We start from the raw sequence: 54,972 nt of genomic DNA, 5'->3' as shown, positions 1-54,972 counted from the left end.
GCGCCGCCCGGCAGTTTCATCCGGTGCTGGGCGACGAAGGCTTTGAGCAGTTTGTCCAGCGGCTGCATGACGGCGGCATCGCCACGGATCTGGTACGGCCCGTGTTCTTCGATCAGGCGAATGCCCTTGTCCTTGACGTTGCCGGCGACGATGCCGGAGAACGCGCGGCGCAGGTTGGCGGCCAGTTCGTGGGACGGCAGGTTGCGGCTCAGTTGCAGGTTGGCCATGTTGGCGTGGGTCGGGTCGAACGGGCGCTGGAAGCCTTCGTCGATCTTCAGCAGCCAGTTGAAATGGAACGCGTCGTTGCGTTCGCGACGGAATTGTTTGACCTCTTTCAGGCCCTGAGTCATCTGCCGCGCCACTTCAACCGGGTCGTCGATGATGATCTCGTAGTGTTGCTGCGCGGCTTCACCGAGGGTGGCACCGACGAAGGCGTGCAACTGCTCCAGATATGGCGCGGCGCTTTTCGGCCCGGTGAGGACCACGGGGAAGGGCAGGCTTTCATTGTCCGGGTGCATCAGGATGCCGAGCAGGTACAAGAACTCTTCGGCCGTGCCCGCGCCACCCGGGAAAATGATGATGCCGTGGCCGACCCGTACGAAGGCTTCCAGGCGTTTCTCGATGTCCGGCAGGATCACCAGTTCGTTGACGATCGGGTTCGGCGCTTCGGCGGCGATGATCCCGGGTTCAGTCAAACCGAGGTAGCGGCCGCCGTGGATGCGCTGCTTGGCGTGGGCGATGGTCGCGCCTTTCATCGGGCCTTTCATTACGCCCGGACCGCAGCCGGTGCAGATGTCCAGGCTGCGCAGGCCGAGTTCGTGGCCGACTTTCTTTGTGTATTTGTATTCTTCGGTGTTGATCGAGTGACCGCCCCAGCACACCACGATTTTCGGTTCGACGCCGGGGCGCAGGGTGCGGGCGTTTCGCAGCAGGTGGAAGACGTAGTCGCTGATGCCCTGGGAGGTGCTCAGGTCGATGCTCAAGGCGTCGAGTTCGTTTTCGGTGTAGACGATGTCGCGCAGGGCGCTGAAGAGCATTTCCCGGGTGCTGGCGATCATTTCGCCGTCGACGAAGGCGTCGGCCGGGGCGTTCAGCAGTTCCAGGCGTACGCCGCGGTCTTGCTGGTGAATGCGGATTTCGAAGTCTTTGTAGGCTTCCAGAATGGTCTTGGCGTTATCGACGTGAGCGCCGGTATTGAGGATGGCCAGGGCGCACTGGCGGAAAAGGGTGTAGGTGAGGCCGGTTCCGGCTTCGCTCAGTTGCTGTACTTCACGTTGGGACAGTGTTTCCAGGCTGCCTTTAGGGCTGACCGAGGCGTTGATTACATGTCGTTGGGTCATTCAATGATCCTTAAAACGATGTCACCCGCCGGCAGGCGCATGGCATCCGAATAGTGTGTATCCATGGAGAAGATGGCACGAACTGCGCTGTATCGCCATGTTCCCCGTTTGACGATGGAAAGATGAAAAGGAGCCCCAGCATAGCTAAATCCTTCGGGGAGGCGATAATGCCCTGCGCTCTTTTTGCTCACAGACCCAAGGAAGCCTGCCGCGATGTTCGAAATCCAGCCGATGAATGCTGAAACCTATCGACGCCAGACGCGGCGCAGCACGGTGATCATCGCCCTGATGTTCCTGGCGCTGGCGATGGTGCTGTCCACGGCGGCGGTGGCGCTGTTCGGTGAGCCCGGTGGCGACAATCTGCGTTTCAACGTTGGCGGCGTGTTCGCCGCGTTGTTGCTGACGGTGACGCTGATACGCGGCACGTTCTGGACCCAGGCGTGGATGGCGCCAGCGGTGTACGGTTGGCAGCTCAAGCGCAGCCTGATGAGCATCACCAACGTCATGCACCAGGTGACGGCGGCGGTGGAGAAAGGTGATCCGAGCGCCATGAAGCTGCTGCGTTTTTATCATCTGGGACTGAGCCAGATGCATCAGCTCGATGGCAACTCCAGCGACCATAGCCAGTTGACCCGTGAGATGGACCAGCACAAGGTACGGATGCAAGCGCTGGGCATTGAAACCGAACAGACTCAATTGAATCCTGCCTGGCTTGAGTCAATAAAGCAGGCGCCGCTGTAACAGGCACGGATGATTTCCATGAGCGTTTTCGTGCAAATCACCTATCGTATTCGTTGATGAGTCATAGTGGTGTGAGCGCCAGGCACGGCTGGCCGGCGTTAAAAGGGCGAACAGGAAAATTCGCCATGTCATAAGGGATTCAGGGAGCGTCATGGGGCATCCGTTCGTCAAAGATCGCACTGAAAGCACCCGGCTCGCCACGCCTTCGGTACCCGAGCAGCTTGAATCAACGCTCAAGGTTCGATACGCGGTTTTTCTGCTCGCGGTGTGCCTGTCCTTGATGGCCATTGTGATCGTGGAAGGCTGGAACTCGCGCCAGTATCATTTACGCGACAGCGAAGTGGCGATGTCCAACATGGCGCAAACCCTGGCCTCGCAGGCTCAGGCCTCGATCAAGCAGGCCGATACGCTGCTGTTTGCTCTGGTGGATCGCCTCGAAAACGACGGCATGGAACCGGAGAAATTTCCCAGACTGCAACGTTTGCTCCACGCCCAGCGCAGTGAACTGACGCAGATCCATGGGCTGTTCGTTTACGACGAAGAAGGCCGTTGGCTCGCCAACTCCAATAACGCCGTGCTGCCCAATGCCAATAACGCCGACCGTGAATATTTCATCTACCACCGTGATCATCCCGACCGGGGGCCACATATCGGTCCGTCGATAAAAAGCCGCTCGACCGGCGAGTGGATCATGACCGTGTCGCGCAGGATCAATCACGCCGATGGCCGGTTTGCCGGCGTGGCGCTGGCGACGATCTATCTCAACCATTTCCTGGACCTGTACAACGGCATCGACATGGGCAGGAATGGTGTGATCAACCTGATCGCCGACGATGCCACCATCGTTGTTCGCCGCCCGTTCAACGACGCTGAGATGGGCGCCAGCGTTGCCAATGGGCCGCTGTTTACCCAACTGTTGCCCAAGGGCGATTCCGGTACGGCCGTGGTCAAGTCCTACATGGACGGGGTGGAGCGAGTTGTGGGGTTTCGGCGGGTCGAGGGCTATCCGCTTGTCGTCTTTACCGCGCTCGACAAGGATGAAGTCCTGGCCGGCTGGCGGCAGGAGTCAATGCTGAGCGCAGGCGTCGTCGTATTGCTGCTGGGGTTCCTGGGCGTTCTCGGTTATCGCCTGATTCGTCTCATGAGGCAGCAGAACAATATTCAGAGCGAATTGCTGGGGGCTCAGGAAAAACTCATCGAGGTTAATCGCAGCCTTGAGTTGCTGGCCCTGGAGGATGCACTGACCGGGCTTTCCAACCGGCGTCAGTTCGATTTGTTCATCCTGGCGGAAATGGGCCGTGCCAGGCGTACCCACACCAGCCTGGCGTTGCTGATGATCGATGTCGATCATTTCAAGAGTTTCAATGATCACTACGGTCATCTGGCGGGCGATGAGTGTTTGCGCAAGATCAGCACCATCATCACTGACAACATCCAGCGCCCCGGCGATCTTGCTGCCCGCTTCGGTGGTGAGGAGTTTACGGTGGTACTGCCTGGCACCGATTATGTGGGGGCGTTTCTGGTAGCGGAAAAGATTCGCCGCGCGGTTCAGCAGGCCGGCATCAAGCACAGCGACAGTCCTGAAGGCACCGTCACCGTCAGTCTGGGGGTCTGCGCCTACAACCAGATGTCACAGGCCCAGCCCGAAGACTTGATCGGCGCAGCAGACAAGGCGCTGTATGTGGCCAAGGCCAGTGGCCGGAACATGAGCGTCATTGCCAACTGAACTCAGGCCGACCGGTTACTGCCCTGAACGAGTCGGGTGCCGCAACCTCCATAAGCGGATCAGCCGCAGGTAGATCAGCACGTTGATCGCCAACACCACGCTGCCCAGCCCCAGCTGAATCGTGGGTGTCAGCCCGGCCGGGTAAATAATCGGCCACACATAATGTTCAATAAAACCGCCGCCATAACCGGTTTGCCCGGCCGCATGGCGCATGAGGTTTTCCCAATCGGTCAGTGGGCACGTCAGGTGGAAAACTTCCACAATCACACCCCATGCGGCGGCGGGCAGGTGCCACCAGGCCAGGTGGTGCCATTTGAGCACCAGCAGCCCGCCGAACAGCACGAACAGAATGAACAGCAAGTGAGACAGCACCAGCCCGTCGGCGGCGATTCGGTACAGCATGTCGATTCCCTGACGCGTTATGTGAATCGCTCCATGGTACTCGGGCTGGGCGCGTGTGCTCTATCGATTGCGGTTTTCGAGCACTGCCAGTACTTCTTTCAAGCGCACCGCCGTGGCTTCGCTGCTGCATTGCATCGGCGCGCGCAGCTCGTCGTGGATCAACCCCTCAAGGGCCAGGGCGGTTTTCACCGGGGCGGGATTGGGCTCGATGAACAGGCTGTGAATCAGCGGCAGCAACTGGAAGAAGGTCGTTCGGCCGGCCGCTAACCGGTTATCGCGGATCTGTTGATACAACGTCACGAACAGCTCGGGATGAACATGGGCCGAGGCGGCAATCGCGCCTTTGGCTCCCAGGCATAATGCGCCGAAGATCTGGTTGTCTTCACCGCATAGCACGTCGACTTTGCCGCTGGAGAGCAGCGCAAGCGTGGTGGCTGGATTGCCGCCGCAGTCCTTGATCGCGACGATCCGATCATGGCCGACGATCCGGAGCAAGGTTGCCTGCTCGAAGGCTATGCCGGTGCGATAGGGAATGTCGTAGAGAATGACCGGGACGCTGGAAGCATCGGCGACGGTCTTGAAAAAGGCTTCAAGGCCGGCCTGGGACGGGCGGATGTAGTACGGCGGCGGAACCAGCAAACCCGCCAGAGAACGTTTGAGGATTTCGCTTTGAAATGTCAGCAACTCGGCAAGGTTGTTGCCGGCCAGGCCCATGACCACACGTTCTGGCGGAACCTGCTCCAGCACCGCATCGAGCACTGCCAATTGCTCATGTTTGCCCAGCGCCGCGGCTTCCCCGGTGGTGCCGCAGACTACAATGCCATCGACGCCTTTTTCCAGCAGATGACTGACCAGCCGCCGCAACCCGTCGAAGTCGATCGCTCCATGCTGAAACGGCGTAACGATGGGAACCCAGATACCTTGAAACGATGACATGCACTTTCTCCTGAAGGTTGACCGATTTCGTCACCGTCAGAAGCGTAGAAGGAAGTCAGCAAGAAGGAGGGAGTGTCCGCCGCGCTCAATGTCCTGTCAGCTCATCTGACGGGACAGCGCGCCCCGGTCACATGAGCGACTGTTTCTTCGATTTAAGGGCGTGCGCAACGCAACCTTGCGCCTTGGCATTCAAGCCAATGACGACAGTGTTGAGGTTGAAGGTTGCGGACATGGTTGCTTACACCCTGAATGAGGTGCTCAGTTTTAAAAGTCGGCGCGATGTTTGTCAATCTCGATAATCAGCACCGGTTGCGGGCAAGTGCGCAAGATTGTTCAAGCCATCCACCGCGACTGCTGGCACAGTCTGGGGTCTTTCCCTGGTTGTAGAGCGTTATGTCCAACTCACTCATGCCGCGCAGTGCATTCCTTCGCGGTGCCGCGGCCATCATGCCGTTGTCCCTGGCGACCGCGCCTTGGGGGTTGCTGGCCGGTTCCATGGCCATCGAGGCCAATCTCACACCGCTGCAAGGCCAGGGGCTGTCGAGCATCGTGTTTGCCGGCGCGGCTCAATTGGTCGCCATCGGCATGCTCAAGGGCGGCGCCGGGGTCTTTTCGATTCTGTTGACCACGTTGTTGCTGACCTCCCAGCATCTGCTTTACGGGATGAGCATGCGTTCGGTGATTTCCCCGTTGCCGGGCCGCTGGCGTGTGGGGCTGGGCTTTTTGCTCACCGACGAGTTGTTCGCCCTGACCAGTCAGCATGACAAGCAGCAGTTCAATCGTTGGTACGCCCTGGGCGTGGGCCTGACGTTCTACATCGCGTGGAACCTCTTCACCCTGGCGGGCATTGTGCTGGGCAGCAGCATTCCGGGTCTTGAACACCTGGGGCTGGACTTCTCTATCGCGGCGACCTTTATCGCCTTGATCACACCCGTGGTGCGCAACGTTCCGACGGTGGTCTGCGTGGCGGTCTCGCTGTTCTGTTCGGTGCTGTTCAGCTATTGGCAATGGGGCTCGGCCCTGGTGTTGTCGGGGTTGGCGGGCATGACCGCAGGCTTTATCTGCAACAAATTCTATGTGGGGCGCACATGATGGTCTGGGCTGTGATTATCGGGATGGGCCTGCTGGTGTTCCTGAACCGCTACGTATTTCTTGAGCCTCGGCTGCCGGTGCGCTTGAGCAGCAATGCCCGGCAATTCCTCGGTTTCGCGGTCCCGGGCATGCTTACAGCAATCTGCGGACCGATCGTGTTCATGCCCGACAAGCAGCTGAACCTGCAGTGGGACAACCCCTATCTGATCAGTTCGCTGGTGGCCGTGGGACTGGTGCTTTACACCCGCAACACCTTGCTCAGCATGTTGTTGAGCATGGGGTTCTTCTTTTTGCTGCGATGGTGGCTCTGAGTCGTCCCATCCGAAACTGTTCTACGCTTAAAAATAGATGACTGATCTTTTGAGGAAGGGAGGTGGACATGGCCACTGAACCAAAGCATCCGGACCCGGATGAGGACATCGATGAACCGACGGAGGAAGAGCTTGAGCAGCAGAGGCGTTCGAGGCCGGACTGGAAGCATCCCGACGACGGTAAAGAACTGTCGGACCGCGACCAGGAGCGCCCGCTGAAGCCCTGACCGGTCCGCACATATCCAAAAGCCCCGCCATAGATAGCGGGGCTTTTTAATTTCAGCAGCCTGAAATGCAATCCCCTGTGGGAGCGAGCCTGCTCGCGATGAGGCCATAACATTCAACATCAATGTCGGCTGTTACATCGCCATCGCGAGCAGGCTCGCTCCCACAGGTAAGACAATGTGTGGCTGCAGACAGAGAATGTACCGGGAAATGCAGTCTGTTGAGCCAGTGTTGCTGGGTAAACACTCTCTGTTCCCTGTCATGAGCTTATGCATAAATAGAATTTAAATCTGCCTCTGTAAGAGCGCTATGGTCTATAAAAATAACCCTCCAGGAGCCCCTGATGAACCTGTCCCAATACCTGCGCGGTCTGTTGGCCAGCGCCCTGTTTGCCGCGCCTTTGACCTACGGCGCCGACCCCGTGGTGTTGCACGTCGGCGATCAGAACTACTACAACATTCGTGCGTCGGTGGAGGCTTCGGGTGTGCTGCAAGGGGCGCCCTATAGCGTCGACTGGAAGCACTTCCAGGCCGCTGCGCCGTTGGCCGAAGCGCTGAATACCGGCGCGTTGGACCTGGGTTTTCTCGGCGATTCGGGGTTTCTGTTTCTGGCCGCCAAACAGGCACCGGTCAAACTGATCGGCGTGTCGCGGCAGAACCCGGACACCATCGCCTTGCTGGTGCCAAAGGATTCGCCGGTCAAGACCATCGCCGACCTCAAGGGCAAGAAAGTCGCGTACTGGCCCGGCGCCTGGAGCCAGCAGCTGACCTTGCGCGCTCTGGAGCAAGCCGATTTGCCGGAGAACTACGTCGACTTCATCAAACTGATGCCGATTGATGCAGCCGCCGCGTTGCCCCAAGGCAGCATCGACGCGTTTCCGGTCTGGGAACCCTACATTTCCCAGCAGATACTGTTCTCCGGCGCTCGACCGATTCTCACCGCCAAAAACCTGATGCCGGGCCTGAGCGCCATCGCCGCTTCGACGCCTTCGATCGACAACAAACGCGAAGCCATTGCCGACTTCCTGGTGCGCCTGAAAAAGGCCCGGGCCTGGGTCGACAGTCATAGCGACGAGTACGCCGATCTTTGGGCGAAAAAGGCCAACCTGGACCAGAACGTCTCGCGCCATTGGCTGCGCCAGGCCCACATGACTGTCGGCCCGGTGGATCAACAAGCCGCAGCAGATCTGCAAAGCACCGCAGACTTCCTGTTCAAGGTCAAGGCATTGCCGGCCGCCCTGGCGACGGCACCGATTATCGACAGCTCGTTCCAGCAGGCGCTGGCGCAATAACCAAAAATCGAAGGCATAACGCGAGTCCGGGAGCGGGCGCCGGAACCAAACACTGTGTACCCTTATCCAACCCCGGCTCGCAGCGATTTGCGGGCCGGTCCAGGGATAATGGGCGAAGGATTTTTGCCGTTAAACGTGATAACCGCAAGGTCTGGTCCAAGGCTAAACATGAAGCAGCTGGTCAAGGTTTTCTCCGCGTTCGCCATCGCAGTCGGCCTGTTTGGCTGCATCGCCGCGCCCATTGAAATGACGCCGCAGACGCAACAGCGTTTGCGCGTGCAAGCGCCGATCCGCTTCCTGCTGACTTTTGATGATGGGCCCAGCGCGTCCGGTTTTTACAACCCGACCGTCACCGTGCTCGATAGCCTCGCGCGTAATCCGCTGCAACCCGACATTAAAGCCGTATTCTTCGTGCAGACCCGTGACTCACGCGCCGGCGGCAGTGAAGCGGGTCGACAAATCATGCGTCGCGAACACGCCGAAGGTCACCTGCTGGGCTTCCACACGGCCACGCCCCGGCACACCAACCATCGTTCACTGGACCCGGAAGAACTGGAGCAGTCGCTCACTGATGGCAGTGCAGACATCGCCGCGATCAGCAAAGCCTCGCCGACCCTGGTGCGTCCGCCGTTCTGGAACTACGACAAACGCACCTTCGCGGCCTATCAACAGCATGGTATGCACGTACTGCTGACCGACCTGAGCGCCAATGACGGCAAGATCTGGGGCTTCAACGCCAGCCCTCGGCGGCGGGCCAATATGCTGCGGCAACTATCCGAAGTCCGCGAGCGCATTGCCCTCGGCGAGTTGCCGACGGTGGACGGGGTGATTCCGGTGGTAGTGACCTTTCATGACCTGAATCGTTATACCGCTTGGCATACCCGGGAATACCTGCAAATCCTCCTCGACAGTGCCAGTGCCACAGGTCTGGTCACGGCGCAGAAACCGTTTTACGACGACACGGCAGCACTGCAGCGGGCGGCCATGGCGCGTACTGTCCGTGACAGTTCTGAGGCGGTTGAGTTGCCAGGGATCTGGAACTGGTTGTGGGACGGGGATGCTCACTGAGGGGTGTCGGGATGATGTGTAGCGGCGTAGGAGCTGCCGCAGGCTGCGATCTTTTGATTTTCAGCGGTTTCGACAAATGCCGAAAATCAAAAGATCGCAGGCTTCGCCAGCTCCTACGAAACTCGCTGGCGTGTTGCGCTAGTTGACCTACTCTGAGTGGATCCAATCGGAAAACCGTCCCCGAGGGCGCCCGCCATGGTTCCAGTTCCCCAGCTTTGCAGCATTGTGGAGTCCGGTTTCAAACCGCTGTCCTGCGAATGCACCGTGAATCGCGATGAAACATTGCGGATCAAGGTCTTCGATCACACCACCGGGCGGATTGAGCTGTTGATCACCGGCGTATCACCCGACGAGTTGACCAGTGTCCGCGATATTTCCAACCTGATCGGCGAACTTCGCACAGAAATGCGCGCCGGGCGCCGAGCCTTCGCCGGGGTAATGGCCTAGAACCTGTCGCGCGGCAGCAGTTCATCGATCATCTGCAAACAATGATTCAACCCCGGCGATACATCGCCCACGCGCCTGCTGAGGATGATCGGCGAGGTCGCGTTGTCTTCCAGTACCGGGGTGAAGCCAATGTCGTCGCGGTGCAGCAACTGCACTGAGGCTGGTACCAACGTCACTCCGATTCCCGCCCCCACCAGACCGATTGCTGTTTGCAGCTCGTTGGTCCATTGCGCCACGTTGATGTGTACGCCATAGGATTCGAATAACGCGATCACATGATCGGCGTAACTGGGGCGCGGGTTGCCGGGGTAGAGCACGAAGGGTTCTTTTGCCAGTTCACGAAGGCTGATGGGCCCGGCCAGTAGTGGATGGCCGGCGGGGAGGGCGGCGACCAGCCGGTCTTCAGTCAAAACAGTCTGGATGATCGCCGGGTCGTCAATGCGAATTCGCCCGAAGCCGATATCGATGCGCCCGGCCTTGAGCGCCTGCACCTGCTGCAACGTGGTCATTTCCGAGAGCCCCAACTCAAGCGCCAGCGGCTCACCGCTGCGCAGTCGGCGAATCAGTTCCGGCAACACGCCATAGAGGGTCGATGGCGCGAAGCCGATGCCCAGCCAGGTCTTTTCACCCAAACCAATCCGTCGTGTGTTGTCGCAAACCTTGGCCAACTGTTCGAGCAGGGCGGTGGAATGTTCATGGAAAAACCGCCCGGCGTCGGTCAGCTTCAGCGGTCGGCCGCGCTCCAGCAGAAGCACCCCGAGTTCATCTTCCAGCTGCTGGATCTGCCGGCTCAGCGGCGGTTGGGCGATGTGCAGCAGTTCGGCGGCGCGGGTGAAGTTGAGGGTTTGAGCCAACACCTGAAAATACCGCAGGTGACGCAGTTCCATGAGGCCTCCGGACGTTGATCTGTTAAATACCTTTAAGGTATCGAGCCAGACCAATTCTATATTGGCCGCCCGGAAAAAGCCGTACGAGAATCCGTTCCAGAACTTTAAGAACCTGACGGGTATCGACATGCGTGCAACTGCCATTGAATCGATCGAGACGATCATCGTCGATCTGCCGACCATTCGCCCGCACAAGCTGGCGATGCACACCATGCAGAACCAGACCCTGGTGATCATTCGTGTGCGCTGTGCCGACGGCATTGAAGGTGTCGGTGAGTCGACCACCATTGGCGGTCTGGCCTATGGCAACGAAAGCCCGGACAGCATCAAGACCAATATCGATAAACACTTCGCGCCATTGTTGCTTGGCCAGGACAGCGGCAATGTGAATGCTGCGATGTTGCACCTGGAGCGCAGCATTCGTGGCAACACCTTCGCCAAATCGGGTATCGAAAGTGCCTTGCTCGACGCCCAGGGCAAGCGCCTGGGCCTGCCGGTCAGCGAACTGCTGGGTGGCCGCGTTCGCGATGCGCTGCCGGTGGCCTGGACCCTCGCCAGCGGCGACACCGCCAAGGACATCGCCGAAGCGGAACAAATGCTCGACCTGCGCCGGCACCGGATCTTCAAGCTGAAAATCGGCGCAGGCGAGGTCAACCGCGACCTGGCCCACGTCATTGCGATCAAAAAGGCGCTGGGCGATCGCGCCAGCGTGCGGGTCGATGTCAATCAGGCCTGGGACGAAGCGGTCGCGCTGCGGGCCTGCCGGATCCTCGGAACCAACGGTATCGACCTGATCGAACAACCGATCTCGCGCAATAACCGCGCCGGCATGGTGCGCCTGAATGCCGTGAGCCCGGCGCCGATCATGGCCGATGAATCCATCGAGTGCGTAGAGGACGCCTTCAACCTGGCGCGGGAGGGCGCGGCTTCGGTATTCGCCCTGAAAATCGCCAAGAACGGCGGCCCACGCGCCGTGCTGCGAACCGCCGCGATTGCCGAGGCGGCCGGTATTGGCCTGTACGGCGGCACCATGCTTGAAGGCGGTATCGGCACGCTGGCCTCGGCCCATGCCTTTGTCACGCTGAACACACTGAGCTGGGACACCGAGTTGTTCGGCCCGCTGCTGCTCACCGAAGACATCCTCAGCGAGCCATTGGTCTACCGCGATTTCCAACTGCACGTCCCGCAAACACCGGGGCTGGGCCTGGCTCTGGATGAAGAGCGCCTGGCGTTTTTCCGTCGGGACAAAATATCCACTGCCATATCCACTGCCGTTCATCAAGCCTGAGGAGGGCATCATGCTGTTTCACGTAAAAATGACGGTGAATTTACCGGTCGACATGAACCCGGAACGCGCCGCTCAGCTCAAGGCCGACGAAAAAGCCCTGGCCCAGCGCCTGCAAGAGCAAGGCAAGTGGCGTCATCTGTGGCGCATCGCCGGGCTCTATGCCAATTACAGCGTGTTCGATGTCGACAGCGTTCAGGAACTGCACGACCTGCTGATGCAATTGCCGCTGTACCCGTACATGGCCATCGAGGTCAACGCGCTGTGCCGGCATCCTTCTTCCATTCGCGAGGATGACCGCTGAACCCAGCCTGTTCAGTTCGCTACGCTAATAATTACAAGATAAGGAACCCACTAAAATGAACGTCAAGATTTCCCATACTGCCAGTGCCCAGAAATTTCTCGAAGACGCCAGCGGTCTGCATAACGAAGCCGGCGACCCGCGGGTCAAGGCGCTGATTTACCGCATCCTGCGCGATTCGGTGAACATCATCGAAGACCTCGCCGTGACCCCGGAAGAGTTCTGGAAAGCCGTCAACTACCTCAACGTGCTGGGCGCGCGTCAAGAGGCCGGGTTGGTGGTGGCCGGGCTCGGTCTGGAGCATTACCTCGACCTGCTGATGGATGCCGAAGACGAGCAGGCCGGCAAGGCCGGCGGCACACCGCGGACCATCGAAGGGCCGCTGTACGTGGCGGGTGCGCCACTGTCGGAAGGCGAAGCGCGGCTGGATGACGGCGTCGATTCGGGTGTGGTGCTGTTCATGCAAGGCCAAGTGCGCAACACCGCCGGTGAACCGTTGGCCGGCGCGGTGGTGGATGTCTGGCACGCCAACACCGGCGGCACCTATTCGTACTTCGATACCACTCAATCGGAATTCAACCTGCGTCGTCGTATCGTCACCGATGCCGAGGGCCGGTATCGTTTTCGCAGCATCGTGCCGTCGGGCTACGGCTGCCCGCCGGACGGTCCGACCCAGCAATTGCTCGATCAACTGGGCCGTCATGGTCAGCGGCCGGCGCACATCCACTTCTTCATTTCGGCAGCGGATCATCGTCACCTGACCACCCAGATCAACCTCGACGGCGATCAGTACCTGCACGACGATTTCGCCTATGCCACCCGTGATGAGTTGATTGCCAAAATCACCTTCAGCGATGATCCGCAGCGTGCGGCGGTCCACGGTGTCAGCGGGCGTTTTGCTGAAATCGACTTCGATTTCACCTTGCAGTCCTCCGCCCAGCCTGAAGAGCAGCAACGCCCCGAACGGGTTCGCGCGCTCGAGGACTGATACCCTCGACCAGCCGAACCTTTGTGGGAGCGAGCCTGCTCGCGAAAGCGGAGTGTCAGTCAACGTTGATGTTGAAGCTGACGGCCCTTTCGCGAGCAGGCTCGCTCCCACAGGTCGGTCAACTGACACATCGAGGCGACCACTGCCCTGGAATGGCCTGACGCAATCAACAATAACAATGAGAGTGAACCGATGATGCAAGCGCAATTGTTGAGTCATCGCAGCAGAGTCTTCGACCATGCCGACCCCTACGCGGTGTCGGGCTACGTCAATCAGCACGTCGGCAATCATTGCCTCCAGATGCCCAGGGCCGGCCGGCCGCTGGCCAGCCTCGATCATCGCAAATTCGCCAGCCTCGACCTGTGCCGCATCAGTTACGGCGCCAGCGTGCGGGTCATGTCCGGCGCGCTGGACAGCATCTATCACTTGCAAGTGCTGCTGCGCGGCAACTGCCTGTGGCGTGGCCATGGTCAGGAACATTACTTCGCGCCCGGCGAGTTACTGCTGATCAACCCTGACGATCCGGTGGATCTGACCTATTCCAGCGATTGCGAAAAATTCATCCTGAAAGTCCCCACGCGGCTGCTGGCGTCGGTATGCGAAGAGCAGCGCTGGCGGTATCCGGGGCAGGGCATACGGTTTCTGGAGAACCGTTATCAGCTCAATGAACTGGAAGGTTTCGTCGGTCTGCTGGCGATGATTTGCCAGGAGGCCGAGGCCACCGAGCAGATTCCCCGGGTGCAGGAGCACTATGCGCAAATCGTTGTCAGCAAGATGCTTGGCCTGATGAAGACCAACGTCATGCGCACCGATCCCGGCTCACCCTCGGCCACGTTCGAGGCGCTGGTCGATTACATCGCGTGCAACCTCAAGCAGGACATCGACAGCGAAGAACTGGCACGCCAGGCGCGGATGAGCCTGCGTTCGCTGTACGGGTTGTTCGAACGCAACGCGGGGGACACGCCGAAAAACTACATCCGGCAGAAAAAGCTCGAACGTATTCACGCCAACCTGAGCGACCCGACCTGCAACGTGCGCAACGTCACGGAAGTGGCCATGGATTACGGCTTCCTGCACCTGGGTCGGTTCTCCGACAGCTACCGCAAACAGTTCGGCGAATTGCCGTCGGACACCCTGAAGCGCCGCCATTGAACGTGCCCCCAATCCCTGTAGGAGCTGCCGAAGGCTGCGATCTTTTGACTTTGTTTTTAAAAGACAAGATCAAAAGATCGCAGCCTTCGGCAGCTCCTACAGTTTTGTGTCCGCCCGATATGTTACGGGCGTGCGCGATACCCTCTGCACAAAACGGATACAGGTCTGCACCCCGCGGATAGTCCGCTCCATCCCCTCGTCCTAGCATGGCCCTGCCTGAAATAAAAACAATGGAGGCGGCGGCCATGACCCTGCGACCCGAATACCTTCACTCCCTGCTTGAAGAAGACCCTGAGCAGGGCATCTATCGCTGCAAGCGCGAGATGTTCACCGATCCGCGGCTGTTCGACCTCGAGATGGAACACATCTTTGAAGGCAACTGGCTGTACCTGGCGCATGAAAGCCAGATCCCCAACAACAACGATTTCTACACCACCACCATGGGGCGTCAGTCGATCTTCATCGCGCGCAACAAGGACGGTGAACTGAACGCCTTTATCAATGCGTGCAGCCACCGTGGAGCGATGCTCTGCCGGCACAAGACCGGCAACAAGAGTTCGTACACCTGCCCCTTCCACGGTTGGACCTTCAACAACTCCGGCAAGCTGCTCAAGGTCAAGGACCCGGCGGTGGCCGGCTACCCGGCGAGCTTCAATTGCGAAGGCTCCCACGACCTGACCAAAGTCGCGCGTTTCGAATCCTATCGCGGCTTCCTGTTCGGCAGCCTCAGGGCCGATGTCGTGCCGCTGGTTGAGCACCTGGGCGAGTCGGCGAAGATCATCGACATGATCGTCGATCAGTCCGCCGATGGCCTGGAAGTGCTGCGCGGCTCCTCCAGCTATATCTACGAAGGCAACTGGAAACTCACCGCCGAAAACGGTGCCGACGGTTATCACGTCAGCTCGGTGCACTGGAACTACGCGGCGACCCAGAACCAGCGCAAGCAGCGCGAAGCCGGCGATTGCAATCCGACCATGAGCGCCGGCACCTGGGCCAGGCAGGGCGGTGGTTTCTATTCCTTCGACAAGGGCCACATGCTGCTCTGGACCCGTTGGTCCAACCCCGAGGACCGTCCGCTGTACGAGCGTCGCGACGAGTTGGCCCGGGACTTCGGCCAGGCCCGCGCCGACTGGATGATCGAGAACTCGCGCAACCTGTGCCTGTACCCGAACGTGTACCTGATGGACCAGTTCAGCTCGCAGATTCGCATCGCCCGGCCGATCTCGGTCAACCGCACCGAAATCACCATTTACTGCATCGCCCCCAAAGGCGAAAGCGACCACGCCCGGTCGAGCCGGATTCGTCAGTACGAGGATTTCTTCAACGTCAGCGGCATGGCCACCCCGGACGATCTGGAAGAGTTTCGCTCCTGCCAGACGGGTTACCAGGGCAGTGTCACCGCCTGGAACGACATGTCCCGTGGCGCCGAACACTGGGTTGAAGGCGCCGATGACGCGGCCAAAGAGATCGACCTGCACCCGCTGCTCAGCGGCGTGCGTACCGAAGACGAAGGCCTGTTCGTGCTGCAACACAAATATTGGCAGCAAACGATGCTCAAGGCGTTGGCCGCTGAACAGTCCGAACTGATTGCAGTGGAGGCCGTGCAATGACCATTACCTATGACGCCGTGCGCGATTTTCTCTATCGCGAAGCACGCTACCTCGACGACAAACAATGGAATGACTGGCTGGAGTTGTACGCGCCCGACGCAACCTTCTGGATGCCGTCCTGGGACGACAACGACGAGCTGACTGAAGACCCGCAGCGGGAAATCTCGCTGATCTGGTACGGCAACCGCACGGGCCTGGAAGACCGCATCTTCCGCATCAAGACCGAGCGTTCCAGTGCCAGCGTGCCGGACACCCGCACCTCGCACAACCTCAGCAACATCGAGCTGATCGAACAGGCCGACGGGCTGTGCAAGGTGCGCTTCAACTGGCACACCCTGAGCTTTCGCTACAAGACCGTCGACAGCTATTTCGGCAGCAGTTTCTACACCCTGGATGTGCGTGGCGAGAACACGCAGATCTTGGCCAAGAAAGTGATCCTGAAGAACGACTACGTTCGCCAGGTCATCGATGTTTACCACCTCTGAGGCGGCCGTCATGACTCATTCCATTGCGTTCAATTTCGAAGACGGCGTCACCCGTTTCATCGACGCCAATGCTGGGGAAACCGTGGCTGATGCCGCATATCGCCAGGGCATCAATATTCCACTGGACTGCCGCGACGGCGCCTGCGGAACCTGCAAGTGCTTCGCCGAGGCCGGCCGCTACGATTTGGGCGAGGACTACATCGAAGATGCCCTCAGCGCCGACGAAGCGCAGCAGGGTTTTGTCCTGACCTGCCAGATGCGGGCGCAGAGCGATTGCGTGGTGCGGGTGCCGGTTGCATCGGATGTCTGCCGTACCCGTCAGGCCAGTTATGACGCGACTATCAGCGCCGTGCGTCAGTTGTCCGACAGCACCATCGCGCTGTCGATCAAGGGCGAAGCCCTGAGCAAACTGGCGTTTCTGCCGGGGCAGTATGTGAACCTCGGGGTTCCCGGCAGCGAGCAGACCCGCGCCTATTCGTTCAGCTCGTTGCAGCGTGACGGTGAAGTCAGCTTTCTGATTCGCAACGTGCCCGGCGGCTTGATGAGCAGTTTCCTGACCGGCATGGCCAAGGCCGGCGACAGCATGAGCCTGGCCGGGCCTTTGGGCAGCTTTTATCTACGCGACATCCGCCGTCCATTGTTGTTGCTGGCCGGTGGCACCGGTCTGGCGCCGTTCACCGCGATGCTGGAAAGAATCGCCGAACAGGGCAGCGAGCATCCGCTGCATTTGATCTACGGCGTGACCAACGACTTCGATCTGGTGGAACTCGATCGACTCGAAGCCTTCGCTGCACGCATTCCGAACTTCAGCTTCAGCGCCTGCGTGGCCAATCCCGACAGCCGGCACCCGCTCAAGGGCTACGTGACCCAACACATCGAGCCACGGCATTTGAACGATGGCGACGTCGACGTCTACCTGTGCGGCCCGCCGCCCATGGTCGAAGCGGTCAGCCAGTTCATCCGCCAGCAAGGCATTGCGCCTGCGAACTTCTACTACGAGAAATTTGCCGCCAGCGCGGCCTGATTCGTGCAGTTGCGCGAGCGAAGTCGCACACAAATACCGTGCTCGGCAAAGATCCCAATGTGGGAGCGAGCCTGCTCGCGAAGAGGCCGGAACATTCACCTGGGATGTCGCCAGTGATAGCTATCGCGAGCAGGCTCGCTCCCACAGGACAGTGTTTCGTCCGGTACGTCTTAACGGACCGGCATACTTCGTCACGAGGTACACATGAACAGATTTCACGAAAAAGTCGCGTTGATTACCGGTGCCGCCCAGGGCATCGGCCGGCGTGTGGCCGAACGCATGGCCGGCGAAGGTGCGCGGTTGATTCTGGTCGACCGCTCCGACCTGGTGTTCGAACTCCAGAAGCAACTGGGGCAGAGCAGCCAGGTACTTGCCCTGACCGCCGACCTTGAGCAATACAGCGAATGCAGCCGCGTGATGCGCACCGCTGTCGAACGTTTTGATCGCCTCGATGTGCTGGTCAACAACGTTGGCGGCACGATCTGGGCCAAGCCTTTCGAGCATTATGAAGAGGCGCAGATCGAGGCCGAAGTCCGCCGTTCATTGTTCCCTACATTGTGGTGTTGCCATGCTGCGCTGCCGTTCATGCTCGAACAAGGCAGCGGTGCCATCGTCAACGTTTCGTCCATTGCGACCCGCAGCGTCAATCGCGTGCCGTACGGTGCGGCGAAGGGCGGGGTCAATGCGCTGACCGCGTGCCTGGCGTTCGAAACGGCCGGTCGTGGCGTGCGGGTCAACGCAACCGCCCCCGGTGGCACCGAGGCGCCGCCGCGGCTGATCCCGCGCAACACTGCGGAACAAAGTACTCAGGAAAAGCTCTGGTATCAGCAGATTGTGGACCAGACCCTCGACAGCAGTTTGATGAAGCGCTACGGCACGCTGGATGAGCAGGCAAGCGCAATCCTGTTTCTGGCCAGCGACGAAGCCTCCTATATCACCGGCATGATCATGCCGGTCGGTGGCGGCGATCTGGGCTGACGGACTGGCAAGCAACATTGGCCCAATTCTGGATAAACCTGTGACCTACAAGCGACGCTGAAACGCTTTGACGATTCTGAGCGTGGCGTTGCTTGTGTTCAGGTTCTGTACCGCGTCCAACGGATACCAGATGCAGTCAAAGATTTCATTTTGTGGGCGAGCCTCTGCGATGTTTACGACCAACGCCTCGTAGACATGGTGCCGGGTGCTGGCCGTTTCCCACTCCATCAAGTACAGCAGGTCGTCGACCTCAAGCCCTGTTTCTTCGTAAAGCTCTCTTGTGGCCGCGCCCGCAGCAGTTTCGCCAGGCTCGACTTTTCCGCCTGGCAGGGTCCAGCGCCCCCTGGGTTTGCGCACGAGGAGGATATGCCGATCCTGCTCGCAAATGACGGTTGCACGTACTTTCATGGGTTATCCGACTGCCGTTGTCACAAAATAGTCATAAAAATGCAATATTCAGACCGACATCCGCAGAAGTGTCTGCTTCAAGGGTTGGAGTCGACAGGGGGGCTGAAAGTGCAATGAACTGCCGGAATCCTGACGCGACGTCTGGTTGGCACTTCAGTGAAGGTCGGGTGTAAGGTAGTTGAGTCGATCCAGGACTATCACTGCCAAAATGGAGGTGACTATGAGTGTTCCGATGCTGACCAAAATGCACATGAACGGCTACGACGTACTCAGCGTGAACAACGGCCCCTGGCGGGTATGCACCAAAGGTGACCGGCTTGGCGCCTTTGGCAGCAGAGAGGAAGCACTGGCCTATGCGGCTGCGCTTCCCGCCTACCGAGCCCAGTCGGGTAAAGCGTCGCGCAGCCACAAATCAGAAAGCCACAAATCAGACAAATAGTGCGCTTGAAGCCCCGGTTCGCCGGGGCTTTTGACAACGGTCGGCAATGGACTAGTAACCGCCGCCCATCCCGCCCGTGGAGGGGGAATACTCTCTGGCTTTTTGTTGGGTACGACTCCATTGCGCGCAGGTCATGAAACTTTTGTGGTCGACCTTGCCCGTGCCATCGAAGCTGACATTGTAAGGCTGCTGATGGCCGGCCTGGGTCAGCTTGTAGTCAAAGCAGGTGCCAGGTTCCACCGTGCGCTGCGTTATCGATAAAGGCTGGCCGCCAATCTGCTGGACTTGTTCCTTGCTCATGCCGGTCTCGACCTTGGCGACCAGCGGTTGGTCTCGATAAACGTGTGATTCCGTGTTGCAGCCACCTGACGCCGCCAGCACGGCGATCAGCGCGCATAGACGCTTGTTCATGGCAGCGCTCTCTAGTGAGCTTTCGTTCGACTGATGGATTTTGCTTTTACTTCTTCAGCATAGCCCGCCAGTCGCTCTTCATCGCCCTGGAACAACGCGCACAGCCTTAGCGTTGCCTCTGCGTCCACATCATTGCCGGCCTGGCGCAACTGCTCTGCGATACGCAAAAGCTCTACCGCCGACCACCTCAAGTCCGAAGCTACACCTTGCAGGTCGCGCCGAAGTTGCTGTTCATATTCGTTAAGCCACATGATGACCTCCTGCAATTCTCCTACGAAATAGTAATCCCATTTACCTGTCTGGAGCGTTATGTTCGTCTGATCGCAAGAGAGTCGAAATCATGCAACAACCTGTCTACCAACTGCTGGAAGTCGCCAACGGCAAGCCGATCAAACTCTGGACCGAGGGTGTGCCGGTTGAAAGCGAAGCCCGGCAGCAATTGATCAATACCGCGAAGATGCCGTTCATCTTCAAGCACCTGGCAGTGATGCCGGATGTGCATCTGGGCAAAGGGTCCACCATTGGCAGCGTGATCCCCACCGTGGGCGCGATCATTCCGGCGGCCGTGGGGGTGGACATCGGCTGCGGCATGATTGCCGCGCGCACTTCACTGACCGCCGCCGACTTGCCGGACAACCTGCACGGCTTGCGCAGCGCCATCGAGAAGGCTGTGCCCCATGGCCGCACGTTGAGCCGTGGCCACCGCGATGAAGGCGCCTGGAACCACGTGCCTGAGCAAGCCGATCAAGCCTGGGCTGTGCTGAGCCCGCGGTTCAAGGCGATCACCGACAAGTACCCGAAACTCGCCAGCACCAACAACCGTCAGCACCTGGGCACCCTCGGTACCGGTAATCACTTCATCGAGGTCTGCCTGGACGAGGCCAATCGCGTCTGGTTCATGCTGCACAGCGGTTCTCGCGGCGTTGGCAATGCCATCGGGACCCTGTTCATTCAATTGGCCCAGGCGGACATGCGCCAGCACATCGCCAATCTGCCGGACCGCGATCTGGCCTATTTCAAGGAAGGCAGCCGGCATTTCGATGACTACGTCGAAGCGGTGGGCTGGGCTCAGGACTTCGCCCGGCAGAATCGGGCGTTGATGATGCAGGCGGTAATTCAGGCAGCGCGGCAAGTGATCCGCAAACCCTTCGAGGTCGCGCTGGAGGCTGTGAACTGTCACCACAACTACGTGCAGAAAGAGCGGCACTTCGGCGAAGACGTCCTGGTCACCCGCAAGGGCGCGGTGTCGGCAAAGAAGGGCGAGCTGGGGATCATTCCCGGCTCCATGGGGGCCAAAAGCTTCATCGTTCGCGGCCTCGGCAACGAGCAGTCGTTCTGTTCCTGCAGCCACGGCGCCGGTCGGACCATGAGCCGCACCAAAGCCAAAAATACCTTCACTGTCGCAGACCAGATCCGCGCGACCGCTCATGTGGAGTGCCGCAAGGATGCGGCGGTCATCGATGAGATTCCGATGGCTTACAAGGACATCGACAAAGTCATGTACGCCCAGCGTGATCTGGTGGAAGTGCTCCACACATTGCGACAGGTGGTCTGTGTGAAGGGATAGTGATGAAAGGTGCTTCCATTGGTCGGGAACATTAACGCGATTGAAAAGCTCTGCTGTCGTATTGAAGTGAGTGATTTATTCGCTGGGGCGAGGCCATCTTCAAAATGACGACTACCGATGATTTTCGGCACCATGCGCATGAGCTGATCGTTGACCTGGATGCGGCAACCACGGAAATGATGAAACTGATCTCCGCCCATCAGTTGAGCGGCCCGGAATGGGAGCGAATCACGAAATGGCAGCATGAAGCGTATGAGCGTTGGATGACGTACCTGAATGCGAGGTCGTATCCCGCTTCCGGCTCTGGGGCCGAGCCGGGGCAGGGCGAAGCCCCTGTATAAAGACTCGTCAGGTGTCCGCTGGATGTCTGCGCAAGTACAGGCTACATTTCCCGTTTTTCAGGATAGGGAAGCGTTATGCGCATGTTGATAGCGGGAATAGCGGTGGCTGTGTTGGCGGGCTGTTCATTACCCGCATCCGTGGTGCCCGGCGAGCCCAATATCAGCAAATACAGCGCTAAGGCGCCCAAGGAATATGCCGCGTGTGTATTGCCGTTGTGGCGTCAGGACATTCCGGGATCGACGCAATCGGCGATTTCCAATGGCTACCGGATCACCGCACCGAGCGTCATCACAGCTGACGAAATTCTGGTTATCGTGAAGTCGAAGGATGGCAGCCGGGTATCGCTTTACCAGGGGCCACCGTGGGCCAAGTCAGGGGCGCTGCGCCAAGCTGTCCGGGATTGTTTGTAACGCTCGCTTCGTTCATGCATGACGGCCTGTGCCGTATGTCGAAGCCATATGTCGGAATCCAGGAACGGTCATTCCTCAAATAACTTCCAACAGCAAACAGTCTTTGGGAGTTTGGCTATGAATGATGATCGAAAAAAGGCAGCCCTCGATGCCTGGTACCGGCTCTTGAGAGAACCGGAAGCCGGGATGGATTGTGAAGAACACTACGACAAACTGCTGAAAACGGCGGATGAAATGGAGGGCGCCGGGCTCATCAACAATGCCGAATGGCGTGAACTGGTGCGCGATGCACGGGGCGCTTTTTCTGCTTCAATCGATGGTGTCGGGAGTGGAGTCGTCAGTAGATGACTTAAAAATAGTGTGGATATTTAATGAGTTAGGATATTTAGTAACTGGATAGTGAGTCAGAATATCTTGTTACAAGTCGCGCGATTGGGTAATATTGCCCCGCGTTCACCACCACGGTTTATGCATTTTTAAAGCCCAGGCGTCCATCAGCTGCCTGGGCTTTTTTTTGTCTGGAATCTGGAAGGGCTTATGAGCGTGCTGCCGGCAGAGCGCCAGCAGCGTCGATGATGAGCGTGATGGACAAACGTTATTGATGCCTGTTGTTACCCGGCCGGATCAGCCTTGCGACGATCGCTGCCGGATGGGTTGCCAGTGTCAAGAAGCCTCCTCTCTACCAGGACATTTTGCAGGGCCTGGCGTGCCGAAGGGCTTAACTGATGTTCTCTCTCCTTGAGTTCGAGCAAGATGGGGTTGGACCATCCACGATAGGTTTGCTCGGAAATTCGAGTAGATGTCATCTATCTCTCCTTTGATGAATCGCCCGACAACACAGTGGGCGAAGTCCTGTGCGCTAAAAATCCTAGTTGAGGAAACGACTTGTTGCCAGTGAACGGTTTGCAATGAGGTGCCGATCATCCTTCGCGACGGGGGTAGTCCACGATTCGGGCGTAAACTAAAGAGGCTACCTCATCAAAAGGAGCCGCATATGATCGCCGACCAAATGAACAGACAGGAGTCGGAGCAAAGCGCTGTTTGGGATCAATACTTCTGTGCCGCGTTGATTGCGGAAAGCAATCTGACGGCACCGGTGGTTGGAGAAGCCACCCACGAAGACAGGCAGAATCTGTTAATCCAAAGGGCCAAAGCACTCGCCGACAAGATGCTGGAAAACAGAAGATAACCGGAGCCCAGCCATTGCGCTGGGCTCTTCACTTTTTTGAGGTTCTTATCTTTCTTCCAAGTGAACGCTCCTTGGTCGGGGATCGTCTACAGTTGGTAGTTCATGGATACGGAGATCGAACATGAAGTGCCTAATCTGTCAGGCTGTCTCTCACACTGTTCACGCGGCTGGAGACTGGTCAGAAGTCAAATGCCCGGCCGGATGTGGACACTACAAGGTCTCGGCGAACCTTGTGGCGAAAATGAAATTCAAGAACGAGTTCTTTGACATCGAACGCACAAGGCGATGGCTTAAGATGTCCCGCTACGACGAGCCAGTGCCGTTGATATCCACCTACGATTACAACGTTTCCTTATTGCATCGTGACACCGAGGATAGGTCGGTCATCGCGCCGATTCGCTCCAGGCAGCCGCTGACTTCGGATTAGATACCGTTTGTCCTGGCTGTAACCCTGTCCCCGTAGGAGCTGCCGAAGGCTGCGATCTTTTGACCTTCAGCGGCTCCTGAAAGATCAAGATCAAAAGATCGCAGCCTTCGGCAGCTCCTGCAGGGGCTCAGGCAGGCATTGCTCGATCTATCGACAAAAAACAAGCAACCTCCATGGATAGCCCCTGTCGATATCAACATGTCCCCGCTATTCGTCATCACACCCTACGCAGGTTGTCAGCATTGATGGCGGGCTGAAAGCGGCTAACTGAATGATCAGGAGGTGGCTATGAACTGTCCGCTGTGTGGAAACACCAATGCGCTGGAAGATCTTTCGTTCGGGGGCGGCTTGCGCATTTATTGTGAGCCGTGTGGTGGTTTCTATCGGATTTCAACAACCCTGAATGCCTTGGCCGACGGAAAAACCTATGACACCGAGCGCACTCGAGCCCGACTGAAAAAGAAGCGTGAAACCGACAATTTGGAAGACCAAGAGCCGGCGCTGGGCGCGGAGGACAAAGACCTGCTCGTCGAGCCAAACTGATGTGTCGCGCAATAAGCATGCGCCCCAGCGAACGACGCACTGGGTGTGGGAAGGTTATCTTGGCGAGACGGTTGCGGCAGATGTGTGCCGAAGGACTCGCCTGACCCTGAAGCCGGGTTTCGAACGGGATTCCAGGCCAGGCGAGCGTGCCAGATCCAGGCGAGTTTTAATCCTGATGAACGCTTAGCGGCCCGGTTAATGATGAGCCTGTGCCACTCCGCGCAAAACCGTCGCAGCGGCGGATTGAGATCGAGTGCTGGCTATGTTTCCCAGCGATACGACACCAACCAGACGCTTGTCTCGGTTGAGCACGGGCAGGCGACGCAGTTGCACGTCCGCCATGTTCTTTGCCACATGCTCTATGTCTTCATCCTCAAAGCAATAGCGGATGCCGCCAGTCATTACTTTACTGATTGGGGTTTTGCCGGGGAGTCCTTCGGCTACGGCTCTAATGGCGATATCCCGGTCCGTGATCATGCCAATCAGACGTTCTTGCTCCTCAACCATGATGGCGCCGCTATCGATCCTGGCCATCATGTTCGCGGCCTCCTGGATCGTCTGGCTTGGCTTGGCTGTTAAAACATCTTTCGTCATAACTTCCGAAATCTTCATGAAAAGACTCCTTTAAAGTGATGCTCAGTGAATAAGGGCTGCCAATTTTTTCGACTGAGAGGGGAAGGGCGGGTTCAGATTGTTTTGTCTCCACTCGTCATGGTGGCGGAGACAGGCTCTATCAGTTCTGAGCCCTGGTTCCTCACATTGCCCACGGCCATGTCCACTTTGAACCATTCGAAGACGTCGCAGGGTTCGCGTTGCTGCAGGATTATCTGTTCGGCGCGCTCCTTGGGCGTGTAGGGGGCAATCCATTCCCGGGCCAGTTCGGGACTGAGCGTCACAGGCCGACGGTCGTGAATATCTACCATGCCGCCTTCACTGTCCGCAGTGATGATCACGAAGCCGTCATGCTCGTCCGGCTCCTTTTCGTACCTTGGATACTGACCAATTGCGGCGCACAGGATCGGCGCCTGATCCTTGCGACGGATCAGGTACGGCTGTTTCTTCGGACCGCCCTCGTAAACCCATTCGAACCAGTTGTCGATGGCAATAATTGCCCGGTGCGGCCATATCTCCTTGAAGAATGGGTCGTGGGCGACTTTCTCAACCCGGGCGTTGATCGGTGTCGCGTGATCCCTGGCCCAGTGCGGTCGCCAGCCCCAACGTACCCTGTCGGCGTGCAGCATGCCGCTTTCCTCGTGGAACAGGGCGAGCTGAGTCGACGGCGCGGCGTTATAGAGCTCAAGCGGCTGATCACCAGCATTGTTGACCAGGGCGTTGGGCATACTCAGCGCCGCCACGAATTCGTGAACACCTCGATACTGCGAAAGTCGTCCGCACATGGCTGAGCCCTCATGCTGAAGCTTAAGCTTAGACAATAGTTTCAAGGTGATCCTTGAGGCTGTCTAACCCGCATGGCCGCCGCTGGCGTTCGCGACACGCGCCAGGACGCATCCGGGATTCGCGGTTTTCTTGATTGATGTCAATCGCCTGAGTCGACCTGCTCTGTATTCTCTGGAGAAACCGACAGCTGAACTGAGGGCGAAAGATCATGCTCTATCCGCTGTTTCTAACCTTTCATCTGTTTGCCGCCCTGATCTTTATCGGCACGGTGTTCTTCGAAGTCCTTTTTTTGGAAAGCATCCGCAAACAGTTGCCCGCCAAAGTGATGCTGCTGGTCGAGGAAGGTATTGGCCGCCGAGCCCGCACCCTGATGCCGTGGGTGCTGCTGGTATTGTTCGGCGCGGGGCTGGGCATGGTCTGGCTGCGCTATTTACCCGTACTTGCAACGCCAATGGCCTCATCGTTCAGCACCTTGTTGCTGTTGAAAATCATGGTCGCCGTGAGCGTGCTGCTGCATTTCCTGGCAGCCATGTTTTTGTTCAAAAGCGGCCGAATGAACGCTCGATACCTGCATTTCATCCATGGCAGTGTGTTCTGCCATATGGTCGTCATCGTGCTGCTGGCCAAGGGGATGTTTTACCTGACGTGGTGAGCGGCCTTGCCCCAAGGTCTGTCCTGAAAGCACTTGGCTTGCGCTTGATACAAGTCAAGGAGCATTGATCGCCAATCCCGGACACTGTTGATCCGCAGCCAGTCTCGGAGACCTGTCATGCTCGATTTCTCTCACGCCCCCGGCGATCTGATCGCTCGGTGCGATCAGGGCGTACTCGACCCCAACTGCCATGCCGACACGCAAAAGTTTCATGACGGCATCGGCTCTCTGGATTTGCTTCGTGCCTTGCGCGTCAGCCGCCAGAAACGACGCCCGATCGCCCTGAACGTGCAGCTGCCTTCCTGCCTCCAGCCAGCCTTTTGTTCCCCGCGCGATGTCGCCTGCGAGCACGGCGGCATCGAACAGTACCTTCAACGCCTGGAACAGGAGATCGACCTCGTCGGTTGTCATCTGGGCGCGGAGCAACGGGTCGAACAATTTCATCTGAGCGGCGGTACACCCACCATCGCTCATCTGGAACGGCTGATGAGTCATCTGCGTGGCCGATTCAACTTTCTCGAACATGAGTGCGGCGACTACAGCGTCGATGTGGACCTTCACCATACCGATTGGTCGACCATGGGTGCGCTGCGCGACCAGGGATTCAATCATGTCAGCATCGGCGTTCCGGATATCGACACCGACTGTGACATGTCGGTGGCCTGCTACCAGAACCCGGCCCCCATTCATTCACTGATCGATGCCGCCCGCACCTTTGGTTATCGATCGATCAATGTCGATCTGGGTTTTGGTCATGCCTGGCAAACGCCAGAAAGCTTTGCGCTGAAGCTGGCGGCGATCATTGAGCTGGAGCCGGACAGGCTGATGGTGTTCGACTATGCCCGGCCACCACGCCGTTATCGTCCAAGGCTCGGCGACAAGGTCAGGGAACTGTGCAGCCAGGACAATAAAGGCGCGATGCGCCAAATCGCCTTCGAACAGTTGATCGCCGTGGGCTATCACTACATCGGTATGGGGCAGTTTGTGCGGCCCGACGATGATCTGGCGATCGCTCAGGAGCGGGGCCGGTTGCGTCGCACCTGTGACGGTTTTACCCGTCACGGTTATTGCGACCATATCGGCTTCGGTTTGGGTGCCATCAGTCAGATCGATGATTTGTATACGCAAAACACCGATGCAATCGAGCGTTATCAGCAGCAGCTGGACCGGGGCCAATTGCCGACGTGTCGTGGCTGGCGTTTCGAGGCGGGGGATCAGATAAGGCACACAGTCATGGAGCGACTGGCGTGTGATCAAGAGCTGGATATCCGCGCCATCGAGCGGCGCTATGGGCTGATTTTCTCCAGGTACTTTGCATCTGTCTGGCCATTGCTGGAGCAATTGAGTCGCGACGGGTTGATTGAATTGTCGGACCGTTTCATCAGCATTCTTCCCGCCGGCCGGCCGGAAGTGGATGCCATTTGCAACCTGTTTGAAAAGGATTCGGGCAGTGCAAGGCATTAACCCACCTGCGAGTTGATTGATCATGAAACCTGCATTCGATTTCGATCGAGCCCTGGTCGAAAAGTATGACCGCCCCGGGCCGCGCTATACCTCTTACCCCACGGCGCCTCAGTTCCATCAGGCGTTTGCCGTCGACGACTATCAGCGTGCCGCAGCCGACAGCAACCTGGCGGCGGTGCCCAAGCCATTGTCGGTGTATATCCACATTCCGTTCTGCAAGAGCCTTTGCTACTACTGCGCCTGCAACAAAATCATTACCCAGAAAACCCATCGGGCCGTCGAATACCTGACGTACCTCAAACGTGAAATCGTCATGCAGGCCGCGTTGTTCGACAGCACGCGCAAACTCACGCAACTGCACCTGGGCGGGGGCACGCCGACGTATTTGACCAATGAACAGCTGGCGGACCTGATGGACTGCCTGCACCAGGCATTCGATATGGACGACAGCGATGACCATGAGTTTTCCATCGAGGTCGATCCGCGCACCATCAACACCGAGCAGATCCAGTCGCTGCGCCAACTGGGCTTCAATCGCTTGAGCTTCGGCGTGCAGGACTTCGATCCCGACGTACAAGCCGCGGTCAATCGCCAGCAAAGTGAAGAACAGATTTATGCGCTGGTCGCGGCGGCGCGTGAGGTGCAGTTCAAGTCGATCAGCGTCGATCTGATTTACGGCCTGCCACTGCAAACGGTGCAGAGTTTCGACGTCACCCTCGGCAAGATCATCGCCTTGCGTCCGGACCGGATTGCCGCTTACAGCTACGCGCATTTGCCGGAGCTGGTGCGCGCGCAACGGTTGATTCGCCCGGCGGACATGCCGCCACCGGAGCGCAAGCTGGAGTTGCTCGAGCTGACCATCCGCCGTCTGACCGAGGCCGGTTATGTCTATATCGGCATGGATCACTTCGCCTTGCCGGACGACGAGCTGGCGCTGGCCCGCACCCATGGCACCCTGCAACGCAATTTTCAGGGCTACTCGACCCATGCCGATTGCGACTTGATCGGCCTTGGAGTGTCTTCGATCGGCAAGGTCGGCGACAGCTACAGCCAGAGCGTCAAGGAGCTTTCGCAGTACTACGCCCGTATCGATCAAGGTTTGTTGCCGGTGCATCGGGGTTATCGCTTGAGCGCCGACGACTTGCTGCGCCGTGAGGTGATCAGCGACCTGATGTGCCACGGCAGGATCGATTTCGCCAAGTTCGAAGCGGGTCATGGGATTTGCTTCACCGAGTATTTTGCCGATGCGCTGGCACAACTGGACGAGCAGGTGCGTGACGGACTGTTGCGGATTCACAGCGACGAATTGGTGTTGTTGCCGCAAGGGCATTTGATGATGCGCAGTGCCGCGATGGCGTTTGACGCCTATCTGGGAGGGGAGCAAAAAGGCCGGTTTTCCCGCACCGTTTGAGGCTTCGGGCGCTCTGGCGCAAGGAATGTTATCGAGTTGATTTCAATCAAGGGCGGGGCACACAACGCTCCCTAACATGGCCGCAAGCCCCTTTGAAATCAGCGAGCTCATGACAATCCATCAGCCTTCGACACATGGCAACCTGCGCATCTGGAGCGTCGGGCTGGTGGTGATGGTCTTGCTGATGAACGCAGTGTTCGCGACGGTGCAGGCCAAGTCATACGGCGACATCGAGCAGCAGCGCATCGAGAAGGTCTTCCCTCAAACCGATTCGGTGTCCGCAGCCGAAGGCACGTTCAAGGTGCGCACGCTGTCGGCGGCCGACAAGGTCATCGGGTATGTGTTCCAGAGCCTGGATGTGGTGGATATTCCGGCCTACTCGGGCAAGCCGATCAACACTCAGGTGATCCTCGACACCGCCGGGGTGATTCAGGACGCCTATGTGCTGGAGCACCACGAACCGATTCTGCTGATCGGCATCCCCGAAGAAAAACTCCACGGTTTCAGCGCCCGATACAAAGGGATCAAGGTCAGCCAGCGGGTAGTGGTCGGCCATTCCAGCGACCCGAGCGCGGTCACCGTGGATGCCATCGCCGGCGCAACCGTCACCGCCATGGTGGTCAACGAGGTCATCATGCGTGCCGCCCATGAGGTGGCCGTATCGTTGAAGCTGATTGAGGACAGGGGCGGGGTGGTGAACAAGCCCGCCATCGTGCGCCAGGATTTTTTCGAGCCTGCCACCTGGGAGCAACTGACCGGTAACGGCGCCATTCGCCGGTTGAACCTGACCCGTGGGCAGGTCGATGCCGCCTTCAAGGGCACCGAAGCCGAAGGCGTCGACAACGCCGGCCCGGATCAAGTCGATGACACCTTTATCGAGCTGTACACCGCCGACTTGAACCCACCGACCATTGGCCGCGCGCTGCTGGGCGACAACCAATATCGATTCCTCATGCAGGACCTCAAACCTGGCGAGCAGGCCATCGTGGTGCTGGGTCGTGGGCTGTTTTCCTATAAAGGCTCGGGTTATGTGCGCGGCGGGATTTTCGATCGGGTGCAATTGCGCCAGTTCGGCAACGTCATCAGCTTTCGCGACATGGACCATCAGCGACTTTCCGACGTGTTTGCCAAGGGCATGCCCGAGTTCAATGAAATGTCGATTTTCATTGTCCGCAAACCGGCCGGTTTCGATCCGGGATCGCCCTGGTCCCTGGAACTCCTGGTGCGGCGTCAGACGGGACCGGTCAGCGGCACCTTCAGCAGCTTCGAACTGCCTTATCAACTGCCCGAGCCCTACCTTGAGCGACCTGCGCCCAGTGCCGAAGAACGGGCGGCCATCGAGGAAGCAAGCCGGCCGATGTGGTTGAACATCTGGTACCAGAAACACTTCCAGATCGCCGTCCTCGCGAGCGCGTTGTTGCTGCTGACGGCCATCCTGTTCCTGCAAGACAAACTCACCCGCCGGCCACGCTTTCTGCACTGGCTGCGTCGTGGTTACCTGCTCTTTACCGTGGTCTTTCTGGGCTGGTATGCCTTGGGGCAATTGTCGGTGGTCAATGTCCTGACCTTTGTGCATGCGCTGTTCGAGCACTTTCGCTGGGAGCTGTTTCTCACCGATCCGCTGATCTTCATGCTCTGGGTCTTCACCGCCGCGAGCATTCTGTTGTGGGGCCGTGGCGTGTTCTGCGGCTGGCTGTGCCCGTTTGGCGCCTTGCAAGAGTTGATCAACGAAGCCGCGCGCAAGCTGAAAATTCCCCAGTACGAATTGCCATTCGCGGTGCATGAGCGGCTGTGGGCGATCAAATACATCATCTTGCTGCTGCTTTTCGGCATCTCCCTGGAATCGATGTCCACCGCCGAACTGTTCGCCGAGGTGGAACCCTTCAAAACCGCCATCACCCTCAAGTTCGACCGCCAGTGGTGGTTCGTGCTCTATGCGGTGGGGCTGCTGGTGATCAACATTTTCACGCGCAAAGTCTATTGCCGCTACATCTGCCCCTTGGGCGCGGCGCTGGCGATCCCGACCAAATTGCGCCTGTTCGACTGGCTCAAGCGCCGCAAGGAATGTGGCAGCCCTTGCCAGTTGTGCGCCAAGGAATGCGAGATCCAGGCGATTCATCCCGATGGCCGGATCAATGCCAACGAGTGCCACTACTGCCTCGATTGCCAGATGACCTACCACAACGAAGACAAATGCCCGCCGCTGATCAACAAGCGCAAGAAGCACGGCAAACCGGCACCCGTGGCGGTGCAACTGATACCTGTCGTGGAAGTGCCGGCTGCTGAATGAAACTCGCGAGCGCACGTCTGCAGTGACTGTTTTTTCCCTTCAAGGAGTACGCAACATGACTGACACAGAATCCACAAAACCCGTGCAGGAAGCGGAGCCGGCGGGACTCAGCCGTCGCGGTTTTCTGGGCAGCAGCGCCGTCACCGGTGCGGTGCTGGCGGGTGCCACGACGTTGGGCGGCGCAGTGTTCAGCCGTGAGTCCTGGGCGGCCGCGGTCAAGGATGCGCAGGCGAAAATCCATGTTGGTCCCGGTGAACTGGATGAATACTACGGCTTTTGGAGCGGTGGTCATCAGGGCGAAGTGCGGGTGCTGGGTGTGCCGTCGATGCGTGAGTTGATGCGTATTCCGGTGTTCAACGTCGACTCGGCCACCGGCTGGGGCCTGACCAACGAAAGCAAGCGGATCCTGGGCGACAGTGCAAAGTTTCAGAATGGCGATTGCCATCACCCGCATATCTCCATGACCGATGGCAAGTACGACGGCAAGTACCTGTTCATCAACGACAAGGCCAACTCCCGTGTCGCGCGCATCCGCCTGGACATCATGAAGTGCGACAAGATCCTCACCGTGCCGAACGTGCAAGCCATTCACGGCCTGCGTCTGCAAAAAGTGCCTTACACCAAGTACGTGTTCGCCAATGCCGAATTCGTCATCCCGCACCCCAATGACGGCCGCACCTTCGACCTGCAAGACAAGAACAGCTTCACCATGTTCAACGCCATCGATGCCGAGAAAATGGAGATGGCTTTCCAGGTGATTGTCGACGGCAACCTGGACAACTCCGACGCCGATTACACCGGCAAGTACGCCGCATCCACCTGCTACAACTCGGAGAAGGCTTACGACCTTGGCGGCATGATGCGCAACGAGCGCGACTGGGTCGTGGTGTTCAACATCCCGCGCATCGAGGCTGCCATCAAGGCCGGCAAGTTCATCACCCTGGAAGACTCGAAAGTGCCGGTGGTCGACGGTCGTAAAACCGATGGCAAGGACTCTGAGTTCACTCGCTACATCCCGGTGCCGAAGAACCCCCACGGCCTCAACACGTCCTCCGATGGCAAGTACTTCATTGCCAACGGCAAGCTGTCGCCAACGGTCTCGATGATTGCCATCGACCGGCTGGACGACCTGTTCGCCGATAAATTCAAGGACCCGCGCGAGGTCATCGTCGCCGAGCCGGAACTGGGCCTGGGCCCGTTGCACACCACCTTCGACGGTCGCGGCAATGCCTACACCACGCTGTTCATCGACAGTCAGGTGGTGAAGTGGAACATGGAGGAAGCGATACGCGCCTACAAGGGCGAGAAGGTCAATTACATCAAGCAGAAGCTCGACGTGCAGTACCAGCCTGGCCATAACCATGCCTCGCTGACCGAAACCAGTGAAGCGGATGGCAAGTGGCTGGTGGTGTTGTGCAAATTCTCCAAGGACCGCTTCCTGCCGACCGGGCCGCTGCACCCGGAGAACGACCAGTTGATCGACATTTCCGGCGACGAAATGAAGCTGGTGCATGACGGCCCTGCGTTTGCCGAACCTCACGATTGCATCCTCGCGCGCCGGGACCAGATCAAGACCCAAAAGATCTGGAGCCGCAACGACCCGTTCTTCGCCGCCACCGTGGAGCTGGCCAAGAAAGACGGGATCAACCTGGAGACCGACAACAAGGTCATCCGCGACGGCAATCATGTGCGGGTCTACATGACCTCCATGGCGCCGGCCTATGGTCTGACCGAGTTCACCGTCAAGCAGGGCAACGAGGTCACCGTGACCATTACCAACATCGACCAGATTGAAGATGTGACCCACGGTTTCGTCATGACCAACCATGGCGCCAGCATGGAGATCAGTCCGCAGCAAACGTCGTCCATCACCTTTACCGCCGACAAGGCCGGCCTGCATTGGTACTACTGCAGCTGGTTCTGCCATGCGCTGCACATGGAAATGGTCGGTCGCATGAAGGTCGAGCGAGCCTGACGGTTTGCCAATCAACGGGAGCGGGCCGATGACCGATATCAAGTGCAATCCGATCAAGCTGGTCGCGTTTGCGCTCCTGCTGATGTCCGGTAGTGCGCTGGCGGTGCAACCCATCACCACGTTGCCGTTGCGGGTTGACGCTGAACAACGCTGGCACTTGCCGGCGGGCGAGTACCGTGGCTCGTTCAGCGTCGATCAACCGATGAAGATTGTTTGCGAGCCCGGCGCGGTGTTTCAGGCGCAAGGGCAGGGTAACGGCGTGATCGTCAGCGCGCCCGATGTCCGGATCGAGGGCTGTACCTTTCTGGACTGGGGGCACGACCTCACGGCCATGAATGCGGCGGTGTTCCTCCAGCCACAGGCCCGTGGTGCGGTGATCAAAGGCAATCGCCTGCAAGGCCAGGGCTTCGGTATCTGGGTCGACGGTACGCAGGATGCGAGCCTGATCGACAACCGCATCCAGGGGGATCCGACGCTGCGCTCCCAGGATCGCGGCAACGGCATTCATCTGTATGCGGTGCATGGCGCCCGTGTCATCGGCAACCAGGTGCGCGACACCCGCGATGGCATCTACATCGACACCTCCAACGGCAACCTGCTGCAGGGCAATACCCTGGAAGACCTGCGTTACGGCGTGCATTACATGTTCGCCAACGACAACCAATTGATAGGCAACACCACCCGCCGCACCCGCACCGGCTACGCCTTGATGCAAAGCCGCAAGCTCACGGTGATCGGCAACCGCTCCGAACAGGATCAGAACTACGGCATCCTGATGAACTACATCACCTATTCAACCTTGCGCGACAATTTCGTCACGGACGTGCGCGACGGCTCGACCGGCGACAGCATGATCAGCGGCGCCGAAGGCAAGGCGTTGTTCATCTACAACTCGCTGTTCAATACCATCGAACACAACCACTTCGAGCACAGCGCCGTGGGCATTCACCTCACCGCCGGCTCCGAAGACAACCGCATTGCCGACAACGCCTTTGTCGGCAACCAACGGCAGGTCAAATACGTCGCCACCCGCTTGCAGGAATGGTCGGCGGATGGCCGGGGCAATTACTGGAGCGATTACCTGGGCTGGGATCGCAACAACGATGGCCTGGGCGATATCGCCTACGAACCCAACGACAACGTCGACCGCTTGCTGTGGCTGTACCCGCAGGTGCGGCTGTTGATGAACAGCCCCGGGATCGAATTGCTGCGTTGGGTACAACGGGCCTTTCCGGTGATGAAATCGCCGGGCGTCCTGGACAGCCATCCACTGATGAATCCCACCACACGACCCCTGACCCAGGAGCCCACCGCATGAACGTCATCGACATGGAAGGCGTCAGCCAGCGCTATGGGTACACCACCGTGTTGCATCAGTTGAACCTGAGCCTGGGCGAAGGCGAAGTGCTGGGCTTGTTCGGGCATAACGGCGCGGGCAAGACCACCAGCATGAAACTGGTGCTCGGTCTGCTTCAGGCCAGTGAAGGGCACGTCAGGGTGTTCGGCCGCTTGCCCAGTGATCCGCAGGTTCGGCGTTTGCTGGGCTATTTGCCGGAGAACGTGACCTTCTATCCGCAGATGAGCGGCCTGGAGACCTTGCGTCATTTCGCCCGACTCAAAGGCGCCGCGTTCGCCCAGGTGGACGTGCTGCTGGAGGAAGTAGGCCTGGCGAACGCGGCACATCGACGGGTCAAAACCTACTCCAAGGGCATGCGCCAGCGCCTGGGACTGGCGCAAGCCTTGCTCGGCGAGCCGCGCTTGTTACTGCTCGACGAGCCGACCGTTGGCCTCGATCCTATCGCCACTCAAGACCTCTATCGGTTGCTCGACCGGCTGCGCAGCCAGGGCACCAGCATCATTCTCTGTTCCCACGTATTGCCGGGGGTCGAGGCACATATCAACCGTGCAGCGATTCTGACCCAGGGCCGCCTGCTGGCCCTTGGCAGTTTGCGCAGCCTGCGCGAGGAAGCCGGGTTGCCGACGCTGATTCGCGCCAATGGGCTCAAGCACGCCGGGCCCTTGCAGGCATCCTGGAACAACGCCGGGCACATCACCCAGCGCTGGGGCGCGGAGGGCCTTGAAGTGGCTGCGCTCAATGGCAACAAATTGGACCTGTTGCGCCAATTGCTCAATGAACACGAGCCGGCCGACGTGGAAATCGACCCACCGTCCCTGGAGGACATCTACCGCTATTACATGGGGCGGGCCGGTGCGATCCCCAGTGGAGAGACCGTATGAACCCGATCTGGAACATGGCCCGCAAGGAATTCAATGACGGTTTGCGCAACCGCTGGTTGTTGGCGATCAGCCTGCTGTTCGCGGTGTTGGCGACCGGCATCGCCTGGTTGGGTGCGGCGGCTTCCGGGCAACTGGGCTTCACCTCGGTGCCCGCGACCATCGCCAGCCTCGCCAGCCTGGCGACATTCCTGATGCCGCTGATTGCCTTGCTGCTGGCCTATGACGCCATCGTCGGCGAAGACGAAAGCGGCACGTTGCTGCTGTTGCTGACCTATCCGCTGGGGCGCGGGCACATCCTGCTCGGCAAGTTTGTCGGCCACGGATTGATCCTGGCGCTGGCGACCCTCATCGGTTTTGGCTGCGCGATGCTCGCGATCGCCGTGCTGGTGGAGGACGTCGAACTGAACCTGCTGCTCTGGGCTTTTGGACGATTCATGCTGTCGTCGACATTACTGGGCTGGGGCTTTCTAGGACTGGCCTATGTGCTGAGCAGTGTGTCCGCCGAGAAATCCACCGCCGCCGGGCTGGCGCTGGGGGTGTGGTTCTTCTTCGTGCTGGTGTTCGACCTGGCGCTGCTGGCACTGCTGGTGCTGAGCGAAGGGCAGTTCAACCCGAAGGTGCTGCCCTGGTTATTGCTGCTCAACCCCGCCGATGTCTATCGCCTGATCAATCTCTCCGGTTTCGAGCCCGGCGCCGGTAGCGCTGGCGTGCTGACGCTGGGCAGCGATTTGCCTGTGCCGGGCTCGATGCTCTGGTTGTGCCTGTTGCTGTGGGTGGCGGTGCCTTTGGGCTTGGCCTGGTTGCTGTTCCGTCGACGGGCGACATGAATTCACACCTTGGTTTTTGGAGCCTCTGACAATGAGTAATCTGTATTCGACGACGGTACGCGCCGTGGCGGGCCTGATGGTCTGTCTGCTGCTGGCGGCCTGTGACAAACCGGTGCAAGCCACCTACAGCGACGCCCCCACTGCTTTTCATCCCAGTGATGAATGCCATGTTTGCGGCATGATCATCGACGGATTCCCCGGGCCCAAGGGCGAAGTGGTCGAGCGCAGCGGCATCAAGAAATTCTGCTCCACGGCGGAGATGATCGGTTGGTGGCTGCAACCGGAAAATCATCATGGCGAGGCCCGGTTGTATGTCCACGACATGGGCCGCAGTCCGTGGAACGCACCCAATGATTCCCATCTGATCGATGCCAAGGATGCGTTTTACGTGGTCGGCACCCAGCTCAAAGGGGCAATGGGTGTGGTGTTGGCGTCTTTCTCCAGCCCGCAGGCTGCGGAAAAACTGGCCGCCGACCGGGGCGGTCGTGTGCTGCGGTTCAGCGAGATCGATCAGGCGGTGCTTCAGCAACAGACCGCGATGTCGCACTCGACTCATTGATCGGCGAGCCATCGAGAAAAGTGATCGCCGTCAAGTCGATATTTCTGCGTCTGTTCAAAGATAGGGGCTCACAACGTCCCCAGTGCTTGGCATTAACGATGCCCAGGAGAACATGATGCAAACCGAGTTTCAGGATCGTCTGGCGGTGATCACCGGCGCCAGCTCCGGGATTGGCCTGGCGTTGTGCGCCGCGCTGTTGCCGCGTGGGGTCAAGGTGCTGGCGATGTCACGGACTGTCGGTGATTTGCCGACTTTGCAACAGATCTACGGTGAACGGCTGCAATGGTTCGCAGGGGACGTTACGTGCGAGGAAGATTTGCAAGAACTGGCCCGGAGGGCGGCGGCGCTAGGGCGGGTGGATTATCTGGTGCCCAACGCGGGCATTGCCGAAATGGCCGACAGCCTGGACATGCCGGCCTTTCAGCGCCAATGGGCGGTCAATGGTGCCGGGGCGTTGAACACTCTGGCGGCGTTGCGCGGTGAGTTGGCGAACCCGGCTTCGGTGGTGTTTGTCGGTAGTTTTCTGACCGGTTCGAGTTTTCCCGGTCTGGCTGCCTGCATTGCCAGCAAGGCCGCGCTGGCGGCTCAGGCACGCACATTGGCGGTGGAGTTTGCGCGTTATGACGTGCGCATCAATCTGGTCTCGCCGGGGCCGACCGCTACCTCGATGTGGGACAATCTGGGGTTGAGCGATGGGGAGCTCGATGATGTCGCTAATACCCTTGGCAAGCGTCTGCTGCCTGGTCATTTTCTCGATGCGTCGGCGGTGGCCAATGTGATTATTTTTCAACTGTCCCAGGGCGCCCGGGGTGTCTATGGGCAGGATTGGAAGGTTGATAATGGTTATACCTTGGGGTGATGTGGTCCGTGGTTTGTTGACCGAGTACATATCCATTTCTGCGGTAACGGCGGCTTAGGGTTCCGCCCTTACGGCGGGTCACTTTGGAAAAGCGCCAAAGTAACCAAAACGCTTTCGCCCCTGACGTACGGCCCTTCGCCTAGGCTCAGGGTACCCTCACTCCGGTCCTGCTCCGTGGGCCCGCCGCCATCGGCCATCCATGGCCGGGGGCGGCTACCGCGGCATCCTTGCCGCGGTGCCCACTGCGCAGAACCTGCGCTCGGCCTTCCGACGGGGCAGGTCAAGATCAACATCAAAAGCCAGATCAAAAGCCAGAAGCGAGGCGGCCTGATAGCCGACCTGATGTCCGTCAAGGTAATCGGCGGTGGACACCTATGTCATGCCTGCCAAAAAATCCAACTGTGGGAGCGAGCCTGCTCGCGAAGGCGGACTTATATTCAATATTGATGTCGACTGACAGGGCCTCTTCGCGAGCAGGCTCGCTCCCACAGGGAAATGCGTACGCTTGAAAAGACAGGTCGGCCCGCAGGCCGCCTCGCTTTTGCTGTTGCGGTACTCGCCCTCTCGAGAGGCCGAGCGCAGGTTCTGCGCAGTGGGCAACCCGGCATGGATGCCGGGTTAGCCGCCCCCGGCCATGGATGGCCGATGGCGGCGGGCCCACGGAGCAGGACCGGAGCGAGGGCATGGCGAGCCTGGGCGAGGCACCGAACGAAAGGGGCAAAAGCGCTTGGTTACTTGGCGCTTTTCCAAGTAACCCGCTGTAAGAGCGGAACCAACAGCAGCCGTTACCGCAGAAACGGATATACACCCAAACCCAAACCCAAACCCTAATGCGAAGTCCCCTCCACAAACTCAATCTTGTTCCCCACGTTATATTTGCCCGACGGCTTGTTCATCGGCAGTCGCTTGATCTCCTTAAGGGTATTGCTGTCATACACAATCAACGCGCCATCGCTGGTCCAGATGCTCAGCAACAAGTAGCGGCCATCGCGGGTGAACTCGACGTGGGCGGCCGTCTTGCCGGGCATCGGGCGCAAGGTGTGGGCGATTTCCAGGGTCTGTTTGTCGATCAGGTGGATCGCATCGTTGTCCGGCCCGAAGAACACATCGGTCCAGGCATACCGCGAGTTGACGTGGCTGCGCATGAAGAAACCCGGCCCCAGGGTCGGAATTTCCTTGATCAGTTTCCAGGTCTTGAAGTCGATGACCGAGATCAGCCCCTTGCTGATGTTCGGCGTGGCGAACACCCATTCACCGTTGCGTTTCCAGTAGGTCCCGGACCCCAGGTGCGGCATGCCCGGCAACGGTATGTCGGTGACCACCTTGCCACTGTCGAGGTCGATCACCTGGCCGCCCTTGGCCTTGCGCGACGTCGCCAGCAGTTGCTTGTAGTCCGGTGAAAAGGAAAAGTCGTCCAGCACATCCTCGGCCTGGATCCGTCGCGGTTCGAAGTCCGGCGTGCCGGCGCTCGACAGTTCCCAGACTTCCTTCACATCCTTGAGCGCCACGATGAAACTGTCCCGTGGCGGGGCGGTGTAGACCGCGCTGACCCGTGACGCGGTACCGTCCTTGCCGATCACCGGGATGGTTTTGACCAGGGACAGATCGCGGGCATCGAGTACCACAAGGTTGCCCGGCAGATAGTTGCCCACCAGCACCCATCGGCCATCCTTGCTCACCGCCAGGTTGCGGGTATTGAGCCCGGCGCGGACCTCGGCGATCAGCTTCAGGTTGTGCAAGTCGTACAGGCTGATCCAGCCATCGCGTGAGGCGACGTAGACGAAGCGTCCATTCGGCGAAAACTTCGGCCCGCCATGCACCGCAAAGTGCGAAGCAAACCGCGCCAGTACGTCGAAACGATCGCCGTCGAGGATGTTGATGTGATGGTCGCCGGCTTCCACCACCACAAACAGGTTCAGCGGATCGGCGCCATGCTGGGGTGTGTCGGGCAGTTTGCTGATATCGGCGAGAATGGAATGACTGCCGCGAATGTCATCGTTACTCCAAGTGGGCGGGGTGGCGGGTGGTTGCTGAAGGTAATCCACCAGCGCGTCGATCTGCGCGGGACTGAACACATGGGCATACCCGGCCATCTGACTCGCGGGGCGACCGTTCTGAATGACGCTGCGGATTTCATCGGGTTTGATCCGGCTCAGACTCTCCGGCAGCAAGGCCGGCCCCGTACCGCCGAAACGGTTGGCGCCATGGCAGCTCTGGCAATGTTGTTGGTAGAGGTCGGCAGCCGCGTCGGAGGATGGAAGCGCTGCACCGGCATCGGCCGCGCTGACCCATAACAAGGGGGCAAGCAGCATGCGCCTCATATCGCCACCTTGCCGTGGCGTTGCAGCACGGGAGCGGAGTAAAAGCGCGCCGGGTATTCCTGCTGTTGGGTCGCGAACAGATCGACCACTTTGCCGATCACCGTCAGCGTCGGAATGCCCGGTGGGCAATCCAGCGCCAGGGTCGGCAGCTGGTGCAGCATGCCTCGCGCGACGTGCTGGTCGGGACGTGTGCCATTGCTGATCAGCGCCGCCGGTGTATCGGCGGCCATTCCGGCTTCGATCAAGCGCTGGGCGATAATTCCGAGGTTCGATAACCCCATGTAAAACACCAGGGTCTGGCTGCTGTCGGCGAGGCTGCTCCAGGGCAGTGACAACTCACCATCGCGCTGCAAATGCCCGGTAATGAAGCGGCAGGAGTTGACCAGGTCCCGGTGGGTCAGCGGAATGCCGGCGTAAGCGCTGCAGCCGGAAGCGGCGGTAATGCCCGGGACCACCTGGCAGTCAATGTTGCGTTGCAGCAGATACTCCAGCTCCTCGGCGCCACGGCCGAATATGAACGGGTCGCCTCCCTTGAGCCGGACCACGCGCTGCCCCGAATCGGCGAGGTCGGCGAGCAGTTCGTTGATTTGTTCCTGGGGCAGGCTGTGGCAGCCGCTGGCCTTGCCGACGTAATGCCGGGCGCAGGTGAGGGGGATCAACGTCAGCAGCTCGGGGCTGATCAGGCGGTCGTAAACCACGGCGTCGGCCTGCATCAACAGGCTCCAGGCACGCAGGGTCAGCAAGCGTGGATCACCGGGGCCGGCGCCAACCAGGGCCACTTCGCCCGGTCTGAACGGGGACGCAAGTGCGGCCGGTAAAACAATCGATGGGTGCATGGGACGTCCTTGGTTCTTCATCAGGTCGGCGGGCTCCATCCTTTGCCAGATGCCTCGCCAGGCGGGTGTTTCAGTGCATGACGCAAGGGATGGTCATTAATGGCGGCATACCGATTTCTTCATCGCTGAGGTGGCAACCGGGGTCCTGGCCCCAGAGGTCGCCTTCGGCCCACGCGCGGGTGCGGGTATTGCCGTTGCAGATGTTCAACCAGCGGCATTGGCCACAACGGCCACCGACGGCGCGCGGATGCACACGCAGCTGCTGCAACAAGGCGTCTGGCTGGTCCAGCCAGAGCGTGCGAAACGGCGTATGCCGGACATTGCCCACCGAGTGCTGCCACCAGTAGGTGTCGGGATGCACTTCGCCGGTGTTGTCGATGTTGGCGATGCCACTGCCCGAGGCGTTGCCGCCCCAGGCCCTGAGCATGTTTTCCAGGCGCGGGTAATGTTCGGGTAGACGCAGGCCCACCCATTGCAGCAAGAGAATCGCGTCGGCATCGTTGTTGCCGCTGACAAAATCGCTGTCGCGACCCTGCTGGATGTCTTCCCAGGCCCGTTCGAAGATCAGCGTCATCGCCTCGCGGCTCATCTGCTGCCGGGCGTCGAGCTTGCGGCTGCGTTTGCCGCGACCGCTGTAGTTGAGGTGCGACAGATAAAACTTCTGCACGTCGTACTCGCGCATCAGCGCCAGTAATTGCGCAAGCTGGGCATGGTTCTCCTGGGTCAGGGTGGTGCGCAGGCCGACACGAATGCCCTGTTCGCGACAGAGGCGAATCGCCCGCATGGAGCTGGCGAAACTGCCCTTGAGTTGGCGGAACGCATCATGGGTGGCTTCCAGGCCATCGATGCTGATCCCGACATAGTCGAAATTCGCCGCGCGGATCTGCGCGATGTTTTGCTCATTGATCAGCGTACCGTTGGTGGACAACGCCACAAAGAAACCCTTGGTGCGGGCGTAGGCGCTGAGCGCAAACAGATCGTCGCGCAACAGCGGTTCACCGCCGGAAAGAATCAGCACCTTCACCCCGGCGTCGTGCAGATCGTCGATCACGGTCAGCGCGGCGGGCGTATCCAGTTCGTCGCGAAAGACACTGTCGGCGGACGTGGCGTAGCAGTGTTTGCAGGTCAGGTTACAGCGCCTGAGCAGGTTCCAGATCACCACCGGCGGCCGGTTGCTGCCCGGTGGGCTGGTTCTGGGGGCAGGCGCCTGGCCGGTCAGGGCACGCAAGTATTGGCTGATCCTCAACATGCAAATCTCCTTGAACAAGCGCGTGTTCAGCGTGGCACTGGCGGTAGTCGCAAACCGGTTTTTTTCAGGATGCGGCTGCTCACCAGCATCTCGTCGGCGGCGCAGGCGTCGCCCAGCAAGTAGCGCAGGTGTTCGCGGTAGCCGTCGATTTCCTCGCGGCTGCGACCGTGGACCATGGCGAACAGGTTGTAGCGCCACGCGGTTCGTCGCGGGCGCCGATAACAGTGGCTGACGAAGGGCTGCGCACCGATCAGTGCGCCAAGGCGCGGCATGTCCGTGTCGCGCACATCCCAGACCGTCATGCCGTTGTAGCGATAGCCCAGGCGATAGTGATTGGGGACGGCGGCGATGCGCCGGATGGCGCCCTCGGCCTGCAAGCGCTTGAGCAAGTCCAGGGTGGATTCGATGCTCAGTTCCAGTTGTTCGGCGAGCCAGGCCCACGGGTCGTCCAGCAATGGCAGGCCGGCCTGGGTCAACTCGATCAGACGGTGCGCCAGGGTGTCTTCAGACCGGGAAATACAGACCGACATGGTAGGTCTCCTCTTTGGGCAAGTTGAGCAGCGGCAGGCCGGTCAGGGTTTCAATGTGCTGCAGGGTTTCGGCGATACCTTGCTCGGTCGGGCAGCCGAGCACGAACCACATGTTCCAGGCGTGTTCGCGTCGGTAGTTGTGCGCCACTTCAGGCAGGGCCTGCAGTTGCTCGGCGACGTCTTCGAAACGCTCTTCCGGCACCGCCAGCGCCGCAAGGGTGAAGGCGCCGCCCAGGCGTTCGATGTCGAACATCGGGCCGAAGCGCGTGAGCATGCCGTCTTCCAGCAAATCATGGAGGCGGTCGAGCAGTTCGGTGCTGCTGCTCTCCAGTTCGGCGGCCAGTGCCTGCCACGGGTGGCGCACCAGCGGCAGGCCCAGTTGCAGACGGTTGATCAGCCGACGGTCGAGGTCATCCATGTTTGGGGGCTCCGGTTGGTGAGGGTGCAAAGCGTCCGCCGCACTGTTTGAACGCGTGAGTGCTGAACAGCAGTTGGTGGGGCAGGTCGCTCAGCAGGTGTTCTTCCAGCAACGCCTGGATCTGCGCCTCGACCAGCGCGCGTTGACGCCCGTGAACCATGCAGAACAGGTTGTAGCGCCACTGCGGCAAACGCCGTGGCCGTTGATAGCAGAGGGTGATCCCGTGCGCTCGGCCCAGGCGTTGGCCGACTTCGTCGATCAGCGCGTCCGGAACATCCAGCACCAGCATGGCGTTGGCGGTAAAGCCCAGCGCGCGATGGTTGAGCACCAGACCGACCCGGCGAAACAGCCCTTGCTCATGCCACTGGTGCATTTGCCCGAGCACCTGGTTTTCGTCGGCGTCTATCCGTTCGGCGAGGGCCTGATAAGGGCGCGATACCCGCGGCAACCCGCCTTCCAGATGCCGACGCAGCGCCAGTGCCTGTTTGGGACTCAACCCCGGCGTCATGAATTTTCTCCCAGGGAAAAACCGAGGTCGATGCGGTAAGCGGTCAACATCGGCAGATCCAGCGGCATGAGGCCGGTGTCTTTCTCAAGTTGTTCGAGAACGCGCTCGATGTGTTGGCGATCGGGGCCGGTCAGCACAAACCACAGGTTGTAGAAATGCTCCCGCGCGTAGTTATGGTTGACCTCGGGGTATTGGCTGATGTGCTCGGCGACCTGTTGCAAGCGTTCGGCGGGCACGGCGAGGGCGGCGAGGGTGCTGGCGCCGGCGCGACTGTGTTCGAACACCGGGCCGATCCGTGAGAGGGTGCCGGCCTGATCCATTTCTTCCAGACAAGCCATCACCTGCGCCTCGCGACAACCGAGAATCCGCGCCATCTCCTTGTACGGTTCCGCGCACAGCGGCATGCCGTGCTGGAAGCGGTCGATCAGTTGGCGGCTGAGCAGGTCGAGGTTCATTTCAATAGCCCATTTTTTGCGCGCGACTGCTGAAGAAGATGCCACTCGGCGCGGTGGCGGGAAGGGTGCTCAGCTGCTTCAGGGTGTACGGGTCCCAGACCTGAACCTGATCGCCGTCGCGTAACGACAGCCACAACTGATCGCCACGGGCAGTGAATTCCATATGCAGCACCGCCGGCCCTGGCCGCAGATCGGCGACCACGGCGTGGGTTTCGCTGTCGATGACCTGTACCCGATCGTTGTCCGGGTAGGCGAAATTGACCCACAGCTGTCGACCGTCCGGCCGCGACGTGACGAACACCGGTTGGCCCGCCACCGGGATGGCCGCGGTCTGCTGCCACGTGCGCGAATCCATTACCAGCACCTGGTGACGGCCGACGGCGGGCACGAAGGCCTGGTGATCGGCGACGGCCCAGCCCTCCAGATGCGGCATTTTGTAGACGGGCAATTTCGCCTGGCCGCGTCCGTAATCACCGAGCACTCGCTGTACACCGCGCTCCGGATGCCAGAGGTCGAGTTGCGCCATGCCGTCTTCGCCGAACAGTCCGGCCATGTAATAGCGACCATCCGGGGTAACCAGCGCGTCGTAGGGTTGCTGGCCGATGTCGGTGAATCGGCTGATCTGCGGCGTGTTGCCCTGACTGAAATCGGCGGTCCAGATCTCGCCGGTATCGAACAGGCTGAACACAAAACGTTGCCCCGGCGCGTCGACCAGGCCGACCACCCGTGAGCGCTTGCTGCCATCGGCCAGGGACGTGGCCGGAATATCGGCCACCAGTTGCAGGGTTTCGGCATCGAACACCTTGACCCCGCCGGGCACGTAGTTGGACACGGCGATGAGTTTGCCGTCCTGACTGATCGCGCCGCCGATGCTGTTGCCGCCCTGTATCACCCGTTGATCGATGCGTTGGGTCAGCAGGTCGATCTTGCTCAGCCCGCCGTCGCGGCCGAACACATAGGCATAACGCTGGTCGCGGGAAAACACCACCGAGGCATGGGACAGATCGCCCAAACCCTCGAGTCGGACCAGTGCCGTGCGGGTGTCGCTTTCGATGATTTGCACGCTGCCGGTGGCGCGCTCCACCACCACGCCCAGATCGCCGGTACCACGCAGCGGTGGCTGAACACACGCGGACAACAACAGCCCGGTCGCCGCTAAAAGCAGGGTTGAACGGATCATGGTGCGGGATATCCCTGGAGGAGAAGATCGACCAGCCAACGGATGTCATCCGGGCTGAGCAGCGGGGCCCAACCGGGCATCGCGGTGCCGGGCCGGCCTTGGCTAACGGTGGCTATCAGGCTGTCCCTGGACTTGCCCGCCAGCGTTGCGCGGGTCAGGTCGGGACCCAGTCCGCCGGTCATGTGCAGGCCATGGCAGGCGCCGCAGTCCTGGGCCAACAAGTGTTCGAGTTGTGCCTGACGCTTGGCGTCCGGCGCGGCAATCGCAGTTGCGCAAATGAGGAGGAGGGCCGCCAGAATCGCAGCGTGTCGATAAACCTTCATGACGCCCTCCAGTTGGCTATTTGAGACTCAGGACCCAGGTTGCAAGTGTCTTCGCTTCTTCATCTGTCACCGGGTTGGCGGGCATTGGCATCGGGCCCCAATTGCCTTGCGTACCGTTCTTGATGTGGCTGGCCAAGGTGTCCACGGCCCCGGCCACGCCCGCGTTCTTGGCCGCGACATCCTTGAGCGCCGGGCCGACAATCTTGGTGTCGATGGAATGGCAGGCGGCGCAGGGTTTGCTCTTGAACAGCTCTTGCGCGTCTTGGGCCGTGGCCGGCTGCACACTCAGCGCAGCGGTCAGGGCGAACAGTGAAAACAGAATATTTTTCATGGGGATTCCTTGCATTGATGGAGCTCAATAGATGTCGTGTTGGGTGTTGTAGACGTTGAATTTTCCGGTGGGTGTGATCAGTCGTTTGTCCTTTATGACTGATTTGAGCTTCAGCGTTTTGTCGTCGATCACTACCAGCGCCGATTCCTCTGACTGACCGCTCCACACGGAGAACCAGACTTCATCGCCGGCCTTGTTGTATTCCGGCTGTACCACCCGCATCGCGCCTTGCTTGATGCCGGCGTATTCGGCGATGGGCAGCACGGTGTAGCCGGCGTCGAGTTTGTCGATGTTGAACACCGCCACCGACTGGCTCAGCTTGGCGTCGGGGTTGAGGGTGGTGTCGACATACAGGTGACGGGAGTCAGGGTGGGTTTTGATAAACAGCGATCCGCCGCCCTGGCCCTTGAGTGAGGCGACCTGTTTCCAGGCGTATTGCGGGTGTTTGACCGGGTCGGTGCCGATCAGGGAAATGCCGTCATCACCCAGATGGCTGGTGGCCCAGACCGGGCCGTAGGTCGGGTGGTTGAAGTTGGCGCCGCGCCCCGGGTGAGGGGTTTTGCCGACATCCACCAGGGCTGCCAATTTGCGATCTTTGGAGTCGATCACGGCGACTTTGTTGGAGTTGTTGGCGGCGGTCATGAAGTAGCGGTGGGTGCTGTCCCAACCGCCGTCATGCAGGAAGGGCGCGGCATCGATGTAAGTGATGGTGAGGTTTTTGATGTCCTGGTAATTGACCAGCATGACCTTGCCGGTTTCCTTGACGTTGACGATGAACTCCGGCCATTCATGGGAAGCGATGATCGCCGCGACCCGGGGTTCGGGGTGGTATTCCTGTTTGTCGACGGTCATGCCGCGAGTCGAGACGATTTGTTTGGGCTCCAGGGTTTCGCCATCCATGATGGTGAATTGCGGCGGCCAATAGGAGCCGGCGACGGTGTATTTGTCTTCGTAGCCCTTGAATTTGGAGGTCTCCACCGAGCGCGCCTCGATGCCCACTTTGACTTCGGCGACCTTGGTCGGCTCCACCGGCCACAGGTCGATCATGTCGATCCGCGCGTCTCGACCAATCACCAGCAGGTAGCGACCGGAGGCGGAAATCCGCGAGATATGCACCGCATAACCGGTCTCGATCAGCTTGACGATTTTCTTGCTGTCACCGTCGATCAGGGCAATCTTGCCGTCATCGCGCAACGTCACCGAAAACAGGTTCGGCAGGTTGAGTTTGCTCAGTTGCTTCTTCGGACGGTCCTCGGGTTTGACCAGCACTTTCCAGGTTTTCAGCGTCTCGGCCATGCCCCATTCAGGCGGTGTCGGCGGCGTGTGCTGAATGAACTTGGCCATTGACGTGATCTGATCCTTGGTCAGCGCATTCGACGTTCCCCAGTTCGGCATGCCCGCCGGTGAACCGTAGGTAATCAACGCCTCCAGAAACGGTTGCCCGCGGGACTGGGTGATGTCCGGTGTCAGTGGTTTGCCGGTGGCGCCTTTGCGCAGAACACCGTGGCAGCCGGCGCAGCGCTGGAAGTAAATTTCCTTGGAAGAGTCGAACTCGGCCTGACTCATGTCGGGTGCTCCGGCGGCTTTGACCATCAGCGGGCTGGTCGTAGCGGCAGCGGGCTCGTTGGCCCGGGCCGCATGAGTCACCGCAAGGGCCAGCGCCGAACACAATGTGGCGACAGTCAGAGCAAACGTTTTTCTATTGCTGATCAGCATTCCATTTCTCCTCAGGCAAGACCTTTGCGATGTGCTGAAACGGCAGCGCAGAACGCAGGTTCTTAGTGCCGTGCAAGGCTATGCCCGAGCAGGCCAATGCTCGCTTGACCGCGATCAAGTTTGCCGGCCATGTCACTTGCCAGGTTGTCGCAGGGGCCCGTAGCGTGTGGCTTGAATCCGCTTTTGGAACAGACAGCCCATGGACCGAATCCAGTCTTGCGAACCCTTCTATCAACCGCTCAACAATGAGGAGGCGCTGTTCGAGCAAGCCTGGCGACACGGCATGCCGGTGCTGATCAAAGGCCCGACGGGATGCGGCAAGACCCGCTTTGTCCAGCACATGGCCCATCGGTTGAAACTGCCGCTGTACACCGTGGCCTGCCATGATGATTTGAGCGCCGCCGACCTGATCGGCCGTCATTTGATCGGTGCCCAAGGCACCTGGTGGCAGGACGGGCCACTGACCCGCGCGGTGCGTGAAGGCGGCATCTGTTATCTGGACGAAGTGGTCGAAGCGCGCCAGGACACCGTGGTCGTACTGCATCCACTGGCTGATGATCGTCGCGAGTTGTTCCTGGAACGCACCGGCGAAGTGCTGCAGGCGCCGCCATCATTCATGCTGGTGGTGTCGTACAACCCCGGCTACCAGAACCTGCTCAAGGGCATGAAACCCAGCACCCGACAACGTTTCGTGGCGATGCGTTTCGGCTATCCGCCGGTGGCCGATGAAGAGCGCATTGTCGCCCGGGAAGCGCAGGTGGACAGCGCGCTGGCGGCGCAAGTGGTCAGGCTGGGCCAGGCCCTGCGACGACTGGATCAACATGATCTGGAGGAGGTCGCCTCAACGCGACTGCTGATTTTCACCGCGCGAATGATCCGCTCCGGCATGAGCCCGCGTGAAGCGTGCATGGCCTGCCTGGCCGAGCCGCTGAGCGATGATCCGCTGACGGTTGCGGCGCTGATGGACGTAGTCGATGTCCACTTCGGCTGAGGCCAGACGCGTTGCGCCGGGTCACTTGCCGGGCGATCTGGCGATGTGGTTTTTCATTCTGGCTGAGCTGTCGGTGTTCGCCATCCTGATTCTGGCGTTCGCCGTGACCCAGGCACTCAAGCCGCAGCTGTTCGGTGAAAGCCGTCTATTGCTCAACACCTCTACCGGCCTGGCGATGACCCTGAGCCTGCTCACCGCCGGGCTGTTCGCTGCGCTGGCTCAAGAGCAAGTCAAGCGCTCCCGGTCTCGCCACGGCGCTGTCTACCTGCTGGCAGCGTTGCTCGCCGCCAGTGTCTACGTGGTGTTGAAGCTTACGGAATACCGGCACTTGCTGGCCACGGGGCTGGGCATGGAGCACAACACGTTTTTCACCCTCTACTGGATCCTCACCGGTTTTCATTTTCTCCATGTACTGCTCGGCATGGTCATCCTCGGATGGCTGGCCGAGCGTTGCCGTCGTGGCTTGTACCACGCCGCCAACCGCAGCGGGCTTGAATCGGGTGTGCTGTATTGGCACATGGTCGATCTGATCTGGGTCGTGCTGTTTCCACTGGTCTACGTGCTGAATTGACGGAGGTTTGGATGTCGGCTTCCAGGTTTTTGCTGGTCTGCTGGGCAGCGCTGGCCACATTAAGCGTATGCACGGTGGTGCTGGCACAGATGGGCGTGACGTGGCTGCTGTCGGTGGCCATTTTGCTGGTGGCGGTCGGCAAGGCCTGGCTGATTGCCGATGGCTTTATGGAAATGCGCCATGCCCCGCGATTGTGGCGCCGGTTGATGGTGAGCTGGGCGTTGGTGTTGGCGGTGGTTGTGGGGCTGACGCTGGTTTCAGTCGGTTAATTACCTGTGGCGAGGGAGCTTGCTCCCGCTCGGTTGCGAAGCAGCCGTAAAACCTGTGCCTGCTTTCTATCTGAATATTCGCGGTGACTGTTTTAGGGCCGCTGCGCACCCCAGCGGGAGCAAGCTCCCTCGCCACAGGTTGGTACCTGGGGTCCTGATGCCAATACCCGACCAAAACCATCTGCCTTTCTTGATCGCCATCAAGCTGGTTTCAACCCTTCGCTTCCTATCATGGGCACGCCAAGCAAAGAGGAAGCGACCATGTCAGAGACCTTCACCAAAGGCATGGCCAGGAATATCTACTTCGGGGGAAGCATCTTCTTCTTCCTGATATTCCTGGCCTTGACCTATCACACGGAACAGACCTTTCCAGTGCGCAGCAATGAAGCGCAGTTAACTGAATCAGTGATCCGCGGCAAGACGGTCTGGGAGCAAAACAACTGCATCGGCTGCCACACGCTGCTGGGCGAAGGCGCCTACTTTGCGCCTGAGCTGGGCAACGTGTTCCAGCGGCGCGGCGGGGAGGCGGGCTTCAAACCCTTTCTGCATGCCTGGATGAAAATGCAGCCGCTGGGCGTACCGGGCCGGCGAGCGATGCCGCAGTTCAAGTTGAGCGAGCAGGAGGTGGATGACATCGCCGAGTTCCTCAAATGGAGTTCGAACATCAACACCAATGGCTGGCCGCCAAACAAGGAGGGCTAAGCGATGAGCATTGCTAATCCGCATCTGAAATTCGCCTCGCAAGCCGTGGCCAAACCGTACTTCGTGTTTGCCCTGATGCTGTTTCTCGGTCAGGTGCTGTTCGGTTTGATCATGGGTGTGCAATACGTGATAGGGGACTTTCTGTTCCCGATCATTCCCTTCAACGTGGCGCGAATGGTACACACCAACCTGCTGATCGTCTGGCTGCTGTTCGGCTTCATGGGCGCTGCCTACTATCTGATTCCGGAAGAGGCCGACCGCGAACTGCACAGCCCTAAACTGGCGATCATTCTGTTCTGGGTATTCGCCGCCGCGGGCGTGCTGACGATCCTCGGCTATCTGTTGGTGCCTTATGCGGGCCTGGCCAGACTGACCCACAATGAGTTGCTGCCGACCATGGGCCGGGAGTTTCTGGAGCAGCCGACCATCACCAAGATGGGCATTGTGGTGGTGTGCCTGGGCTTTCTCTACAACATCGGCATGACCCTGCTCAAAGGTCGCAAGACCACGGTCAGCATGGTGATGATGACCGGGCTGATCGGCCTGGCGGTGTTCTTCCTGTTCTCCTTCTATAACCCTGGCAACCTGGCCCGCGACAAGTTCTATTGGTGGTGGGTGGTGCATCTTTGGGTGGAAGGCGTGTGGGAACTGATCATGGGTTCGATGCTCGCTTTTGTCCTGATCAAGATCACCGGTGTCGACCGGGAAGTCGTGGAGAAATGGCTCTATGTGATCATCGCCATGGCGCTGATTACCGGGATCATCGGCACCGGTCACCACTTCTTCTGGATCGGTGCGCCCGAGGTCTGGTTGTGGGTCGGCTCGATCTTCTCGGCACTCGAACCGCTACCGTTCCTGGCCATGGTGATCTTTGCCTTCAGCATGGTGAAGAACCGTCGCCGGCAACACCCGAACCGCGCCGCCACGCTGTGGGCCAAAGGCACCACGGTCACCGCGTTCTTCGGTGCGGGCGTCTGGGGTTTTCTGCACACCCTGGCACCGGTCAACTTCTACACCCACGGTTCGCAACTGACCGCGGCTCACGGTCACCTGGCCTTCTACGGTGCTTACGCGATGATCGTGATGACCTTGATCAGCTACGCCATGCCGCGTTTGCGCGGGCTGGGTGAAGCCGCTGACGAGCGTTCGCAGACCTTCGAAATCTGGGGTTTCTGGTTGATGACCTTGTCGATGGTGATGATCACACTGTTCCTCACCGCTGCCGGTGTCGTACAGGTTTACCTGCAACGCTGGCAGGCCGACGGGATCGCGTTGCCATTCATGGCCACGGTCGAACATCTGCAGGTACTGTTCTGGGCGCGTCTGGGCGCCGGTCTCGGGTTCTTCGCCGGGCTCGCGTGTTACCTGTTCAGCTTCAAACAGCGTAGCCGCGCCGCCTTGCGTGCCCCGGCTGCGGTGGTTCCTTCATGAGCCGGTGTAACGGCTAGAAAAGGTCGGCCCGGCTAATACAGCGGGCCGTTTCTTTGGTTTCCAGGAAGGGCAAGCATCATGGCGTTTACCGTCGAACTGGAAGAGTGGGTCGGCAGTGTCTGGCATCGTTTTATCACCCGGCGTGCCAGCCCGGACTTCCCTGAAGCGCGGGTTGAACTGGCCAGTCAGCAACGCCCGCTGGCGCTGTTGTTTCATGCCATGGGCGGCGCCAATGGCATCGGCGTGGAAGCGGCCAGCGACCGCGATCTACTGCTGCGGCGCAACGTGTTGCAGCAGATCGCCGGCACCTGCAAACAAGTGCCGTTGGCGTGGTGCGACGCGAGTAATTTGCGGCTGCCATCGAGTCTGGCAGTCTTCCCTGAAGTCGCACTGAACGAGGAACTCTATCGCTGGCTCGCGTTGCTGGCGGCACAAGCCGGGCAGATGCGTCACTGGGGGCGGGACAATCAACGCTGGACGCAACAGTTGTTGCGACGCTATCCCGCGCTGCGTGTTCGCTACAAACGACTGGTCGATGCTCATCTGCAATTGCGCCCGGATCCGGCAACACTGAACCCCGGCGAAGCGGCCTTGGAACGGGCGTTATGCCAGGCATTGCGTGAGCCAGGCAGTGTCGAACATTTTCCCCGCAGCGAACGGGCCGCGTGGCCGCTGCCGCTGTGGTTGTACCCGCCACAAAACCTCGCCAGCCCGCAGGCTGCGGATCTGGGCGATGAATCCGAAGAGTCTTTGACCACGCCGCCCGGCGAACAGAAAAGCGGGCGTAAACGCGCGACGCGGATCGACGAAAGCACCCGCGACGGTGGGTTGTTAATCGTGCGCCTGGAGAACCTGTTCAGCTGGACCGAGCACGTCGACCTGGATCGTTGGTCGGACGACAGCGAAGACCCGGACGCTGCCAGAGTCGCCGACGACCTGGATGAATTGACCCTGTCGCGCACCCGTCTGCGCAAGGGCGGCGGTCTGAAGCTGCACCTGGATTTGCCACCGGCCGATGTCGACGATATTCCCCTCGGAGAGGGCATCAAGTTGCCGGAGTGGGACTACCGTAAACAACAGATGCAGGACAGCTTCGTCAATCTGCAAATGATGGTGCCCCGCGACTGTGAGGCGCAGCCGCTGCCATTACGGTTGAAGGCCTCGGCGCACCGCTTGCGGCGCCAGTTCGAGCACCTGCGTAATGACCGCCAATGGTTACGCCAGCAACCCCAGGGCTCTGAACTGGACATGCAGGCCTGGCTGGATTTTCACGTTGAGCGCGAGCATGGCCAGTGTGCCGAACGTGGTCTGTTCATGGAGCAACGGCAGACCCGCCGCGACCTGGCGTGTCTGTTGCTGGCCGACGTGTCGATGTCCACCGACGCCCACCTGAACGATGAGCATCGCGTCATCGACGTCATCCGCGACAGCCTGCTGCTGTTCGGCGAAACCTTGTCAGTGCTGGGCGATGATTTCGCCCTGTACGGGTTTTCCTCGCTGCGTCGTCAGCAAGTGCGCATGCAGGAACTCAAGGCGTTCACCCAGCGTTATGACGACACCACACGAGGTCGTATTCAAGGTCTCAAACCGGGGTATTACACGCGCATGGGCGCCGCCATTCGCCAGGCCACGCAACTATTGGGCACGAGCAAGCGGCGCAGCAAACTGTTGCTGCTGCTCACGGATGGCAAACCGAATGATCTGGATTTGTATGAGGGCCGCTACGGTGTCGAAGACACTCGCGAGGCGGTGCTGGAGGCGCGACGTCAGGGGCTGACGCCGTTCTGTATCACGATCGATCGCGAGGCCGGGGATTACCTGCCGTACATGTTTGGCGCCAATGGCTACACCTTGATCCGTCAGCCCGAGCAGTTACCGCTACGCTTGCCGCAGTTATATCGCCAGCTGACTCAACCGTGATGTCCTTGGCCACCTGGGTACATGTAGCAACTGCCGAGCCTGCAAAGCGCAGACTCTGTGGTGAGGGGGCTTGCCCCCGTTCGGCTGCGAAGCAGTCGTAAAAACAGCCAGTGTGTTTTATCTGCCACAACGTGATTACCGGGTCAGGGCCGCTTCGCGACCCAACGGGGGCAAGCCCCCTCGCCACAGGGGCTGTGTTTCGCAGGCGCGAGATGTGTGGAATTGAAAATTGCGGTATGGCTCAGGAGATGCTGCGCGGCAGCCAGAAAAACATCGTCACGCAGAAGATTGTCAGGCCGATGCAGAACCACTTGAATCGACGCAACCGACGTTGCGCCGCGTGTGCGGCCAATGCCGGCAGGGGCATGCCGCATTGACGGCACTCGATTTCTTGGGGTGGGTTGGCATGTTGGCAATACAGGCAGACGGGCATGGCACTCACTCAAACTGTTCCAGGCGCAGACGATCAAGAATGGCGATCTGACGGCCGTCCTGAGTGATGATGTTTTCATCGATCAAGCGGCGAATGATCCGCGAAAAGGTTTCCGGCTGGATCGACAGATGCCCGGCAATCAGCTGCTTGGCCATCGGCAGCTCGAATTGGCTGTCAACGGTTTGCTGGCGCACCAGTTGCGTCAGCAGATAACGCACGACCCGGTGGGTGGCGTTTTTCAATGACAGGGTTTCGATTTCGTTGACCCGTTGATGCAAGCGAACGCAGAGCTTGCCCAGCAGTGCAAAGGTCAGCCGACTATTGCTCTGCAGCAGGCGCATGTAGGTGCTGTTGGATAACCGGTAGAGCTGGGTGGGGCAGATCGCTTCGGCCGAGGCCACATAGTTCGGGGTGTCCATCAGCATCATCGCCTCGGCGAAGGTTTGCCGATCACTGATGACCTCGAACACTTTCTCCTGCCCATCGGGTGTCAGCCGGTAGATCTTCACCGCGCCGGCAATGATGAAATAGAACGAATCGGCTGGCTCACCTTGACGGAACAACGGCTCGCCCTTGTCGATGCTCAGCAAGTGGCTGGTACTCATCAGTTCATCCAGCTGTTCTTCGTTCAACGGCTCGAACAAGTGATGACTGCGCAGAATCTGGTGATGGACGCGATGAAGCACCATGAGAATTCATCCTGAAGATAGAGAAGGGGGATCAGGTCAGACGAGACCTAGAGAAACGCCGCTGGCCAGGGCCAGGATTGAGGTCAACACAACAAACCAGGCCAGTGGCTGGATGACTTTTTTCATGACGACTCCGGGTAATCGAGAGGGATCCAGGATTTCTAAAAGGCTGCCCATGCAGAGCAAGACGCGGGCCAGGCTTGGAGGGCCTTGTTTATTGGGGGTGTCAGTGATCAGGGTAAAAAACACCGTGATCTTTAGGGTTTAAATGACCATCACAGGGTCATTTGTACCCTGAACCAATCACCCTTGTGGGAGCGAGCCTGCTCGCGATAGCGGTGGGCCAGCCAACATTGATGCTGAATGTGCCGCCGCTATCGCGAGCAGGCTCGCTCCCACAA

General features: G+C 59.6%; 62 protein-coding genes (1 of these 62 only partly in view). 39 read left to right on the top strand and 23 right to left on the bottom strand.

Going from position 1 to position 54,972, the window contains the following annotated elements; all coding sequences use genetic code 11:
* Window positions 1-1,340, bottom strand: partial view of a nucleotide 5'-monophosphate nucleosidase PpnN gene (gene ppnN / locus BK662_RS31315; protein ID WP_123360795.1) — the 5' portion only. The gene continues 34 nt to the left of window position 1, outside the view; only the first 1,340 of its 1,374 coding nucleotides appear in the window; its start codon is at window positions 1,338-1,340; its stop codon lies off the left edge, out of view.
* 213 nt (window positions 1,341-1,553) lie between these two features.
* On the opposite strand from ppnN, the gene BK662_RS31310 reads away from it, so the two are divergent.
* Both BK662_RS31310 and BK662_RS31305 read left to right on the top strand, forming a co-directional pair.
* Window positions 1,554-2,081 (top strand): DUF3087 domain-containing protein, encoded by a 528-nt coding sequence (locus BK662_RS31310; RefSeq protein ID WP_123360794.1) that lies wholly within the window; start codon window positions 1,554-1,556, stop codon window positions 2,079-2,081.
* A gap of 151 nt (window positions 2,082-2,232) precedes the next feature.
* The gene (locus BK662_RS31305; protein ID WP_123360793.1) at window positions 2,233-3,807 is read left to right on the top strand and encodes a sensor domain-containing diguanylate cyclase; all 1,575 of its coding nucleotides are present in this window, start codon (window positions 2,233-2,235) and stop codon (window positions 3,805-3,807) included.
* A gap of 15 nt (window positions 3,808-3,822) precedes the next feature.
* On the opposite strand, the gene BK662_RS31300 is transcribed toward BK662_RS31305, so the two are convergent.
* On the bottom strand, window positions 3,823-4,209 hold the full coding sequence (locus tag BK662_RS31300; protein ID WP_123360792.1) for a DUF2784 domain-containing protein: 387 nt from the start codon (window positions 4,207-4,209) through the stop codon (window positions 3,823-3,825).
* A gap of 60 nt (window positions 4,210-4,269) precedes the next feature.
* Window positions 4,270-5,145 carry a 4-hydroxy-tetrahydrodipicolinate synthase gene (gene dapA, locus BK662_RS31295; protein WP_123360791.1) on the bottom strand — a complete coding sequence of 292 codons (876 nt, stop codon included), beginning with the start codon at window positions 5,143-5,145 and terminating at the stop codon, window positions 4,270-4,272.
* Window positions 5,146-5,538: 393 nt separating this feature from the next.
* Between dapA and BK662_RS31290 the strand changes: the two genes are divergently transcribed.
* From BK662_RS31290 to BK662_RS31265, 6 genes are all read left to right on the top strand, one after another.
* Complete coding sequence (locus tag BK662_RS31290) at window positions 5,539-6,237, top strand: AzlC family ABC transporter permease (RefSeq protein ID WP_007895507.1); 699 nt, start codon at window positions 5,539-5,541, stop codon at window positions 6,235-6,237.
* Window positions 6,237-6,548, top strand: a complete 312-nt coding sequence (locus BK662_RS31285; RefSeq protein ID WP_162830927.1) for a branched-chain amino acid transport AzlD family protein — start codon at window positions 6,237-6,239, stop codon at window positions 6,546-6,548. Before BK662_RS31290 ends, BK662_RS31285 begins: the two co-directional genes overlap by 1 nt.
* Before the next feature lie 68 nt (window positions 6,549-6,616).
* Window positions 6,617-6,775 carry a hypothetical protein gene (locus BK662_RS35005; protein ID WP_185047213.1) on the top strand — a complete coding sequence of 53 codons (159 nt, stop codon included), beginning with the start codon at window positions 6,617-6,619 and terminating at the stop codon, window positions 6,773-6,775.
* Between the two features lie 341 nt (window positions 6,776-7,116).
* On the top strand, window positions 7,117-8,064 hold the full coding sequence (locus BK662_RS31275) for an ABC transporter substrate-binding protein (RefSeq protein ID WP_123360789.1): 948 nt from the start codon (window positions 7,117-7,119) through the stop codon (window positions 8,062-8,064).
* Window positions 8,065-8,232: 168 nt separating this feature from the next.
* Entirely contained in the window at window positions 8,233-9,132 is a 900-nt protein-coding gene (locus tag BK662_RS31270; protein ID WP_123360788.1) for a polysaccharide deacetylase family protein, read from the top strand.
* 195 nt (window positions 9,133-9,327) lie between these two features.
* Window positions 9,328-9,579, top strand: a complete 252-nt coding sequence (locus BK662_RS31265; protein ID WP_123360787.1) for a DUF1652 domain-containing protein — start codon at window positions 9,328-9,330, stop codon at window positions 9,577-9,579.
* On the opposite strand, the gene BK662_RS31260 is transcribed toward BK662_RS31265, so the two are convergent.
* Complete coding sequence (locus tag BK662_RS31260) at window positions 9,576-10,466, bottom strand: LysR family transcriptional regulator (RefSeq protein ID WP_123360786.1); 891 nt, start codon at window positions 10,464-10,466, stop codon at window positions 9,576-9,578. The genes BK662_RS31265 and BK662_RS31260 overlap by 4 nt on opposite strands.
* Before the next feature lie 127 nt (window positions 10,467-10,593).
* Here BK662_RS31260 and BK662_RS31255 point away from each other — a divergent pair, with 127 nt between their 5' ends.
* The 8 genes from BK662_RS31255 to BK662_RS31215 all read left to right on the top strand — a co-directional run bounded on the left by BK662_RS31255 (window position 10,594) and on the right by BK662_RS31215 (window position 18,289).
* Window positions 10,594-11,754 (top strand): muconate cycloisomerase family protein, encoded by a 1,161-nt coding sequence (locus BK662_RS31255; protein WP_185047212.1) that lies wholly within the window; start codon window positions 10,594-10,596, stop codon window positions 11,752-11,754.
* A 10-nt stretch (window positions 11,755-11,764) separates the two neighbouring features.
* Window positions 11,765-12,055 carry a muconolactone Delta-isomerase gene (catC, locus tag BK662_RS31250; protein ID WP_007936026.1) on the top strand — a complete coding sequence of 97 codons (291 nt, stop codon included), beginning with the start codon at window positions 11,765-11,767 and terminating at the stop codon, window positions 12,053-12,055.
* Between the two features lie 55 nt (window positions 12,056-12,110).
* Complete coding sequence (gene catA, locus BK662_RS31245; RefSeq protein WP_123360784.1) at window positions 12,111-13,040, top strand: catechol 1,2-dioxygenase; 930 nt, start codon at window positions 12,111-12,113, stop codon at window positions 13,038-13,040.
* Window positions 13,041-13,232: 192 nt separating this feature from the next.
* On the top strand, window positions 13,233-14,192 hold the full coding sequence (locus tag BK662_RS31235) for an AraC family transcriptional regulator (RefSeq protein WP_123360783.1): 960 nt from the start codon (window positions 13,233-13,235) through the stop codon (window positions 14,190-14,192).
* Window positions 14,193-14,437: 245 nt separating this feature from the next.
* A complete protein-coding gene (gene benA / locus BK662_RS31230; protein ID WP_123360782.1) occupies window positions 14,438-15,802 on the top strand; it encodes a benzoate 1,2-dioxygenase large subunit in 1,365 nt (454 codons plus the stop codon).
* Window positions 15,799-16,287, top strand: coding sequence for a benzoate 1,2-dioxygenase small subunit (gene benB / locus BK662_RS31225; protein ID WP_123360781.1), 489 nt, complete (start codon window positions 15,799-15,801; stop codon window positions 16,285-16,287). Before benA ends, benB begins: the two co-directional genes overlap by 4 nt.
* A 10-nt stretch (window positions 16,288-16,297) precedes the next feature.
* Window positions 16,298-17,311, top strand: coding sequence for a benzoate 1,2-dioxygenase electron transfer component BenC (benC, locus tag BK662_RS31220; RefSeq protein WP_123360780.1), 1,014 nt, complete (start codon window positions 16,298-16,300; stop codon window positions 17,309-17,311).
* 204 nt (window positions 17,312-17,515) lie between these two features.
* Entirely contained in the window at window positions 17,516-18,289 is a 774-nt protein-coding gene (locus tag BK662_RS31215) for a 1,6-dihydroxycyclohexa-2,4-diene-1-carboxylate dehydrogenase (protein WP_123360779.1), read from the top strand.
* A gap of 45 nt (window positions 18,290-18,334) precedes the next feature.
* On the opposite strand, the gene BK662_RS31210 is transcribed toward BK662_RS31215, so the two are convergent.
* Window positions 18,335-18,697, bottom strand: coding sequence for an NUDIX hydrolase (locus tag BK662_RS31210; protein ID WP_123360778.1), 363 nt, complete (start codon window positions 18,695-18,697; stop codon window positions 18,335-18,337).
* Window positions 18,698-18,917: 220 nt separating this feature from the next.
* On the opposite strand from BK662_RS31210, the gene BK662_RS31205 reads away from it, so the two are divergent.
* A complete protein-coding gene (locus BK662_RS31205; RefSeq protein ID WP_123360777.1) occupies window positions 18,918-19,136 on the top strand; it encodes a DUF2188 domain-containing protein in 219 nt (72 codons plus the stop codon).
* Between the two features lie 51 nt (window positions 19,137-19,187).
* Here the strand turns inward: BK662_RS31205 and osmE are convergent, their stop codons facing one another.
* On the bottom strand, window positions 19,188-19,547 hold the full coding sequence (gene osmE / locus BK662_RS31200; protein WP_123360776.1) for an osmotically-inducible lipoprotein OsmE: 360 nt from the start codon (window positions 19,545-19,547) through the stop codon (window positions 19,188-19,190).
* A gap of 11 nt (window positions 19,548-19,558) precedes the next feature.
* The gene (locus tag BK662_RS31195) at window positions 19,559-19,798 is read right to left on the bottom strand and encodes a hypothetical protein (RefSeq protein WP_123360775.1); all 240 of its coding nucleotides are present in this window, start codon (window positions 19,796-19,798) and stop codon (window positions 19,559-19,561) included.
* A gap of 89 nt (window positions 19,799-19,887) precedes the next feature.
* Here BK662_RS31195 and BK662_RS31190 point away from each other — a divergent pair, with 89 nt between their 5' ends.
* The 4 genes from BK662_RS31190 (at window position 19,888) to BK662_RS31175 (ending at window position 22,214) form a co-directional block, all read left to right on the top strand.
* Window positions 19,888-21,114 carry an RtcB family protein gene (locus BK662_RS31190; RefSeq protein WP_123360774.1) on the top strand — a complete coding sequence of 409 codons (1,227 nt, stop codon included), beginning with the start codon at window positions 19,888-19,890 and terminating at the stop codon, window positions 21,112-21,114.
* 104 nt (window positions 21,115-21,218) lie between these two features.
* On the top strand, window positions 21,219-21,455 hold the full coding sequence (locus BK662_RS31185; RefSeq protein ID WP_123360773.1) for a hypothetical protein: 237 nt from the start codon (window positions 21,219-21,221) through the stop codon (window positions 21,453-21,455).
* A 75-nt stretch (window positions 21,456-21,530) separates the two neighbouring features.
* Complete coding sequence (locus tag BK662_RS31180) at window positions 21,531-21,866, top strand: hypothetical protein (protein WP_123360772.1); 336 nt, start codon at window positions 21,531-21,533, stop codon at window positions 21,864-21,866.
* A gap of 117 nt (window positions 21,867-21,983) precedes the next feature.
* Complete coding sequence (locus BK662_RS31175) at window positions 21,984-22,214, top strand: hypothetical protein (protein ID WP_123360771.1); 231 nt, start codon at window positions 21,984-21,986, stop codon at window positions 22,212-22,214.
* 263 nt (window positions 22,215-22,477) lie between these two features.
* Here the strand turns inward: BK662_RS31175 and BK662_RS35635 are convergent, their stop codons facing one another.
* Window positions 22,478-22,672, bottom strand: a complete 195-nt coding sequence (locus BK662_RS35635) for a hypothetical protein (RefSeq protein WP_008074997.1) — start codon at window positions 22,670-22,672, stop codon at window positions 22,478-22,480.
* 188 nt (window positions 22,673-22,860) lie between these two features.
* On the opposite strand from BK662_RS35635, the gene BK662_RS31165 reads away from it, so the two are divergent.
* Complete coding sequence (locus BK662_RS31165) at window positions 22,861-23,055, top strand: hypothetical protein (protein WP_030130625.1); 195 nt, start codon at window positions 22,861-22,863, stop codon at window positions 23,053-23,055.
* Window positions 23,056-23,770: 715 nt separating this feature from the next.
* Window positions 23,771-24,025: a hypothetical protein gene (locus tag BK662_RS31155; protein ID WP_123360769.1), complete on the top strand. Its 255-nt coding sequence runs from the start codon at window positions 23,771-23,773 to the stop codon at window positions 24,023-24,025.
* 195 nt (window positions 24,026-24,220) lie between these two features.
* Here the strand turns inward: BK662_RS31155 and BK662_RS31150 are convergent, their stop codons facing one another.
* Entirely contained in the window at window positions 24,221-24,637 is a 417-nt protein-coding gene (locus BK662_RS31150; protein WP_038982771.1) for a CBS domain-containing protein, read from the bottom strand.
* Between the two features lie 74 nt (window positions 24,638-24,711).
* Window positions 24,712-25,422: an SOS response-associated peptidase family protein gene (locus BK662_RS31145; protein ID WP_123360768.1), complete on the bottom strand. Its 711-nt coding sequence runs from the start codon at window positions 25,420-25,422 to the stop codon at window positions 24,712-24,714.
* Window positions 25,423-25,631: 209 nt separating this feature from the next.
* Here BK662_RS31145 and BK662_RS31140 point away from each other — a divergent pair, with 209 nt between their 5' ends.
* From BK662_RS31140 to BK662_RS31095, 10 genes are all read left to right on the top strand, one after another.
* The gene (locus tag BK662_RS31140; RefSeq protein ID WP_038982768.1) at window positions 25,632-26,075 is read left to right on the top strand and encodes a CopD family copper resistance protein; all 444 of its coding nucleotides are present in this window, start codon (window positions 25,632-25,634) and stop codon (window positions 26,073-26,075) included.
* Between the two features lie 117 nt (window positions 26,076-26,192).
* Window positions 26,193-27,539, top strand: a complete 1,347-nt coding sequence (locus BK662_RS31135; RefSeq protein WP_123360767.1) for an oxygen-independent coproporphyrinogen III oxidase — start codon at window positions 26,193-26,195, stop codon at window positions 27,537-27,539.
* Between the two features lie 22 nt (window positions 27,540-27,561).
* Window positions 27,562-28,950 carry an oxygen-independent coproporphyrinogen III oxidase gene (hemN, locus tag BK662_RS31130; protein WP_123360766.1) on the top strand — a complete coding sequence of 463 codons (1,389 nt, stop codon included), beginning with the start codon at window positions 27,562-27,564 and terminating at the stop codon, window positions 28,948-28,950.
* Between the two features lie 109 nt (window positions 28,951-29,059).
* Window positions 29,060-31,240, top strand: a complete 2,181-nt coding sequence (gene nosR, locus BK662_RS31125; protein ID WP_185047211.1) for a transcriptional regulator NosR — start codon at window positions 29,060-29,062, stop codon at window positions 31,238-31,240.
* A gap of 55 nt (window positions 31,241-31,295) precedes the next feature.
* On the top strand, window positions 31,296-33,215 hold the full coding sequence (gene nosZ / locus BK662_RS31120) for a TAT-dependent nitrous-oxide reductase (RefSeq protein ID WP_123360764.1): 1,920 nt from the start codon (window positions 31,296-31,298) through the stop codon (window positions 33,213-33,215).
* A gap of 28 nt (window positions 33,216-33,243) precedes the next feature.
* Complete coding sequence (locus tag BK662_RS31115) at window positions 33,244-34,533, top strand: nitrous oxide reductase family maturation protein NosD (protein WP_123360763.1); 1,290 nt, start codon at window positions 33,244-33,246, stop codon at window positions 34,531-34,533.
* On the top strand, window positions 34,530-35,453 hold the full coding sequence (locus BK662_RS31110) for an ABC transporter ATP-binding protein (RefSeq protein ID WP_123360762.1): 924 nt from the start codon (window positions 34,530-34,532) through the stop codon (window positions 35,451-35,453). Before BK662_RS31115 ends, BK662_RS31110 begins: the two co-directional genes overlap by 4 nt.
* Window positions 35,450-36,280, top strand: coding sequence for an ABC transporter permease (locus BK662_RS31105; RefSeq protein WP_063340241.1), 831 nt, complete (start codon window positions 35,450-35,452; stop codon window positions 36,278-36,280). The genes BK662_RS31110 and BK662_RS31105 overlap by 4 nt, the downstream gene beginning before the upstream one ends.
* Before the next feature lie 31 nt (window positions 36,281-36,311).
* Window positions 36,312-36,839, top strand: coding sequence for a nitrous oxide reductase accessory protein NosL (locus tag BK662_RS31100; protein WP_123360761.1), 528 nt, complete (start codon window positions 36,312-36,314; stop codon window positions 36,837-36,839).
* A 115-nt stretch (window positions 36,840-36,954) separates the two neighbouring features.
* The gene (locus BK662_RS31095; RefSeq protein WP_123360760.1) at window positions 36,955-37,698 is read left to right on the top strand and encodes an SDR family oxidoreductase; all 744 of its coding nucleotides are present in this window, start codon (window positions 36,955-36,957) and stop codon (window positions 37,696-37,698) included.
* A gap of 827 nt (window positions 37,699-38,525) precedes the next feature.
* Here the strand turns inward: BK662_RS31095 and BK662_RS31085 are convergent.
* From BK662_RS31085 to BK662_RS31035, 11 genes are all read right to left on the bottom strand, one after another.
* Window positions 38,526-40,019 carry a cytochrome D1 domain-containing protein gene (locus BK662_RS31085; protein ID WP_123360758.1) on the bottom strand — a complete coding sequence of 498 codons (1,494 nt, stop codon included), beginning with the start codon at window positions 40,017-40,019 and terminating at the stop codon, window positions 38,526-38,528.
* Window positions 40,016-40,855 carry a uroporphyrinogen-III C-methyltransferase gene (gene cobA, locus BK662_RS31080; protein WP_123360757.1) on the bottom strand — a complete coding sequence of 280 codons (840 nt, stop codon included), beginning with the start codon at window positions 40,853-40,855 and terminating at the stop codon, window positions 40,016-40,018. Before cobA ends, BK662_RS31085 begins: the two co-directional genes overlap by 4 nt.
* Window positions 40,856-40,925: 70 nt before the next feature.
* Complete coding sequence (nirJ, locus tag BK662_RS31075) at window positions 40,926-42,104, bottom strand: heme d1 biosynthesis radical SAM protein NirJ (protein WP_123360756.1); 1,179 nt, start codon at window positions 42,102-42,104, stop codon at window positions 40,926-40,928.
* 26 nt (window positions 42,105-42,130) lie between these two features.
* The gene (gene ahbB / locus BK662_RS31070) at window positions 42,131-42,634 is read right to left on the bottom strand and encodes a siroheme decarboxylase subunit beta (protein ID WP_123360755.1); all 504 of its coding nucleotides are present in this window, start codon (window positions 42,632-42,634) and stop codon (window positions 42,131-42,133) included.
* Entirely contained in the window at window positions 42,609-43,052 is a 444-nt protein-coding gene (locus BK662_RS31065) for an Lrp/AsnC family transcriptional regulator (RefSeq protein ID WP_123360754.1), read from the bottom strand. The genes ahbB (BK662_RS31070) and BK662_RS31065 overlap by 26 nt, the downstream gene beginning before the upstream one ends.
* Window positions 43,045-43,560, bottom strand: a complete 516-nt coding sequence (gene ahbB, locus BK662_RS31060) for a siroheme decarboxylase subunit beta (RefSeq protein WP_123360753.1) — start codon at window positions 43,558-43,560, stop codon at window positions 43,045-43,047. The genes BK662_RS31065 and ahbB (BK662_RS31060) overlap by 8 nt, the downstream gene beginning before the upstream one ends.
* Entirely contained in the window at window positions 43,557-44,015 is a 459-nt protein-coding gene (locus tag BK662_RS31055) for an Lrp/AsnC family transcriptional regulator (protein WP_123360752.1), read from the bottom strand. The genes ahbB (BK662_RS31060) and BK662_RS31055 overlap by 4 nt, the downstream gene beginning before the upstream one ends.
* 1 nt (window position 44,016) lies before the next feature.
* The gene (locus BK662_RS31050; protein WP_123360751.1) at window positions 44,017-45,195 is read right to left on the bottom strand and encodes a cytochrome D1 domain-containing protein; all 1,179 of its coding nucleotides are present in this window, start codon (window positions 45,193-45,195) and stop codon (window positions 44,017-44,019) included.
* Window positions 45,192-45,518, bottom strand: coding sequence for a c-type cytochrome (locus BK662_RS31045; protein ID WP_123360750.1), 327 nt, complete (start codon window positions 45,516-45,518; stop codon window positions 45,192-45,194). Before BK662_RS31045 ends, BK662_RS31050 begins: the two co-directional genes overlap by 4 nt.
* A 16-nt stretch (window positions 45,519-45,534) precedes the next feature.
* A complete protein-coding gene (locus BK662_RS31040) occupies window positions 45,535-45,849 on the bottom strand; it encodes a c-type cytochrome (RefSeq protein ID WP_123360749.1) in 315 nt (104 codons plus the stop codon).
* 24 nt (window positions 45,850-45,873) lie between these two features.
* A complete protein-coding gene (locus BK662_RS31035) occupies window positions 45,874-47,565 on the bottom strand; it encodes a nitrite reductase (protein ID WP_123360748.1) in 1,692 nt (563 codons plus the stop codon).
* Between the two features lie 199 nt (window positions 47,566-47,764).
* On the opposite strand from BK662_RS31035, the gene BK662_RS31030 reads away from it, so the two are divergent.
* The 6 genes from BK662_RS31030 to BK662_RS31000 all read left to right on the top strand — a co-directional run bounded on the left by BK662_RS31030 (window position 47,765) and on the right by BK662_RS31000 (window position 53,449).
* Window positions 47,765-48,556 carry a CbbQ/NirQ/NorQ/GpvN family protein gene (locus BK662_RS31030; protein ID WP_038982739.1) on the top strand — a complete coding sequence of 264 codons (792 nt, stop codon included), beginning with the start codon at window positions 47,765-47,767 and terminating at the stop codon, window positions 48,554-48,556.
* Window positions 48,540-49,127, top strand: coding sequence for a cytochrome c oxidase subunit 3 (locus BK662_RS31025; RefSeq protein WP_123360747.1), 588 nt, complete (start codon window positions 48,540-48,542; stop codon window positions 49,125-49,127). Before BK662_RS31030 ends, BK662_RS31025 begins: the two co-directional genes overlap by 17 nt.
* A gap of 11 nt (window positions 49,128-49,138) precedes the next feature.
* Entirely contained in the window at window positions 49,139-49,396 is a 258-nt protein-coding gene (locus BK662_RS31020; protein WP_123360746.1) for a cytochrome C oxidase subunit IV family protein, read from the top strand.
* A 261-nt stretch (window positions 49,397-49,657) separates the two neighbouring features.
* Window positions 49,658-50,098 (top strand): c-type cytochrome, encoded by a 441-nt coding sequence (locus tag BK662_RS31010; protein WP_030130714.1) that lies wholly within the window; start codon window positions 49,658-49,660, stop codon window positions 50,096-50,098.
* Between the two features lie 3 nt (window positions 50,099-50,101).
* Complete coding sequence (locus BK662_RS31005) at window positions 50,102-51,529, top strand: cbb3-type cytochrome c oxidase subunit I (protein ID WP_123360745.1); 1,428 nt, start codon at window positions 50,102-50,104, stop codon at window positions 51,527-51,529.
* Between the two features lie 78 nt (window positions 51,530-51,607).
* On the top strand, window positions 51,608-53,449 hold the full coding sequence (locus tag BK662_RS31000) for a nitric oxide reductase activation protein NorD (protein ID WP_123360744.1): 1,842 nt from the start codon (window positions 51,608-51,610) through the stop codon (window positions 53,447-53,449).
* A 241-nt stretch (window positions 53,450-53,690) separates the two neighbouring features.
* On the opposite strand, the gene BK662_RS30995 is transcribed toward BK662_RS31000, so the two are convergent.
* Both BK662_RS30995 and BK662_RS30990 read right to left on the bottom strand, forming a co-directional pair.
* On the bottom strand, window positions 53,691-53,891 hold the full coding sequence (locus BK662_RS30995) for a protein DnrP (protein WP_123360743.1): 201 nt from the start codon (window positions 53,889-53,891) through the stop codon (window positions 53,691-53,693).
* A complete protein-coding gene (locus tag BK662_RS30990; protein ID WP_008075049.1) occupies window positions 53,888-54,571 on the bottom strand; it encodes a Crp/Fnr family transcriptional regulator in 684 nt (227 codons plus the stop codon). The genes BK662_RS30995 and BK662_RS30990 overlap by 4 nt, the downstream gene beginning before the upstream one ends.
* Between the last annotated feature and the right edge of the window lie 401 nt (window positions 54,572-54,972).

Origin of the sequence: Pseudomonas frederiksbergensis (genome assembly GCF_003732275.1) — a bacterium.
GTDB lineage: Bacteria > Pseudomonadota > Gammaproteobacteria > Pseudomonadales > Pseudomonadaceae > Aquipseudomonas > Aquipseudomonas frederiksbergensis_H.
This window is presented reverse-complemented; position numbering and strand designations above follow the sequence as displayed.

Coding starts and splice junctions, on each gene's coding strand:
- BK662_RS31020 (WP_123360746.1), top strand. CDS start 49,139: ATGTCGGCTTCCAGGTTTTTGCTGGTCTGCTGGGCAGCGCTGGCCACA.
- BK662_RS31040 (WP_123360749.1), bottom strand. CDS start 45,849: ATGAAAAATATTCTGTTTTCACTGTTCGCCCTGACCGCTGCGCTGAGT.
- benA (WP_123360782.1), top strand. CDS start 14,438: ATGACCCTGCGACCCGAATACCTTCACTCCCTGCTTGAAGAAGACCCT.
- benB (WP_123360781.1), top strand. CDS start 15,799: ATGACCATTACCTATGACGCCGTGCGCGATTTTCTCTATCGCGAAGCA.
- dapA (WP_123360791.1), bottom strand. CDS start 5,145: ATGTCATCGTTTCAAGGTATCTGGGTTCCCATCGTTACGCCGTTTCAG.
- ahbB (WP_123360753.1), bottom strand. CDS start 43,560: ATGACGCCGGGGTTGAGTCCCAAACAGGCACTGGCGCTGCGTCGGCAT.
- BK662_RS31195 (WP_123360775.1), bottom strand. CDS start 19,798: ATGTGGCTTAACGAATATGAACAGCAACTTCGGCGCGACCTGCAAGGT.
- BK662_RS31065 (WP_123360754.1), bottom strand. CDS start 43,052: ATGGATGACCTCGACCGTCGGCTGATCAACCGTCTGCAACTGGGCCTG.
- BK662_RS31000 (WP_123360744.1), top strand. CDS start 51,608: ATGGCGTTTACCGTCGAACTGGAAGAGTGGGTCGGCAGTGTCTGGCAT.
- BK662_RS31305 (WP_123360793.1), top strand. CDS start 2,233: ATGGGGCATCCGTTCGTCAAAGATCGCACTGAAAGCACCCGGCTCGCC.
- BK662_RS31310 (WP_123360794.1), top strand. CDS start 1,554: ATGTTCGAAATCCAGCCGATGAATGCTGAAACCTATCGACGCCAGACG.
- BK662_RS31290 (WP_007895507.1), top strand. CDS start 5,539: ATGTCCAACTCACTCATGCCGCGCAGTGCATTCCTTCGCGGTGCCGCG.
- ahbB (WP_123360755.1), bottom strand. CDS start 42,634: ATGTCGGTCTGTATTTCCCGGTCTGAAGACACCCTGGCGCACCGTCTG.
- BK662_RS31135 (WP_123360767.1), top strand. CDS start 26,193: ATGCTCGATTTCTCTCACGCCCCCGGCGATCTGATCGCTCGGTGCGAT.
- BK662_RS31190 (WP_123360774.1), top strand. CDS start 19,888: ATGCAACAACCTGTCTACCAACTGCTGGAAGTCGCCAACGGCAAGCCG.
- BK662_RS31095 (WP_123360760.1), top strand. CDS start 36,955: ATGCAAACCGAGTTTCAGGATCGTCTGGCGGTGATCACCGGCGCCAGC.
- BK662_RS31165 (WP_030130625.1), top strand. CDS start 22,861: ATGATCGCCGACCAAATGAACAGACAGGAGTCGGAGCAAAGCGCTGTT.
- cobA (WP_123360757.1), bottom strand. CDS start 40,855: ATGCACCCATCGATTGTTTTACCGGCCGCACTTGCGTCCCCGTTCAGA.
- BK662_RS31105 (WP_063340241.1), top strand. CDS start 35,450: ATGAACCCGATCTGGAACATGGCCCGCAAGGAATTCAATGACGGTTTG.
- BK662_RS31050 (WP_123360751.1), bottom strand. CDS start 45,195: ATGATCCGTTCAACCCTGCTTTTAGCGGCGACCGGGCTGTTGTTGTCC.
- BK662_RS31155 (WP_123360769.1), top strand. CDS start 23,771: ATGAACTGTCCGCTGTGTGGAAACACCAATGCGCTGGAAGATCTTTCG.
- BK662_RS31275 (WP_123360789.1), top strand. CDS start 7,117: ATGAACCTGTCCCAATACCTGCGCGGTCTGTTGGCCAGCGCCCTGTTT.
- osmE (WP_123360776.1), bottom strand. CDS start 19,547: ATGAACAAGCGTCTATGCGCGCTGATCGCCGTGCTGGCGGCGTCAGGT.
- BK662_RS31215 (WP_123360779.1), top strand. CDS start 17,516: ATGAACAGATTTCACGAAAAAGTCGCGTTGATTACCGGTGCCGCCCAG.
- BK662_RS35635 (WP_008074997.1), bottom strand. CDS start 22,672: ATGACATCTACTCGAATTTCCGAGCAAACCTATCGTGGATGGTCCAAC.
- BK662_RS31205 (WP_123360777.1), top strand. CDS start 18,918: ATGAGTGTTCCGATGCTGACCAAAATGCACATGAACGGCTACGACGTA.
- BK662_RS31025 (WP_123360747.1), top strand. CDS start 48,540: ATGTCCACTTCGGCTGAGGCCAGACGCGTTGCGCCGGGTCACTTGCCG.
- BK662_RS31010 (WP_030130714.1), top strand. CDS start 49,658: ATGTCAGAGACCTTCACCAAAGGCATGGCCAGGAATATCTACTTCGGG.
- benC (WP_123360780.1), top strand. CDS start 16,298: ATGACTCATTCCATTGCGTTCAATTTCGAAGACGGCGTCACCCGTTTC.
- BK662_RS31055 (WP_123360752.1), bottom strand. CDS start 44,015: ATGAACCTCGACCTGCTCAGCCGCCAACTGATCGACCGCTTCCAGCAC.
- BK662_RS31285 (WP_162830927.1), top strand. CDS start 6,237: ATGGTCTGGGCTGTGATTATCGGGATGGGCCTGCTGGTGTTCCTGAAC.
- BK662_RS31210 (WP_123360778.1), bottom strand. CDS start 18,697: ATGAAAGTACGTGCAACCGTCATTTGCGAGCAGGATCGGCATATCCTC.
- BK662_RS31270 (WP_123360788.1), top strand. CDS start 8,233: ATGAAGCAGCTGGTCAAGGTTTTCTCCGCGTTCGCCATCGCAGTCGGC.
- nosZ (WP_123360764.1), top strand. CDS start 31,296: ATGACTGACACAGAATCCACAAAACCCGTGCAGGAAGCGGAGCCGGCG.
- nirJ (WP_123360756.1), bottom strand. CDS start 42,104: ATGTTGAGGATCAGCCAATACTTGCGTGCCCTGACCGGCCAGGCGCCT.
- catA (WP_123360784.1), top strand. CDS start 12,111: ATGAACGTCAAGATTTCCCATACTGCCAGTGCCCAGAAATTTCTCGAA.
- BK662_RS31145 (WP_123360768.1), bottom strand. CDS start 25,422: ATGTGCGGACGACTTTCGCAGTATCGAGGTGTTCACGAATTCGTGGCG.
- BK662_RS31035 (WP_123360748.1), bottom strand. CDS start 47,565: ATGCTGATCAGCAATAGAAAAACGTTTGCTCTGACTGTCGCCACATTG.
- BK662_RS31175 (WP_123360771.1), top strand. CDS start 21,984: ATGAATGATGATCGAAAAAAGGCAGCCCTCGATGCCTGGTACCGGCTC.
- BK662_RS31255 (WP_185047212.1), top strand. CDS start 10,594: ATGCGTGCAACTGCCATTGAATCGATCGAGACGATCATCGTCGATCTG.
- BK662_RS31150 (WP_038982771.1), bottom strand. CDS start 24,637: ATGAAGATTTCGGAAGTTATGACGAAAGATGTTTTAACAGCCAAGCCA.
- BK662_RS31265 (WP_123360787.1), top strand. CDS start 9,328: ATGGTTCCAGTTCCCCAGCTTTGCAGCATTGTGGAGTCCGGTTTCAAA.
- BK662_RS30990 (WP_008075049.1), bottom strand. CDS start 54,571: ATGGTGCTTCATCGCGTCCATCACCAGATTCTGCGCAGTCATCACTTG.
- BK662_RS31140 (WP_038982768.1), top strand. CDS start 25,632: ATGCTCTATCCGCTGTTTCTAACCTTTCATCTGTTTGCCGCCCTGATC.
- BK662_RS31235 (WP_123360783.1), top strand. CDS start 13,233: ATGATGCAAGCGCAATTGTTGAGTCATCGCAGCAGAGTCTTCGACCAT.
- BK662_RS31085 (WP_123360758.1), bottom strand. CDS start 40,019: ATGAGGCGCATGCTGCTTGCCCCCTTGTTATGGGTCAGCGCGGCCGAT.
- hemN (WP_123360766.1), top strand. CDS start 27,562: ATGAAACCTGCATTCGATTTCGATCGAGCCCTGGTCGAAAAGTATGAC.
- BK662_RS35005 (WP_185047213.1), top strand. CDS start 6,617: ATGGCCACTGAACCAAAGCATCCGGACCCGGATGAGGACATCGATGAA.
- catC (WP_007936026.1), top strand. CDS start 11,765: ATGCTGTTTCACGTAAAAATGACGGTGAATTTACCGGTCGACATGAAC.
- BK662_RS31180 (WP_123360772.1), top strand. CDS start 21,531: ATGCGCATGTTGATAGCGGGAATAGCGGTGGCTGTGTTGGCGGGCTGT.
- BK662_RS31030 (WP_038982739.1), top strand. CDS start 47,765: ATGGACCGAATCCAGTCTTGCGAACCCTTCTATCAACCGCTCAACAAT.
- BK662_RS31115 (WP_123360763.1), top strand. CDS start 33,244: ATGACCGATATCAAGTGCAATCCGATCAAGCTGGTCGCGTTTGCGCTC.
- BK662_RS31005 (WP_123360745.1), top strand. CDS start 50,102: ATGAGCATTGCTAATCCGCATCTGAAATTCGCCTCGCAAGCCGTGGCC.
- BK662_RS31045 (WP_123360750.1), bottom strand. CDS start 45,518: ATGAAGGTTTATCGACACGCTGCGATTCTGGCGGCCCTCCTCCTCATT.
- BK662_RS31300 (WP_123360792.1), bottom strand. CDS start 4,209: ATGCTGTACCGAATCGCCGCCGACGGGCTGGTGCTGTCTCACTTGCTG.
- BK662_RS31100 (WP_123360761.1), top strand. CDS start 36,312: ATGAGTAATCTGTATTCGACGACGGTACGCGCCGTGGCGGGCCTGATG.
- BK662_RS31110 (WP_123360762.1), top strand. CDS start 34,530: ATGAACGTCATCGACATGGAAGGCGTCAGCCAGCGCTATGGGTACACC.
- BK662_RS31185 (WP_123360773.1), top strand. CDS start 21,219: ATGACGACTACCGATGATTTTCGGCACCATGCGCATGAGCTGATCGTT.
- BK662_RS31260 (WP_123360786.1), bottom strand. CDS start 10,466: ATGGAACTGCGTCACCTGCGGTATTTTCAGGTGTTGGCTCAAACCCTC.
- nosR (WP_185047211.1), top strand. CDS start 29,060: ATGACAATCCATCAGCCTTCGACACATGGCAACCTGCGCATCTGGAGC.